The sequence below is a fragment of the Dactylosporangium sp. NPDC049742 genome (assembly GCF_040674675.1).
In the GTDB taxonomy this organism is placed as follows: Bacteria; Actinomycetota; Actinomycetes; order Mycobacteriales; family Micromonosporaceae; genus Dactylosporangium; species Dactylosporangium maewongense.
The window spans coordinates 113,709-171,379 of sequence record NZ_JBFANF010000002.1 but is presented as its reverse complement, the minus strand read 5'-3'; the positions used below and the strand labels follow the sequence as shown (position 1 = coordinate 171,379).

General features: G+C 72.4%; 41 protein-coding genes and 1 pseudogene (2 of these 42 cut by a window edge). 29 read left to right on the top strand and 13 right to left on the bottom strand.

The annotated features are described in order from the left end of the window. The 9 genes and pseudogenes from AB0J72_RS04280 to AB0J72_RS04240 all read left to right on the top strand — a co-directional run. Positions 1 to 549, top strand: the 3' portion of a protein-coding gene (locus AB0J72_RS04280; RefSeq protein WP_363394281.1) for an ATP-binding cassette domain-containing protein. It extends 312 nt beyond the left edge of the window; only the last 549 of its 861 coding nucleotides appear in the window; its start codon lies off the left edge, out of view; its stop codon occupies positions 547 to 549. Next, the gene (locus AB0J72_RS04275) at positions 546 to 1,196 is read left to right on the top strand and encodes an ATP-binding cassette domain-containing protein (RefSeq protein ID WP_363394279.1); all 651 of its coding nucleotides are present in this window, start codon (positions 546 to 548) and stop codon (positions 1,194 to 1,196) included. Before AB0J72_RS04280 ends, AB0J72_RS04275 begins: the two co-directional genes overlap by 4 nt. A gap of 69 nt (positions 1,197 to 1,265) precedes the next feature. Further along, a complete protein-coding gene (locus AB0J72_RS04270; protein WP_363394277.1) occupies positions 1,266 to 1,952 on the top strand; it encodes an Asp23/Gls24 family envelope stress response protein in 687 nt (228 codons plus the stop codon). A gap of 125 nt (positions 1,953 to 2,077) precedes the next feature. Beyond that, complete coding sequence (locus tag AB0J72_RS04265; RefSeq protein WP_363394275.1) at positions 2,078 to 3,751, top strand: methylmalonyl-CoA mutase family protein; 1,674 nt, start codon at positions 2,078 to 2,080, stop codon at positions 3,749 to 3,751. 85 nt (positions 3,752 to 3,836) lie between these two features. Next, a complete protein-coding gene (locus tag AB0J72_RS04260) occupies positions 3,837 to 6,803 on the top strand; it encodes an FtsX-like permease family protein (RefSeq protein WP_363394273.1) in 2,967 nt (988 codons plus the stop codon). Positions 6,804 to 6,888: 85 nt separating this feature from the next. Beyond that, a complete protein-coding gene (locus AB0J72_RS04255; RefSeq protein WP_363394271.1) occupies positions 6,889 to 9,903 on the top strand; it encodes an FtsX-like permease family protein in 3,015 nt (1,004 codons plus the stop codon). A gap of 11 nt (positions 9,904 to 9,914) precedes the next feature. Further along, complete coding sequence (locus AB0J72_RS04250; RefSeq protein ID WP_052387520.1) at positions 9,915 to 10,787, top strand: ATP-binding cassette domain-containing protein; 873 nt, start codon at positions 9,915 to 9,917, stop codon at positions 10,785 to 10,787. Between the two features lie 4 nt (positions 10,788 to 10,791). Then, entirely contained in the window at positions 10,792 to 11,673 is an 882-nt protein-coding gene (locus tag AB0J72_RS04245; protein ID WP_363394269.1) for a tetratricopeptide repeat protein, read from the top strand. Between the two features lie 11 nt (positions 11,674 to 11,684). Further along, positions 11,685 to 12,701, top strand: a pseudogene (locus AB0J72_RS04240) (arginase family protein); the annotation flags it as partial. Between the two features lie 1,029 nt (positions 12,702 to 13,730). On the opposite strand, the gene AB0J72_RS04235 reads toward AB0J72_RS04240, so the two are convergent. Further along, the gene (locus tag AB0J72_RS04235; RefSeq protein WP_363394267.1) at positions 13,731 to 15,620 is read right to left on the bottom strand and encodes a penicillin-binding transpeptidase domain-containing protein; all 1,890 of its coding nucleotides are present in this window, start codon (positions 15,618 to 15,620) and stop codon (positions 13,731 to 13,733) included. Positions 15,621 to 15,803: 183 nt separating this feature from the next. Between AB0J72_RS04235 and AB0J72_RS04230 the strand changes: the two genes are divergently transcribed. After that, positions 15,804 to 20,663, top strand: a complete 4,860-nt coding sequence (locus tag AB0J72_RS04230; protein ID WP_363394265.1) for an NAD-glutamate dehydrogenase — start codon at positions 15,804 to 15,806, stop codon at positions 20,661 to 20,663. A gap of 127 nt (positions 20,664 to 20,790) precedes the next feature. Next, positions 20,791 to 21,774 (top strand): type IV toxin-antitoxin system AbiEi family antitoxin domain-containing protein, encoded by a 984-nt coding sequence (locus AB0J72_RS04225; protein ID WP_363394263.1) that lies wholly within the window; start codon positions 20,791 to 20,793, stop codon positions 21,772 to 21,774. Between the two features lie 32 nt (positions 21,775 to 21,806). Here AB0J72_RS04225 and AB0J72_RS04220 read toward each other — a convergent pair whose 3' ends face one another. Then, positions 21,807 to 23,258: a glycoside hydrolase family 3 N-terminal domain-containing protein gene (locus AB0J72_RS04220; RefSeq protein WP_363394261.1), complete on the bottom strand. Its 1,452-nt coding sequence runs from the start codon at positions 23,256 to 23,258 to the stop codon at positions 21,807 to 21,809. A gap of 175 nt (positions 23,259 to 23,433) precedes the next feature. Between AB0J72_RS04220 and AB0J72_RS04215 the strand changes: the two genes are divergently transcribed. Continuing rightward, positions 23,434 to 24,606 (top strand): ROK family transcriptional regulator, encoded by a 1,173-nt coding sequence (locus AB0J72_RS04215; protein WP_363394259.1) that lies wholly within the window; start codon positions 23,434 to 23,436, stop codon positions 24,604 to 24,606. Positions 24,607 to 24,644: 38 nt separating this feature from the next. Here the strand turns inward: AB0J72_RS04215 and AB0J72_RS04210 are convergent, their stop codons facing one another. Then, on the bottom strand, positions 24,645 to 25,646 hold the full coding sequence (locus AB0J72_RS04210) for an ABC transporter permease subunit (RefSeq protein ID WP_363394257.1): 1,002 nt from the start codon (positions 25,644 to 25,646) through the stop codon (positions 24,645 to 24,647). Beyond that, the gene (locus AB0J72_RS04205; RefSeq protein ID WP_363394254.1) at positions 25,643 to 26,665 is read right to left on the bottom strand and encodes an ATP-binding cassette domain-containing protein; all 1,023 of its coding nucleotides are present in this window, start codon (positions 26,663 to 26,665) and stop codon (positions 25,643 to 25,645) included. The genes AB0J72_RS04210 and AB0J72_RS04205 overlap by 4 nt, the downstream gene beginning before the upstream one ends. A gap of 31 nt (positions 26,666 to 26,696) precedes the next feature. Here AB0J72_RS04205 and AB0J72_RS04200 point away from each other — a divergent pair, with 31 nt between their 5' ends. The 3 genes from AB0J72_RS04200 to AB0J72_RS04190 all read left to right on the top strand — a co-directional run bounded on the left by AB0J72_RS04200 (position 26,697) and on the right by AB0J72_RS04190 (position 29,528). Then, positions 26,697 to 27,527 carry an ABC transporter ATP-binding protein gene (locus AB0J72_RS04200; protein ID WP_363394251.1) on the top strand — a complete coding sequence of 277 codons (831 nt, stop codon included), beginning with the start codon at positions 26,697 to 26,699 and terminating at the stop codon, positions 27,525 to 27,527. A 121-nt stretch (positions 27,528 to 27,648) separates the two neighbouring features. Then, a complete protein-coding gene (locus AB0J72_RS04195) occupies positions 27,649 to 28,584 on the top strand; it encodes a transporter substrate-binding domain-containing protein (protein ID WP_360568180.1) in 936 nt (311 codons plus the stop codon). Further along, on the top strand, positions 28,566 to 29,528 hold the full coding sequence (locus tag AB0J72_RS04190; protein ID WP_363394248.1) for a hypothetical protein: 963 nt from the start codon (positions 28,566 to 28,568) through the stop codon (positions 29,526 to 29,528). The genes AB0J72_RS04195 and AB0J72_RS04190 overlap by 19 nt, the downstream gene beginning before the upstream one ends. Before the next feature lie 268 nt (positions 29,529 to 29,796). On the opposite strand, the gene AB0J72_RS04185 is transcribed toward AB0J72_RS04190, so the two are convergent. Next, entirely contained in the window at positions 29,797 to 30,570 is a 774-nt protein-coding gene (locus AB0J72_RS04185) for an enoyl-CoA hydratase-related protein (protein ID WP_363394246.1), read from the bottom strand. A 62-nt stretch (positions 30,571 to 30,632) separates the two neighbouring features. Here AB0J72_RS04185 and AB0J72_RS04180 point away from each other — a divergent pair, with 62 nt between their 5' ends. From AB0J72_RS04180 to AB0J72_RS04165, 4 genes are all read left to right on the top strand, one after another. After that, positions 30,633 to 31,103 carry a DUF6232 family protein gene (locus AB0J72_RS04180; RefSeq protein WP_363394244.1) on the top strand — a complete coding sequence of 157 codons (471 nt, stop codon included), beginning with the start codon at positions 30,633 to 30,635 and terminating at the stop codon, positions 31,101 to 31,103. A 17-nt stretch (positions 31,104 to 31,120) separates the two neighbouring features. Beyond that, positions 31,121 to 33,067, top strand: a complete 1,947-nt coding sequence (locus AB0J72_RS04175) for an Hsp70 family protein (RefSeq protein WP_363394242.1) — start codon at positions 31,121 to 31,123, stop codon at positions 33,065 to 33,067. A 33-nt stretch (positions 33,068 to 33,100) separates the two neighbouring features. Further along, positions 33,101 to 35,296 carry an Hsp70 family protein gene (locus AB0J72_RS04170; RefSeq protein ID WP_363394240.1) on the top strand — a complete coding sequence of 732 codons (2,196 nt, stop codon included), beginning with the start codon at positions 33,101 to 33,103 and terminating at the stop codon, positions 35,294 to 35,296. 64 nt (positions 35,297 to 35,360) lie between these two features. Then, on the top strand, positions 35,361 to 36,983 hold the full coding sequence (locus AB0J72_RS04165; RefSeq protein WP_363394238.1) for an acetolactate synthase: 1,623 nt from the start codon (positions 35,361 to 35,363) through the stop codon (positions 36,981 to 36,983). 657 nt (positions 36,984 to 37,640) lie between these two features. Here AB0J72_RS04165 and AB0J72_RS04160 read toward each other — a convergent pair. The 3 genes from AB0J72_RS04160 to AB0J72_RS04150 are packed head-to-tail and all read right to left on the bottom strand — an operon-like array spanning position 37,641 to position 41,377. Beyond that, the gene (locus AB0J72_RS04160) at positions 37,641 to 38,321 is read right to left on the bottom strand and encodes a phosphonatase-like hydrolase (protein ID WP_363394236.1); all 681 of its coding nucleotides are present in this window, start codon (positions 38,319 to 38,321) and stop codon (positions 37,641 to 37,643) included. A gap of 51 nt (positions 38,322 to 38,372) precedes the next feature. Next, positions 38,373 to 39,884 carry a phospholipase D-like domain-containing protein gene (locus AB0J72_RS04155; RefSeq protein WP_363394234.1) on the bottom strand — a complete coding sequence of 504 codons (1,512 nt, stop codon included), beginning with the start codon at positions 39,882 to 39,884 and terminating at the stop codon, positions 38,373 to 38,375. Beyond that, positions 39,881 to 41,377: a phosphatase PAP2 family protein gene (locus tag AB0J72_RS04150; protein WP_363394232.1), complete on the bottom strand. Its 1,497-nt coding sequence runs from the start codon at positions 41,375 to 41,377 to the stop codon at positions 39,881 to 39,883. The genes AB0J72_RS04155 and AB0J72_RS04150 overlap by 4 nt, the downstream gene beginning before the upstream one ends. A 36-nt stretch (positions 41,378 to 41,413) precedes the next feature. Here AB0J72_RS04150 and AB0J72_RS04145 point away from each other — a divergent pair, with 36 nt between their 5' ends. Beyond that, positions 41,414 to 42,229 (top strand): DUF1206 domain-containing protein, encoded by an 816-nt coding sequence (locus tag AB0J72_RS04145; RefSeq protein ID WP_363394230.1) that lies wholly within the window; start codon positions 41,414 to 41,416, stop codon positions 42,227 to 42,229. A gap of 139 nt (positions 42,230 to 42,368) precedes the next feature. Further along, positions 42,369 to 43,325, top strand: coding sequence for a diacylglycerol kinase family protein (locus tag AB0J72_RS04140; protein WP_363394228.1), 957 nt, complete (start codon positions 42,369 to 42,371; stop codon positions 43,323 to 43,325). Here the strand turns inward: AB0J72_RS04140 and AB0J72_RS04135 are convergent. Genes AB0J72_RS04135 through AB0J72_RS04125 form a run of 3 tightly spaced genes read right to left on the bottom strand, consistent with a single transcriptional unit; the run spans position 43,303 to position 44,381 of the window. After that, positions 43,303 to 43,659, bottom strand: a complete 357-nt coding sequence (locus AB0J72_RS04135; RefSeq protein WP_363394226.1) for a PLD nuclease N-terminal domain-containing protein — start codon at positions 43,657 to 43,659, stop codon at positions 43,303 to 43,305. The two genes, AB0J72_RS04140 and AB0J72_RS04135, sit on opposite strands and share 23 nt — an antisense overlap. A 27-nt stretch (positions 43,660 to 43,686) precedes the next feature. Then, entirely contained in the window at positions 43,687 to 43,992 is a 306-nt protein-coding gene (locus tag AB0J72_RS04130; RefSeq protein WP_363394224.1) for a DUF202 domain-containing protein, read from the bottom strand. Positions 43,993 to 44,015: 23 nt separating this feature from the next. Continuing rightward, positions 44,016 to 44,381 (bottom strand): DUF202 domain-containing protein, encoded by a 366-nt coding sequence (locus tag AB0J72_RS04125; protein WP_363394222.1) that lies wholly within the window; start codon positions 44,379 to 44,381, stop codon positions 44,016 to 44,018. Between the two features lie 50 nt (positions 44,382 to 44,431). On the opposite strand from AB0J72_RS04125, the gene AB0J72_RS04120 reads away from it, so the two are divergent. From AB0J72_RS04120 to AB0J72_RS04110, 3 genes are all read left to right on the top strand, one after another. After that, positions 44,432 to 46,957: an FtsX-like permease family protein gene (locus tag AB0J72_RS04120; RefSeq protein ID WP_363394220.1), complete on the top strand. Its 2,526-nt coding sequence runs from the start codon at positions 44,432 to 44,434 to the stop codon at positions 46,955 to 46,957. Between the two features lie 421 nt (positions 46,958 to 47,378). Next, entirely contained in the window at positions 47,379 to 48,158 is a 780-nt protein-coding gene (locus AB0J72_RS04115) for an electron transfer flavoprotein subunit beta/FixA family protein (protein WP_363394218.1), read from the top strand. Between the two features lie 14 nt (positions 48,159 to 48,172). After that, on the top strand, positions 48,173 to 49,123 hold the full coding sequence (locus tag AB0J72_RS04110) for an electron transfer flavoprotein subunit alpha/FixB family protein (RefSeq protein ID WP_363394216.1): 951 nt from the start codon (positions 48,173 to 48,175) through the stop codon (positions 49,121 to 49,123). Positions 49,124 to 49,192: 69 nt separating this feature from the next. Here AB0J72_RS04110 and AB0J72_RS04105 read toward each other — a convergent pair whose 3' ends face one another. After that, positions 49,193 to 50,014 carry an anti-sigma factor gene (locus AB0J72_RS04105; protein ID WP_363394213.1) on the bottom strand — a complete coding sequence of 274 codons (822 nt, stop codon included), beginning with the start codon at positions 50,012 to 50,014 and terminating at the stop codon, positions 49,193 to 49,195. Then, a complete protein-coding gene (locus tag AB0J72_RS04100) occupies positions 49,968 to 50,564 on the bottom strand; it encodes a sigma-70 family RNA polymerase sigma factor (RefSeq protein ID WP_363394210.1) in 597 nt (198 codons plus the stop codon). The genes AB0J72_RS04105 and AB0J72_RS04100 overlap by 47 nt, the downstream gene beginning before the upstream one ends. 367 nt (positions 50,565 to 50,931) lie before the next feature. Between AB0J72_RS04100 and AB0J72_RS04095 the strand changes: the two genes are divergently transcribed. The 5 genes from AB0J72_RS04095 to AB0J72_RS04075 all read left to right on the top strand — a co-directional run. After that, positions 50,932 to 52,101 carry a cysteine desulfurase family protein gene (locus tag AB0J72_RS04095; protein ID WP_363394207.1) on the top strand — a complete coding sequence of 390 codons (1,170 nt, stop codon included), beginning with the start codon at positions 50,932 to 50,934 and terminating at the stop codon, positions 52,099 to 52,101. Positions 52,102 to 52,114: 13 nt separating this feature from the next. Continuing rightward, entirely contained in the window at positions 52,115 to 53,185 is a 1,071-nt protein-coding gene (mnmA, locus tag AB0J72_RS04090) for a tRNA 2-thiouridine(34) synthase MnmA (RefSeq protein WP_363394203.1), read from the top strand. Beyond that, positions 53,182 to 54,132: a methionine synthase gene (locus AB0J72_RS04085; RefSeq protein WP_363394200.1), complete on the top strand. Its 951-nt coding sequence runs from the start codon at positions 53,182 to 53,184 to the stop codon at positions 54,130 to 54,132. Before mnmA ends, AB0J72_RS04085 begins: the two co-directional genes overlap by 4 nt. A 36-nt stretch (positions 54,133 to 54,168) precedes the next feature. After that, on the top strand, positions 54,169 to 56,280 hold the full coding sequence (ligA, locus tag AB0J72_RS04080) for an NAD-dependent DNA ligase LigA (protein ID WP_363394197.1): 2,112 nt from the start codon (positions 54,169 to 54,171) through the stop codon (positions 56,278 to 56,280). Between the two features lie 219 nt (positions 56,281 to 56,499). After that, on the top strand, positions 56,500 to 57,671 hold the 5' portion of the coding sequence (locus AB0J72_RS04075) for a bifunctional diguanylate cyclase/phosphodiesterase (protein WP_363394195.1). Its footprint extends 838 nt past the window's final position; only the first 1,172 of its 2,010 coding nucleotides appear in the window; its start codon is at positions 56,500 to 56,502; the stop codon falls past the right edge of the window.

The window sequence follows — 57,671 nt, the reverse complement described above, 5'->3', positions numbered from 1 at the left end:
ACCGCGGAGCAGAACGTGCGCTTCGCCCAGCGCGGCGTCCCCGGTGACCGGCGGCGACAGCTGGCCGATCCCCGCGAGGTGCTCGCGATGGTCGGCCTCAGCGGGCGGGGACGCAACCGGCAGCTGCCGCAGCGACTCTCTCCTGGTGAGCGTCAACGGTTGGCGCTCGCCGTCGGGCTGGCCGCCCGGCCGGGACTGCTGCTCGCCGACGAGCCGACCAGCCAGCTCGACACCCACGCCCGCGACGAGGTGCTCCTCGCCCTGGACGCGGTCCGCCGGGCCGGCACGACCGTCGTCGTCGTGACGCACGACCCGGACGTCGGCCTGCGGATGGGCCGCACCGTCACGATCCGCGACGGGCGGGTCGGCGCCGAGGGACGGCGCGGAGAGGACTACGCGGTGGTCGGTCGCGACGGTACGGTGCACCTGCCGCAGGAGGTGCTGCGCATGCTGCCGCCCGGCACCCTGGTCGGGGTGGAGCCGCAGCCCGACGGCACGGTGCTGCTGGTGCCCGCCCGGTCTCACACGTTGTTGGAGGACATGCAGTGAAGACGTTGACGGTCGACGGTGTCACGGTCGCGTACGAGCGCGACCACCCCGTGCTGCGCGACGTGTCCGTGGTCGTCTCACCGGGGCAGATCCTGGCCGTGACCGGGCCGTCCGGGGCCGGCAAGACGACGCTGCTGTGGGCGATGGCCGGGCTGCTGAAGCCGGCGGCCGGGACGGTGGCCGTCGACAGCACGCCGCTGCGCGACCGCGACCACGCCGTGGCCGAGAAGGTCGTGCTGATCCCGCAGGACAACGGCCTCGCCGCGATCCTCACCGCGCAGGAGAACATCCAGGTGGCGATGATCGCCGGCGGTGCGGCACCGGCCGACGCCCGGCGGGCGACCGTGGCGTCGCTGGAGCGCCTCGGCCTCGGCAGCCAGGCCGACCAGCTGGTCGAGGAGCTCTCCGGCGGCCAGCAGCAGCGCACCGCGATCGCCCGGGGCCTGGCCCTGCACGGCGCCGTGGTGCTCGCCGACGAGGTGACCAGCGAGCTGGACTCCACCAACCGGCAGAAGGTCATGGAGCTCCTCCAGGAGGAGGCCCGCCGCGGCGCGGCGGTCGTCTTCGCCACCCACGACCCGGAGGCCGCGGCCGCCTGCGACCGCGAGCTCCACCTGTCCGACGGAGTTGCCCAACTGGTCCGTTAGGCCTCTGCCTGCGTTCGCCGGGCGCGAGTACGCTCGCGCTCGGCCGACGGACCCAGGGGAGGAGCAGCAATGACCGAGGTGACCGCGGGCATCCCCGCGCAGCGCAATGACGTGGACGATCCCGACATGACCGGCGACGCGCTCTCCATCGAGCCGGCGGCTCCGGGGTCGGTGGCGGGCACCACCGCCTCCGCCGGCGAGCGGGTCAGCGCCTTCGCGTCCGACGCCGCCGACCGGGTCGGCGAGTTCGCCACCACCACCGCCGACCGGGTCGGTGAGCTCGCCACCACGACCGCCGCCGCGTCGGGGCGGATCGCCTCGCACGTCGTCGACCGGCTGCGCAACTCCGCCGAGCTCACCGCCGAGCGGGGCACCACGACCATCGCCGACGAGGTGGTCGAGAAGATCGCCGGCATCGCCACCCGTGAGGTCGCCGGCGTGTACGACCTCGGCGGCGACGTCGCCCGGGTCTTCGCCTCGGTCCGCGACCGCATCGGCCTCGGCGACGGCGAGGAGCGGGAGAACGGCAACCGTGGCGTGCACGTCCGCCTGGAGGGCCGCAGCGCCGCCGTGCGGGTCACGCTCGTGATCGAGTACGGCTTCGTGCTCTACTCCGTCGCCGAGAAGGTCCGCGCCAACGTCATCGGCGCGATCGAGAACCTGCTCGGGCTCGAGGTCACCTCCGTCGACATCGTCGTGGACGACGTCCACGTGAGCGACACGCTTCCGGAGTCGGAGGCCGCCTCCGCCGCGTAACGTCGTCGTGAACGGAGGGTGGGAGTTGTCCCACCCTCCTTAGCGATCGTTCAGGGAGCGCATACCATCGACGGTGAGACGGACAACCCGATCACGCCGAGTTTCTCGAGGAGCGCCGACACCCCATGGACGCCCACGACATCGCCGAGGGCCGCGCCCGCTGGCAGCGCCGCTACGACGAGGCCCGCAAGCGCGACGCCGACTTCACCACCCTGTCCGGGACCCGGGTCGACCCGGTCTACGGGCCGCCGGAGGGTGCCGACGTGCCCGGCTTCGAGCGCATCGGCTGGCCCGGTGAGTATCCGTACACGCGCGGGCTGCACCCCACGGGGTATCGCGGCCGCACGTGGACCATCCGGCAGTTCTCCGGCTTCGGCAACGCGCAGCAGACCAACGCCCGCTACAAGATGCTGCTCGGCGCGGGCGGTGGCGGGCTCTCCGTCGCCTTCGACATGCCGACGCTGATGGGGCGCGACTCCGACGACCCGCAGTCGCTCGGCGAGGTCGGCCACTGCGGGGTCGCGATCGACTCCGCCGCCGACATGGACGTGCTCTTCGACGGCATCCCCCTCGCCGACGTCACCACCAGCATGACCATCTCCGGGCCGGCGGTGCCCGTCTTCTGCATGTACCTGGTGGCGGCCGAGCGGCAGGGCGCCGACCTCGGCGTCCTCGACGGCACCCTGCAGACCGACATCTTCAAGGAGTACATCGCGCAGAAGGAGTGGCTCTTCCCGCCCGAGCCGCACCTGCGCCTCATCGGCGACCTGATGGAGTTCTGCGGCAAGGAGATCCCGCGCTACAAGCCGCTGTCCGTCTCCGGCTACCACATCCGTGAGGCCGGCTCGACGGCCGCGCAGGAGCTGGCGTACACCCTCGCCGACGGCTTCGGATACGTGGAGCTCGGCCAGTCCCGGGGGCTGGACGTCAACAGGTTCGCCCCCGGGCTGAGCTTCTTCTTCGACGCGCACATCGACTTCTTCGAGGAGATCGCGAAGTTCCGTGCGGCCAGGCGGATCTGGGCCCGCTGGCTGCGCGACGTGTACGGCGCCACCAGCGAGAAGGCCCTGTGGCTCAAGTTCCACACGCAGACGGCGGGGGTCTCGCTGACCGCCCAGCAGCCGTACAACAACGTCGTGCGCACGGCGGTCGAGGCGCTCAGCGCGGTCCTCGGCGGCACCCAGTCGCTGCACACCAACGCGCTGGACGAGACCCTGGCGCTGCCCACCGACGAGGCCGCCGAGATCGCCCTGCGCACCCAGCAGGTGCTGATGGAGGAGACCGGCATCACCAACGTCGCCGACCCGCTCGGCGGCTCCTGGTATGTCGAGGCGCTGACCGACCGCATCGAGGCCGAGGCGGAGGCGATCTTCCAGCGCATCCGCGACATGGGCGGCGACGGCACCATCACCGCCGGCATCCTGCGCGGCATCGAGGACGGCTGGTTCATGTCGGAGATCGCCGACAGCGCCTTCGTCTACCAGCAGGCCCTCGAGAAGGGCGACAAGCGGGTCGTCGGCGTCAACGTGCACACCGGCTCGCTGACCCGGGACCTGGACATCCTGCGGGTCTCGCACGAGGTCGAGACCGAGCAGAACAAGCTCCTCGGCGCCCGCCGGGCCGAGCGGGACAACGCCCTCGTGGAGCGGCGGATCCAGGAGATGGTGGCGGCGGCTCGCACCGGCGGGAACATGATCCCGGCGATGCTGGACGCGTGCCGTGCCGAGGCGACCCTCGGCGAGATCTGCGGGGCGCTCAAGGACGAATGGGGCATCTACCGCGAGCCCGCGCGGTTCTGAGCTGGCAGTTACCTAATCGCAATGCAACCGGCCCCTCTCCCGGTTGGTCTTCTTACGAACGACCTTGACCGACGGGGGAGGGGCCTTGCTGGCACTCGTGCTCGCAGCGTTGCGGGCCAGGCGGACACAGGCGCTGACGCTGCTCCTGCTGAGCACGCTCGCCGCGGCCGCCGCGGCGGCCGCGCCCTGGTATGTCCTCGCGTCCACGGAGCGCATCGCGACCCGTCACGTCGAGTCGGCGCCGATCACCGAGCGGTCCCTCGAGACCGTCGGTGAGGGGAAGATCGAGGGCGGCTCCGTCGCGGCGCACCTGGAGGCCAACGCGCAGCTGACGCAGTCGGTCGTGGAGCTGGGCGGGTTCACCACCTACACCGGGGCCTACCTGACGGGTTCGCTGCTCTCCGCCGCGCCGCAGGACGGCGGCAGCGCCCTCGGCGTGAAGCGCGAGACCGACTCGCCGCTCATGCTGCGCACCGGCGCGTGCGACCAGGCCACCATCGAGGGCCGGTGCGCCACCGGCGCGGGCGAGGTGATGCTCAGCTACCGCACCGCCCACTGGCTGGGCGTCAAGCCCGGCGACCCGATCAACTACGAGGCGACCAGCGTCCTCGGCGCGCAGCAGTTCACCGTCACCGGGATCTACCGTCCGGTCGACCCGGCCGACCCGTTCTGGAGCAGCAACGCCCAGCTGATCGCGGTCGACCTGCCCGCCGGCGCGCCGCCGGAGATCACGGAGCCGGTCGACGACGCGGTCCTCGCCGGCCCGGCCGTGTTCGACAAGCTCCAGCCGGACAAGGTGCGCTTCGTCGTCGACATGGTCGCCGAGCCGAAGCTCTTCGTCGAGAACACCCCGTCGGAGGTCCGCGCGTTCCTCGCCGCGGCGACGGTCAAGGCGGCCAACAACCGGCTCAGCATGTACACCAGCCTCTCCGTCACAGCCGACCGGGTCGAGCGGGACCGGCAGCTGCTCAGCCTCGGCGTCCCCGTCGGCGCGTTCCAGCTGCTCCTGCTCTGCTGGTTCGCCCTCTACCTGGCGGTCAAGTACACCGGTGAGGAGCGCCGCCCCGACGTCGGCCTGGTCAAGCTGCGCGGCGCCACCCGCGGCCGCACCTGGGCCCTCGTCGGCGGGCAGAGCGCGGTGCCGATGATCGCCGGGGCGCTGATCGGGCTGCCACTGGGGTATCTGGTGGCCACCGCCGTCACCGGCGCGATCCAGGAGCCAGCGGTCGTCTCGCAGGCCGCGTCGCTGTCCGTCGGCGCGGTGGTCGTCGCCGTCGTCGGCGCGCTGCTGGCCGCGCTGCTCGCGGAGCGCCGCGCGCTCGGCTCGACCGTCGCCGAGCTGCTGCGCCAGGCCCCGGGCCGGGCCCGCGCCTGGCGGGACCTGTTCGACCTGGTGCTGGTCATCGTCGCCGGGATCGCCGTGTACCAGGTGAAGCACCGCGCCTCCGGGGACGCCGCGGGGCTCGCGTTGCTGGCGCCCGGCCTCGCCGCCCTCGCCTGTGCCCTGGTCGCGTCCCGCGCGATCACGGCGATCGCCGGGCGGATGGTCGAGGGCGCGCTGCGGCACGGCCGCCCGGCCCGCGCGCTCACCGCCATCTACCTGGCGCGCCGGCCCGGCGTCCACCGGCTCGCCGCGCTCATGATCGTCACGGTCGCGCTGCTCGGCACCTCGTACATCACCTGGATCGCGGGCGTCGATGCCGGGCGCGACCGGGCCGAGCTGGAGGTCGGCGCCGACCGCGTGCTCATCGTCCGCGCCGAGAACCGGCTCGCCCTGCTCCGCGGGGTCCGCGCCGCCGACCCGTCCGGCAAAGAGGCGATGGCGGTCGTGCAGTCGCTGCGCTCCGCCCAGGACCGGGTCCTGCTCGTGGACAGCCCGCGGCTGCCGGCCGTGGCGGCCTGGCGCCCCGAATACGGGATGACCGCCGAGCAGGCCGCGGCCATCCTGCACCCGAAGGCGCCCGACCCCGTCATGGTCACCGGCGGGGAGCTGACGTTCGACCTGGACGTGGCCATGACCGCGCCAGAGCGGGGCCGGACGCTCTTCTTCGAGGCCGTGCTCGCCGACCCGGCCGGCGCCCGGCTGGTCGCCAGGGTCGGCCCGCTCGTGGCCGGCCCCGCGACGCTGAAGGCCCAGGTGCCCGCCTGCGCCAAGGCGCCGGGCTGCCGGCTGAGCTCGCTGGCGATCACCCAGAGCACCCTCGACCAGAAGGTGTTCTTCGCCGCCCGCCCGGGCGTCGAGGTCACCGTCCGCGGCCTGTCGGCCGGGTCGCCCGTGCTCGGCAAGGAGACCCTGAGCGACCGGACCCGATGGCGGCTGTCCGTCTCGCCGGCGCCGCCCAACCTGATCGTCGCGCCGGCCGCCGCCGGGCTGCTGCTGCGGGTGGCGCCGATCAAGCCCGGTCCGGCGACCGACCCCGGCGTCTACCCGATCGACACGCCGGCGCCGATCGCCTCCATCCGGGCCAAGCGGCTCCAGCAGCGCATCGCCGGCGACCAGCGGGTCACGTACGGCTCGGCGTCCATCTCCGAGCGGATCGCCGGCTCCGCGACCCGGCTGCCGCGCATCGGCGACCAGGGCGTGCTCGTCGACCTCGAATACGCCGACCGACTCGGCGCCGACTTCGGCGCCGGCGAGTCGATGCAGGTCTGGCTCGCCCCCGACGCGCCGCGCGACGTCGTGCAGCGGCTCGAGGCGCAGGGGCTGATCGTGCAGGGCGAGGAGACGATCGACGGCACCGCCGCCCGCTACGCGTCCTTCGGCCCGCCGCTGACCCTGCAGTTCATGCTGCTGTCGGCGATCGTCGGGGTCGCGCTGGCGATCGGCTCGGCCACCGTCGTCGCCGCGGTCGAGCGCCGGCCGCGGTCCGCGGAGCTCAGCGCGCTGCGCAACCAGGGCGCACCGGCCCGGCTCGTGCAGCGCGTCGCCGTCGAGGGCTACCTGATCCTCGTCGGCGCCTCCCTCCTCACCGGATTGCTGCTCGTCGTGCTCATCCGCACGTACATCGGTGACGTCCTGCCCTACTTCGCCGACGGATGGAGCACTCCGTGAGCGAGCCGGAGTGCAGCGGAGGGTCGCGAACCATGGGCGCAGTGTCTGGATCAGGCCGACGCCGGAGCGAAGCGGAGGTGGCGGCGTGATCGGGCTTGTGCTGTCGATGATCAGGGCGCGGCCGGGGCAGGCCGTGACCGCGTTCGTGATGGCCATGTTCGCCATGGCGGCCGCGGTGAGCGCGCCGGTCTACATCACCACCGCCGACCGGGCGGTGGTGGCGAGCGAGGTCGCCGCCGCGCCCGTCAACGAGCTGGTCGTGCAGGCCCGTCGGGAGACGAAGGCCGGTGACCGCGCCTTCGAGGACCTCGCGCCCAAGGTCTTCGTCTTCCCCGGGTTCTCGACCGTGTTCAGCGCCGAGACCAACACGTACGTGACCGGCCCCGTGCCCGGCGTCGAGCCGGTCGCGCCCCGGTTCGTGTACCGCGACGGCACCTGCGAGCACGTGCGGATCGTCGAGGGTCGCTGCTTCATCAGCCCGAGCGAGATCATCCTCAGCAAGCCGACGCTCGACCTGCTCAAGGTCGGCATCGGGACGGTGCTGGACGTCGACTGGTCCACGTTCGACGCCGAGGGCCAGGAGTGGGTGCCGTCCGGCAAGCCCACGGCCATGTCGGTCGTCGGCGCGTACGAGCCGATCGACGTGACCGAGCAGTACTGGGCCGACTTCGGCTACTTCGACAGCCGGGAGTCCGCCCGGCGCGTCACCGCACCGATCTTCGCCAGCCGGCTCTCGCTGGAGTCGATCGAGCGCCTGACCGAGCGGCAGGCCCTCGACGTCGTCATCGACCACGACGCGATCACCGGCGAGAGCCTCGCCGCGGTCAACGGCGCTGTCGAGAGCGGCCGGTCCCAGCTGCAGGGGCTGTCCGGGTCGCCGACGGTCAAGGCGGACCTGCCGCACCTGCTGACCAGGATCGAGCGCGACCGCGGCCTGGTCGCCCAGGTCGTGCCGGTCGCCGCGGTGCCGCTCGTGCTGCTGTGCTGGTTCGTGCTCTTCGTCGCCGTCGCGTCCGCGACCGCCGAACGCCGGCTCGAGCTCGGCCTGATGGCCCTGCGCGGGGTCACCTTCCCGCGCCGCTGGTGGCTCGCCGCCGGCGAGAGCATCGTGCCGATCCTGTTCGGCGCCGCCGCCGGCTTCGTCGCCGGCAACTACCTCGTCCGGCTCGCCGCCTGGCTGCTGCTGGGCGCCAGCGGCGACGTGCCGCTGGCCGAGGGGGCCAGCGCGTGGGCGCTCGTCGCGCTCGTCGGCGCCCTGTTCGCGGCGGTGCTCGCCCAGCGGGCAGAGCTGGCCAAGAAGACCATCGACCTGCTGCGCAACGTGCCGAGCCGGCTGTCGCGCTGGGGCGCCCCGGTCTTCGAGGTCGCGGTGGTGGTGCTCGCCGTCGTCGCCGTGCTGCAGCTGCGCGAGGGCGACAACGGCCTGACCGGCTTCGCGACGTTCGGCCCCTCACTGGTCGTCATCGCGGCGGGCCTGCTCGCGGCCCGCGGCGTGCTGCCCCTCGCCGAACGCAGCGGCCGGCGCGCCCTGCGCCGCGGCAGGATCGGCCCGACCCTCGCCGCGTACGCGATGGCCCGCCGCCCCGGCAGCCAGCGCATCCTCGCCCTGTTCGTGGTCGCGATCGCCCTGGCCTGCTTCGCGGCGACCGCGGCGACCGCCTCCGACGACAACCGTGACCTGCGGATCAGGGTCGAGCAGGGCGCCGACCGGGTCCTCACCGTCGAGCCCGTCAGCCGCACCGAGCTGCTCACGAAGGTCCGGGCGCTGGACCCGGCCGGCGACTTCGCGATGGCGGCGGCGATGCTGCCGCAGTCGGAGGACTCGGCGGTCCCGCCGGTGCTCGCCGTCGACTCCGCCCGCCTCGCCAAGGTCGCGCTGTGGAACGACGCCCACCTCACCGCCGCCGAGGCCGCCGCCGTGCTGCGCCCCGACGTCCCGCGGGAGAGCGTCATCCTGGACAACAAGGACGTGAGCCTCGACATCACCGTCGACAAGCTCGCCGACGCGTTCCGGGTCAGGTTCATCCTGGCCGTGGTGCCCCTGGACGGGGGCGCCGCCGGCGCCGTCGACTTCGGCGCGCCGCAGCTCGGGCGCCACACGTACGTCAAGAACCTCCCGATGTGCGTCAACAAGTGCCGCCTCGCCGCGCTGCGCATCGACCAGCCGGAGGACCGCGGCTTCGACGCCACGATCACCCTGCACTCCATGGCCCAGCGCGGCCAGACCGTCACCGACTTCAGCCAGGCCGACGAGTGGCGGGTCCCGGAGACCCCCGGCCCCAAGCTGCTCGTGCCGCAGGTGTCCCTCGCCGACGGCGGGCTGCGCCTGGAGGTGGCCAACTACAAGGGCGCCGACGTCGCCTACCGGCTCATGCCGGCGGACGTGCCGTCGCCGATGCCGGTCGTCATGGCCCGCACCGCGGGCATGGGCGACCACATGGCGACCTTCGACGGATCCCAGACCGCCGTGCAGGTCGCCGGCGAGGTCGTCCAGGTGCCCCGCCTCGGCTCGCGTGGCGGCATCGTCGACCTCGACTACGCCGAGCGGCTCTCCACCGAGCCCGTCGACACCATCACCCCGCAGGTCTGGCTCAACGCCAACGCCCCGGCCGACGTCCTCGACCGGGTGCAGGCGCAGGGCCTGAAGGTGATGAAGGACCAGCGCATCGGCCCGCTGCGGGACGCCCTCGACGAGCAGGGGCCGGCCGTCGCGCTGCGCTTCCACGAGCTCGCCGCCGGCCTCGCCGTCGTCCTGGCCGGCGGCGCGCTCTGGCTCGTCACCGCCCTGGACCGGCAGCGCCGCCGCGGCGAGCTGCGGGCGCTGCGGGCGCAGGGCGTCGCCCGCCGCGACGCGTCCGCCAACGGCTACCTGACGCTGGTCGGCACCGCGGCGGTCATCGGGCCGTTCGCCGCTCTGGCAAGCTGGCTGCTGGTGCGCGAACATCTTCCGGTGTTCACCGACGACCCCGGCACCTTCCCGGTGCCGGTCTGGCCGTCGCCACTTCCGGTCGTCGTCGCCTGGGCGGCGGCCGTGCTCATCCTCGCCGGCGTGGCGCTCCTCGCCGGCGCCCGGCTCCGTGCCGCGACCAGACAGCGATAAGGGGACTGCTCATGAACGGGTTGGCGGTGGCCTGCCGGCGGGTCGTGCACATCTACCGGGCCGAGGCGGGCGACGTCGTGGCCCTCGCCGGCGTCGACCTGTCGATCGGGCCGGGGGAGACCCTCGCCCTCGTCGGGCCGTCCGGCTCCGGCAAGTCGACGCTGATCGCGCTGCTCGCCGGGCTCATGCGGCCCTCCGCCGGCAGGGTCAACATCGGCACGTACGACATGGGCAAGCTCTCCGACGGCGAGATCGCCCGCCTCCGCGGCACCGAGATCGGCGTGGTGCTGCAGGGCGCCGCCCGCAACCTGCTGCCCTACGCGACGCTGCACCGCAACATCTGGCTCGCCCAGCGCCGCGCGGCCCGCACCGAGGGCATCAAGCTCGACGACCCGGACCGCATCCTGGACCTCGTCGGCCTGCCCGGCCTCGGCCGCGCCCGCATCGACGAGCTCGCGCCCGGCGCCCGCCAGCGCGCGGCGCTCGCCGTCGGCATCGCCGCCGGGCCCGGCCTCCTGCTCGTCGACGAGCCCACCAGCCAGCTCGACACCGCCGGCCGCGACGAGGTCCTCGAGGCTCTGGAGACCGTCAACCAGGAGCGCAACACGACCATCGTCGTCGTCACCCACGATGGTGACGTGGGCACCCGCCTCGGCCGCGCCGTCACAATCCGCGACGGCCGCGTCGGCGCCGAAGGCCGCGACGGGCAGGACTTCGCCGTCGTCGCCGGGGACGGCACCGTCCAGCTGCCGCCGGAGGTCCTCGGCGACTTCCCGCCCGGCACCCTCTTCACCGTGGAGCACATCGACGGCGCCGTCACACTGGTGGCGGGGGGATCCGACCGGTCACTTGCGGCGGACCACTTGGGGCACGTGCAAAACTAGCTCCATGAGCGACCCAAGGCAGACCCAGTCGATCTTCACCCGCGGGGCGGTGGACCTCGGTGCCCTGGCCCGGAGCAATCAGGCCGCGGCGCAGCGATCTGCCCAACCCTCCGCCGCGCCGAGCTCGGCGTTCGTGTTCGACGTCACCGAGGCCAATTTCCAGGACGCCGCCCTGCAGCGTTCGGTCACGACCCCGGTCGTCCTGGACTTCTACGTCGCCGGCAGCCAGCCGCACCAGCAGTTCTCCCCGCTGCTGGAGAAGCTCGCCGCCGAAGGTGAGGGCACCTGGCTGCTCGGCCGCGTCGACATCGAGGCCAACCCGCGGCTCGCCCAGATGTTCCGCATCCAGGGCATCCCGTTCGTCGTCGCGATCGTCGGCGGGCAGCCCGTCGACGCGTTCAACCAGATGCTGCCCGAGACCCACCTCCGCCAGTGGATCGACGCGGTGCTCAAGGCCGCCGGCATCGAGGTCCAGCGCGGCGACGACCCGCGCCTGCTCGCCGCGGACGACGCCCTCATGGACGGCGACCTCGACGGTGCCGAGGGGGCCTACCGCGCCATCCTCGCCGACACCCCGGCCGACCCGATCGCCGAGTCCGGCCTGGCCCAGGTCGCCCTGCTGCGCCGCACCTCCGGGCTCGACCCGGCGGCGGTCCTGGCGGCGGCGGGTGAGGACATCCCCTCCCAGCTGCTCGCCGCCGACATCGAGGTGCTCACCGGCCAGGCCGACCTGGCCTACAAGCGCCTCATCGACCTTGTCCGCCGCACCCCCGGCGACGACCGCGAGACGGTGCGCAAGCACCTCGTCTCGCTGTTCACCGTCGCGGGGCCCGACGACCCCGCGGTCGCCAAAGCCCGCCGGGCGCTGGCGAGCGCGCTGTTCTGAGCCGGGGCGGGATGCGCCGGATCGCCGTCGTCGACGCACCGAGCAACCTGGGGTTGCGGCCACCGACCGCAACCTCGGTCCCCGGCTGCGCGAAAGCTCCCGGAGCGCTGCGCGACAGCGGCCTGCTGGCCCGGCTGGGCGCCCGCGACGCGGGGTGCATCACCCCGTCGCGGTACGACCCGGCCGGCTGGCAGCCGGGCGACGGCGTCGCGCAGGCCGACGAGATCGCCGTCTTCGTCCGCCGGCTGGCCGACCGGATCGGCGCCGTCCTCGCCTCCGGCGACTTCCCGGTCGTCCTCGGCGGCGACTGCTCGATCCTGCTCGGCGCGGGGCTGGCGATGCGGCGGCACTCCGCGGACCTCGCCGGCCGGATCGGCCTGGTCTACGTCGACGGCCACTCCGACTTCCGCCACGAGGGCAACGCCTCCTACGTCGGCGCCGCCGCGGGTGAGGCGCTCGCTCTGGCGACCGGCCGAGGGCAGAGCAACCTCGCCTCGATCGAGCAGCGCCGGCCGTACTTCCGCGACGTTGACGTCGTCCTGCTGGGCATCCGCACCCACGACGAGTACCGCCTGGATCTGCAGGCCGCGGGGATCGTCGCCCGGGCGGTGCCGGAGCTGCGCTCGCACGGCGCGGCCCGCTCCGCCCAGTGGGCCCGCGACCAGCTGCGCGACTGCGCGGGCTTCTGGGTGCACGTCGACGTCGACGTCCTGGACCCGGCGGTGATGCCGGCCGTCGACGCGCCCGACGTGGGCGGGATCGCCTACCGGGAGCTGGAGATCCTGCTCAGCGGCCTGGTCTCCGACCCGCGCTGCGTGGGCGTGCAGGTCACCGTCTTCGACCCGGACTACGACCCGGACGGCCAGTACGCCCGCGAGGTCACCGACGTCCTCGTCGCCGGCCTGGAGCCCCTCGTCACGTCGTCGGCCCTGGCCGCCACCGACCTCACCCCGGTGGTGTCGGCCCCGCCGCTGCACGCGGACCCGCTCACCCCGGCACTCCCCACCCCGCCGCCGCCCGCCGCCCCGGAGCCGGACCTGGACCTGGCGCCGGATCCGGAGCCGGACGTGGACCTGGAGCCGGACCTGGAGCCGGACCTGGACCAGGAGCCGGACCTGGATGTCGAACCGGTCGGCGCCGCGCTGCCCCACGACGTCGCCGAGGACGGGGCGGAGCCGGAGTTCGAGTCCGACGCAGAGCCGGAGCCCGCGCCAGCCGCCGAGCCGGAGCCCGAGCCGGACGTGGAGTTCGGGCCGGAGCTGCAGTTCGAGCCGGAGTCGGACCTGGAGTTGGGGCCGGAAGCCGGGCTCCTCCCCCCGATCAAGTTCGTCCGCTTGGATGAGAACGGCGAGCCGTTGGATGCCGCGGGGTTGGAGCCGGCCTCCCCGGAGCCCGGCGACACCGCGACGGTCGGGGTCGAGCTGCCGCCCCTCGGCTGGGTGGACGTGCGGACCGGGGCGGTGGTCGACCTGGCCGCGAGCCGGAGGGCCGGGCGCGCGGAGGAGGGGAAGGCCGACGCGCCGTTGCTTCCGGCGTACAGTCGCGGCGCCGTGATCGGGATCACCACCCGGAAGCCGATCGACGTGGATGCCGAGGCGGCGCCCGGCGAGGTGGACGGCGGCTGGGTGGCTGTCGGCGGTGCGGCCGAGGCGGCGGAGGTCGTCGAGGTCACAGAGGCCACAGAGGTCGTGGGCGAGCCCGTCGAGCAGCCCGCCGAGGAGCCGGCTGAGCAGGGCGGTGCGCTGCCGTTCGGGCGTCCGGGGCGCAAGGGGCGCCGGGCTCCCCGGCTGGCCCTGACCCTCGCGCCGATCTCCGCGCCGCCCGCGTCGGGGCGGCTCGCCCGGCGCGCCGACCAGCCCAAGGACGCCGCCGCGCCCGCCGGCCACGGCGCCGTCGTGCCGTTCGTGCCGGCGCAGTCCAGGACGCCCGTCGAGGGGCCCGAAGGGCCGCTGACCGATGTGGTGCCTGCCGCTCGTACACCCGAGGAAGAACCGACACCAAAGCAGCATTGACACGACGCGGCCCCACCCGCAGAGGCGAGTGGGGCCGGTCGGGTGTCAGCCGATGGTCTGGAAGAACTTCCCGGCGATCGGGACGGCCGCCGCGGTGCTCGCGCCACCGTTCTCCACGAAGACGCAGAAGGCGATGTCGCCGCGGTACCCCATGAACCACGAGTGCGTGTGGGCGGGGTCGTTGTCGTACTCCGCGGTGCCGGTCTTGCCCCGCAGGTCGCCGGGCAGGTTCTTGAGCTGGTCGGCGGTGCCGACGGTGACGACCTCGCGCATCATCTGCCGCAGCGGGTCCAGCGCGGCCTGGCTGAGCTGCGGGCCGTCCTGTGCGGGGTTCTTCGGCGCGGGGTCGAGCACGAGCTGCGGCTGCTTCCACTGGCCGCGGGCGATCGCGGCGGCCGCGCCGGCCAGCGCGACCGGCGAGGACAGCGTGGTGCCCTGCCCGAACGCGGCCGCGGCCTGCTCGGACTTGGAGCCGTTCGCGGAGACCTTGCCGGTGAAGACGTCGACGCCGAGGTCCCACGGGATGCCGATGCCGACGCTTTGCGCGGTCTGCGCGAGGCCGTCGGGGGCGAGCTGCGGGGCGAGCGACGCGAATGCGGTGTTGCACGACTTCGCGAAGTCGGTCCGCAGCGGCACGTTGCCGAGCTCCATGTCGTGGGAGTTCTTGAACGTGCGGCCGTCGACGGTGAGGGTCTTCGGGCACGGGACCACCGTCTCGCCGGTCGTGCCCTTGTTGAGCACGCCGAGCGCGGTGATCGTCTTGAACGTCGAGCCGGGCGGGGTCTGCCCGACGAGCGCGAAGTTGTTGCCGGCCGCGCCGGGTCCGTTGGCGACCGCGACGATCGAGTTGTCGCTGATGCGGATCGCGACGAGGGCGGACCGGCGGGTGTCGAGGGCGAGGGCCGCCTCGGCCGCGTTCTGCATGTTGACGTCGAGGGTGAGCTTGATCGCGGCCCCGGGCGCCGCTTCGGTGGTGAAGAGCTTCTTGTCCGGGGTGCCGGTCGGCATCGGGACGATGACGGAGACGCCGGCCTTGCCCTGCAGCGCCGTGTCGTACTTCTGCTGGATCCCGGACAGTCCGACGACGTCGCCGACTTTGTACTTGCCCGGGTTCTTGTCCATGATCTCCTTGGTCACCTCGCCGGACGTGCCGATCAGCGCGCGGGCGAACTGCGCCGAGGGCCCCAGGGTCTGCGTCGAGTTGCGGGTGACGATGCCCGGCGTGGAGTTGAGCCTGTTGGAGATCGTGTCGTAGACCTCCTTGCGCAGCGTCACGACCTCGACGAACGCGTCGGGCTTGGCGTTCTTCACCTTGTTGGGCAGGGTCGACAGGTCGACCTGTACCTTGGCGGCGGCGAACGCGTCGGTGAGGTTCTTCGTCACGATGTTGATGTCGGTGACGGAGCGTGGCTGGACGCCGATGATGACCACGGGCTTGCTGCTCACGATCGGCTGGCCGGAGCCGTCGAGGATGCTGCCGCGCGGACCGGCCGACTTCTTCACGGTCAGCTTGTCGGTGGGCTCCAGCTCCGGGTTGATGGTCTTGGCGCCCCAGACCACGGTCCACTGCTTGTCGACGCGCCTGGCCTGGACGGTGGTGTCGTACTCCCAGGTCGAGTCGACGACCGGCCACTTCACCGTCACGACGGCGCTGGCCTCGTCCTTCTTGACCGCGGGCGCACCCTTGATGGTCAGCTTGGGCGGGGTGGCGGCGAGGTCGCCGGCGACGGTGGTCCACAGCTTCTGCGCCGCGTCACCGCTGAGCGCTTTGCCGTCCGTGCCCACGAACTTCATCCCGGCGATGTTGCCCTTCTCCCACGCCGCGAGGAACGTCTTCAGCGCGTCGTCCGGCGGCTTGCTGGAGCAGGCGGGCAGGGCGCCGAGCATCGCCAGCCCGGCGAGGAGGGCGATCATGCGACGAAATGAAACGGCCATGGGGGCGATTCTGCGTCATGAAAGCCACGATCCGCACGCCCCAAGATCGGAAAAGTTGGACAATTGGTATGGGGCGTACTGGTCGATCGGCTAACCGACGCTGGGCCGATCAGAATTGTCGGGGGTACGTCTTACGCTGTTCGGGACAACCCACAGCGTCGTGGGTGAGGGGAGAACAGACCGATGAACCGGCCCACGGCAACGGTGCGCACTGCGGTCGCCGAGCCAACGATCGAGGACGACGAGTTAGAGCAGCCAGTGCCCAACGCTGAGCACCTCGTCGCCGAGGCGGTGGTCCTGGCAGCAGCGCAGGACACCGATCCCACACTCGTCGCGCACTACTGGCGACTCGTCCCCGACGAGGAGCTGGCCAGCTGCCAGGTGGCGAAGATGGTGGCGGCCACCCGGTCGCACCTCGAGCTCGCCCAGCAGCGGGTGCCCGGCGAGCTGAAGCTCCGCCTCGGGCTCAGTGTGACCGGCGGCACATCGCTGGAGATCGTGACCGACGACATGCCGTTCCTGGTCGACTCCGTCACCAGCGCGCTGTCGTCCCGCAACCTGGACGTCAACCTGCTCGTCCACCCGCTCGTCGTGGTGCGCCGCCAGCCGCTGGGCGCCCTGGAGGAGATCCGGGGCGGGGTGGAGCCCGAGGACGCCGCCCCCGGCGACATCGTCGAGAGCTGGATCCGCATCGAGATCGACCGCATCCGCGACGAGCAAGACCTCGAGGTCGTGCGCACGGACCTGGCCCGCGTGCTCAACGACGTGCGCGAAGCGGTCGAGGACTGGCCGAAGATGCGCACCCAGGCGCTCACGCTCGCCGACGAGCTCGGCAGCGCGCAGCTGCCGGTGCCCGACAAGGACATCACCGACTCGGTGGAGCTGCTGCGCTGGCTCGCCGACGACCACTTCACGTTCCTGGGCTTCCGGCAGTACAAGCTGGTGAAGGGCGAGCACGGCGAGGACCTGCTGCAGGCCGTCCTCGGCACCGGCCTGGGCATCCTGCGCGCCGACCAGCCGCACCCGCGGGTGCTGAGCTCCATGACCGCCGAGGCCTACGCCAAGGCCCTGGAGAAGCGCCTGCTGATCATCACCAAGGCCAACTCCAGGGCGACCGTGCACCGCTCGGCGTATCTGGACTACGTCGGCTTCAAGCTCTTCGACGCCGACGGCAACGTGACCGGCGAGAAGCGCTTCCTGGGGCTGTTCTCCTCCGCGGCGTACCGCACCAGCGTGCAGGACCTGCCGGTGGTCAAGCGCAAGGTCGCCGAGGTGGTGGAGCGCTCGGGCCTGTCGCCGCGCTCCCACTCCGGCAAGGACCTCATGGAGACGCTGGAGACCTACCCGCGCGACGAGCTGTTCCAGATCACCACCGACGAGCTCTACCGCTCCGCGATGAGCGTGCTGCGCCTCGCCGGCCGGCGGCAGCTGCGGCTGTTCCTGCGCCGCGACGCGTACGGCCGGTTCATCTCCTGCCTGGTCTACCTGCCCCGGGACCGGTTCACCACCGCCAACCGGCTGCGCATCCAGCAGATCCTGCTCGCCGAGCTCAACGGCATCGGCGTCGACTACGCCACCCGGGTCGGCGAGTCGAAGTTCGCGCGGGTCCACTTCATCGTGCGCACCGAGCCCGGCAACCCGCCCGGCGACATCGACGTCGACGACCTGACCGAGCGGCTGTCGGAGGCGACCCGCCTGTGGGACGACGACTTCCGGCTCGTGCTGGAGCGCAAGCTCGACGACGAGCACCAGGCGAAGGAGCTCTACCAGCGCTACGGCACGGCGATCTCGGAGACCTACAAGGACGAGCACACGCCGTATGAGGCGGTGAAGGACGTCGCGAAGCTGGAGCTGCTCGACGAGCCGGGCCAGCTCGTCATGCACGTCTACCGGCGCCGCCAGGACGAGAGCGACATCCGGTTCAAGGTGTATCGCTACGGCGAGCCCATGATCCTGTCCGCCGTGCTGCCGGTGCTGCACTCCCTCGGCGTGCGGGTCACCGACGAGCGGCCCTACGAGATCGTCCGCTCCGACGGCACCATCTACCTCTACGACTTCGGCCTGCAGCTGCCCGCCGACTCGCGGGCGATCGCCGAGGTGCGGCCCCACCTGGAGAACGCGTTCTCCGCCACCTGGCGCGGCGAGGCCGAGATCGACAACTTCAACACCCTCGTCATCAAGGCCGGCCTCACCTGGCGCGAGGTCGTCGTCCTCCGCGCCTACGCCAAGTACCTGCGCCAGGCCGGCACGGTCTTCTCGCAGGACTACATGGAGACCACGCTGCTGCAGTACCCGGCGATCGCCTCCAAGCTCGTGGCGCTCTTCGCGGCCCGCTTCGACCCGCGGCTGCAGCTGTCGGAGGAGAGCCGCGCCGTGCAGTCCAAGGAGCTGGTCTCGGCGATCCACGCCGACCTCGACGAGGTGACCAGCCTCGACCAGGACCGCATCCTGCGCTCGTTCCTGACCCTGATCCAGGCGACGCTGCGCACGTCGTTCTTCCAGCGGGGCGAGGCGGGCCGGCCGAAGTCCTACACGGCGTTCAAGCTCGACCCGCAGTCGATCCCCGACCTGCCGGCGCCGCGGCCGAAGTTCGAGATCTTCGTGTACTCGCCCAGGTTCGAGGGTGTGCACCTGCGCTTCGGCTCCGTCGCCCGCGGCGGCCTGCGCTGGTCCGACCGGCGTGAGGACTTCCGCACCGAGATCCTCGGCCTGGTCAAGGCCCAGATGGTGAAGAACGCGGTCATCGTGCCGACCGGCGCCAAGGGCGGCTTCGTCCTGAAGCAGAACCCGGGCGACCGCGACGAGGCCGTCGCCTGCTACCAGCTGTTCATCTCGGCCCTGCTCGACGTCACCGACAACCTCGACGGCGGCAAGGTCGTGGCCCCGGCCGACGTGGTCCGCCACGACCCCGACGACCCCTACCTGGTGGTCGCCGCGGACAAGGGCACCGCCACGTTCTCCGACATCGCCAACGAGATCTCGGTGAAGTACGGGTTCTGGCTGGGCGACGCGTTCGCCTCGGGCGGCTCCGCCGGCTACGACCACAAGAAGATGGGCATCACCGCCCGGGGCGCCTGGGAGTCGGTCAAGCGGCACTTCCGCGAGCTCGGCGTCGACACCCAGACCACCGACTTCACGGTCGTCGGCGTCGGTGACATGTCCGGCGACGTCTTCGGCAACGGGATGCTGCTGTCCCGGCACATCCGGCTGGTCGCGGCCTTCGACCACCGGCACATCTTCATCGACCCCACGCCCGACGCCGCGACGTCGTTCGCGGAGCGGCAGCGGCTGTTCGACCTGCCCCGCTCGTCCTGGGGCGACTACGACAAGTCGATCATCTCCGCCGGCGGCGGGGTCTACCCGCGCACCGCGAAGTCGATCCAGCTCACCGCGGAGGCGAAGGAGGCGCTGGGCATCCCGCCGTCGCTGACCTCCATGACGCCCAACGAGCTGATGCACGCCATCCTCGCCGCCCCCGTCGACCTGTTCTGGAACGGTGGGATCGGCACCTACGTCAAGGCCACCGGCGAGTCGCACGCCGACGTCGGCGACAAGGCCAACGACTACCTGCGGGTCAACGGCCGGGAGCTGCGGGCCAAGGTCGTCGGCGAGGGCGGCAACCTCGGCCTGACCCAGCGGGGTCGGATCGAGTTCGCGCTCGGCGGCGGCAGCATCGCCACCGACTTCATCGACAACTCCGCCGGCGTCGACTGCTCCGACCACGAGGTCAACATCAAGATCCTGCTCGACCGCGCGGTCGCCGCCGGCGAGCTCGACCAGGCCGAGCGCAACCCGCTGCTGGCCCAGATGACCGACGAGGTCGGCGAGCTGGTCCTGCGCGACAACTACGACCAGGCCACCGCGCTGGGCAACGCCCGCGCCCAGTCCCGCTCGCTGCTGCCGGTCCACAAGCGGCTCATCGCCGACCTGGAGCGCCGCGGCCAGCTCGACCGGGCCCTCGAAGGGCTGCCGACCGACGAGGAGCTCGACTCCAGGGCGGCGCTCGGCGTCGGCCTGACCTCACCCGAGTTCGCCGTCATGCTCTCGTACGTGAAGATCGTGCTCGAGCACGAGATCCTCGACTCCGGCCTGCCCGACGAGGAGTGGACCAACGAGGTGCTCGTCGGCTACTTCCCGACCGCGCTCCGCGAGCGCTTCGTCGAGTCGATGGCGGAGCACCCGCTGCGCCGCGAGATCGTCACCACCGCCGTCGTCAACGAGGCGGTCAACCGGGGCGGCACGTCCTTCTTCCACCGCGCCTCGGAGGAGACCGGCGCCGGCTCGGCCGACGTGCTGCGGGCCTCCGTCGTGATCCGCGAGGTGTACGGGCTGAACGCCCTGCGCGCCGCCGTGGAGGATCTCGACAACCAGATCCCGACCGAGTCGCAGACCGAGGTCTACCTGGAGATCCGCCGGCTGCTCGACCGCGCCGTGCGCTGGCTGGTCTCCAACCGGCGCCTGCCGATCGACGTGCCCGGCGAGATCGCCCGGCTGCGCCCCGGCATCTCGCGCCTGCTCGGCGAGCTCGACACCCTCTTCCGGGGGCGCGAGCGCGACGTCCTGACGGCCAACACGGCCCGCCTGCGCGACCTCGGCGTGCCCGAGGACCTGGCCGAGCAGACCACCCGCATCATGTACGGGTTCGGCCTGCTCGACATCGTGGAGGTCGCCTCGCAGACCGGCCGCGAGGTCAACGAGGTGGCGACGGTCTACTACGTGCTCTCCGAGCGCTTCCGCATCGACAACCTGCTGTCGAAGATCTCTGGCCTGCCGCGCGAGGACCGCTGGCAGACCCTGGCCCGCATGGCGCTGCGCTATGACCTGTACGCGGCGCTGGCGGCCCTGACCGCGGAGGTCCTCAACGGCACCGCCCCCTCCGACGACGCGGAGGCCCGGGTCGACGAGTGGGAGCAGAGCAACGCGACGTCGATCGCCCGCACCCGCAACGCCATCGGCGAGTTCGCCGAGTCCCCTGGCGACCTCGCCGCCCTCTCCGTCCTCCTCCGCCAGATCCGCACCCTGGTCCGCGCCTCCGCCGCCTAACCCCTCCCATGATCCGGAAGACCTCGTGCAGTCATAGGTGCACAAGGTCTTCCGGATCACGGGGGAAGTTATCCACAGGCTGGAGGTCGACCTTCCTCGTCTGGCCGGAGCTGGACAGGCTGGGCGGATGCTCGATGAGCTCCTGGAGTCGCAGAGCGGGGTGGTGACCCGGCAGCAGGCCCGCGCGGCTGGAGTCAGCCTGGGCGCGATCCGCTCGCACGTCGCGGCGGGGCGCTGGGTCCCGATGTTCGACGGGGTCTTCCGGACGTACACCGGCGAGCCGAGCCGGCGCACGGTGCTCTGGGCCGTGCTGCTGCGGGCAGGGCCGGGCGCGGCGCTGAGCCATGACACCGCAGCCGAGCTGGTCGGGCTCGTCGACCGCCCCTCCGACCATGTCCATGTCACGATCCCGGGCAACCGGCGGATCCGGCCGTTGGCGGGTGTGGTGGTGCATCACCGGGCCCGGCTCGCCGACACGGTCCAGCCGGGTCCGGCCCTCCGGCGCACCCGTGTCGAGGACACCGTGCTCGACCTGGCCGAGCAGGAGCGGCGCCTCGCATCGGCGATCGGGTGGCTCACCACGGCCTGCAGCCGCGGCCTGACCACGCCGGACCGGCTGGCGGCCGCGCTGCGCCGTCGCAAGAAGATGCGCTGGCGGCGGCTGCTGGAGGCGACGGTCGACGACGCCGCCGTAGGCGCTCGTTCCGTGCTGGAGTTGCGGTATCTGAAGGACGTGGAGCGAGGGCACCGCCTGCCCACCGGTCGACGGCAGGCCCGTCGCCGGGAGTCCGGCGCGACGCAGTACCGGGACGTCGAGTACAGGGCATTCGCCACGGTCGTCGAACTCGACGGCCGGGCCTATCACCCTGAGGAGCACCGCCGGCGCGACCAGCGGCGGGACAACGCGACGGCCTCAGCCGGGCAACGGACCCTCCGCTACGGCTGGGCAGACGTGGTGGCGCCCTGCGCGACCGCGATCCAGGTAGCCCGGGCGCTCAAGGCCGGCGGCTGGCACGGCAGGCTCCAGCCGTGCCGTCGCCCCGACTGCCCGGTCCGCCGCTCGGTCCGCCGCCGCACTCCCCATGATCCGGAAGACTTTGTGCAGTCATAGGTACACAAGGTCTTCCGGATCATGGGGGAGGGTCAGGCGGCGAGGCCCAGGGTTTCGGCGGCGGCGCGGCCGTTGGCGTGGCTGGCGCCCCAGGTGGTGATGAAGGCGCGGGCGTGCGCGGGGCGCCAGGAGGACGGCCAGCCCATCTCGACGACGGTGACGGGGTGGGCGGCGGCCAGGGTGTCGACCAGGGTGCGGGCGCCCGGCAGGCGGTGGACGTTGCGGCCCACGACGACGATCGGGCGGGCGCCGGCCCTGGCGCGCAGCTCCTCGGCGGCGGTCTGCTCGGCCACGACGCGGATCTGCTCGGTGCCGTTGACGTGCGGGCCGAGGCCCCACGGGACGCGGCCGGCGGCGATCGACGACTCCGACTCCAGCTGGACGATCAGCGGGGCGTCGGAACGGTCCACGGAGCCCTCGATGCGGACGGCGCTGAGTGCCGCCGGGTACCCGAGGCCGGGCTCCTCCCGGTCGGTCCGGTCGCCCTGGCGGGTCCAGTCGGACAGGGCCTGGACGCGGGCGACGGCCTCCTCCAGGCGGGCCAGGGGCAAGCGGCCGTCCTGGACGGCGGTGACGATCTCGTCGACGCAGGCGAGGGTCAGCTTCTCGTCGACCTCGGCGCCGATGCAGAGCAGGTCGGCGCCGGCGGCGAGGGCGAGGACGGCGCCCGCCTGGGTGCTGCCGGCAAACCGGGCGGCGCCGAGCATCTCCAGGGCGTCGGTGACGACGACGCCGGTGAAGCCGAGCTCGGTGCGCAGCAGGTCGACGAGGACGGCGCGGCTGAAGGTGGCCGGGGCGTCGCCGGTGAGGGCGGGCACGCGGATGTGCGCGCTCATGATCGACTTGGCGCCGGCCTCGACGGCGGCGACGAACGGTGGCAGCTCGCGGCCGCGCAGCTCGTCGAGGGTGATGTCGACGGTCGGCAGCTCGAGGTGCGAGTCGGCGAGGGTGGCGCCGTGGCCGGGGAAGTGCTTGGCGCAGGCGGCGACGCGGGCGCTCTGCAGGCCCAGCACGGCGGCGGCGGTGTGCGCCGCGACCAGGTGCGGGTCGGCGCCGAAGCTGCGGGTGCCGATGATCGGGTTGTCGTCGGCGGTGTTGACGTCGACGGTGGGCGCCAGGTTCAGATTGAGGCCCAGCTGGTCGAGCTCGGCGCCGATGGTGCGGTACACGCGGCGGGTGATCGCCGGGTCGCCCAGCGCGCCGAGTGCGGCGTTGCCCGGGTACGGGCTGCCGAGCCGGTGCGCCAGGCGGGTGACGTCGCCGCCCTCCTCGTCGATCGCGATGAGCACGCCGTCGCGGGCCGCGTGCAGCTGGGCGGTCAGCGCGGCGACCTGGTCGCGGTCGACGATGTTGTACCCGAACAGCAGGTGGCCGGCCATGCCCTCGCCGAGCAGGTCGACGGCCCAGGCCGGGGCCTGCACGCCCGGGAACGCGCCGAGCAGCGTGCCCAGCGCCAGCCTGCGGAGTCCTGGATCGTTCGCCACGGTGTTCCCCCTCAACGCGAACCAGTGCGAAACTGATGCGCTATCCACGATCGTAGGAGCATCTTGACCAGATGTGCGTAGGCCGTGTGGGTGGTGTGACCGTACGCTTTCCGGTATAGGTTGCCCGAGGCAATCTAATAGGAAAGTTTCTTAAATACTAGGGGTGTTGGTCACCATGAGTTCTGCTCGCCTTCCAGGCACCCCGAGGTTGCTGCGCGCGCTCAACGACCGCGCCGCCCTCGAGCTGCTGCTGAGCAAGGGACCGCTGACCCGCGCGCAGCTCGGAGAGCTGACCGGGCTGTCCAAGGTCACCGCATCGCAGCTGGTGGAGCGGCTGGAGGAGCGCGGCCTGGTGGCGCGCGTCGGCGAGCAGGCGGGCGGCCGCGGGCCGAACGCCCAGATGTACGCCGTGGTCCCATCGACCGCGTACGTCGTCGGCGTCGAGGCCGGCCCGCAGCACGTGGTCGCCGGCGTGGCGGACATCACGGGCAAAATCGTCGGGCGGACCGACGTCTCCATCGGCGAGGGGGACGACCCGGTCAAGGTCGTCCACGCCGCCGTGGTCGAGGCGGCCGCGGAGGCCGGTGCGCCGATCGAGCGCATCCGCCGCATCGTGCTCGGCACGCCCGGCCTGGTCGACCCGAAGAGCGGCGAGATCACGTTCGCGTGGGATCTGCCGCGCTGGCACCGGGGGCTGCTCACGGCCCTGCGGGAGGACCTCGGCCGGCCCGTCGCGTTCGAGAACGACGTGAACCTCGCCGCCATCGCCGAGCAGCACAGCGGTGCCGCGCTCGGGGCGAAGGACTTCGTGCTGGTCTGGCTGGACCGCGGCGTCGGCACCGCCGTCGTGCTCGGCGGGCGGCTGCACCGCGGCAGCGTCGGCGCGGCCGGCGAGATCGGCTACCTGCCCGTGTCGGGCACACAGGTCAGCCGCGACGCGACCCGCCGGGCGAAGAGCGGCTTCCGCATGCTCACCGACGCGGCCGCGGTCAAGACCGTCGCCAAGTCACACGGGTTCAAGGCCGCCGGTGCGGGCGACGCCATCAGAGCCGCGATCGCCGCCGGTACCGACGGCAGTCCATTCCTCGACGAGCTGGCCCGCCGGATCTCCCTCGGGGTGGCCTCGGTGGGACTGGTGCTCGACCCCGAGCTGGTCGTCCTCGCCGGCGAGATCGGCCAGGCGGGCGGCGCGGACCTCGCGCAGCGGGTGCAGCACGAGGTCGCCGCGATCGCCGTGGTGTCGCCGCGGGTGGTCGCCACCGAGGTGTCCAGCGAGCCGGTCCTCAACGGCGCCATCCTGACCGGCCTCGACGCGGTCCGCGAAGAGGTCTTCGGCGACACGGCCTGATCGCCGGCCGGCGCCTCGGTCGGCGTCGCGCCGGCGCCTCAGTTGGTGTCGCGCCGGCGCATCGTGGCGAAGGCGCCGGCCAGCACGACCGCCACGACCGCGCCGAGCACCAGGCCGCCCTGCTGCCAGCTGCCCCAGAAGGTGTCCTGCGGCACCACGCAGCCCGACTCGGTGCAGTACCCCGACGTGCCCTGGAACGTGTAGGACTTGTTCAGCCAGGCGGAGACGTAGCTGGAGAGGCGGTACTTCTCGGAGTAGTCGGTGCCGCCGATCAACCCGAAGATGATGATCGCTCCGAGCTCGTAGATCAGCAGGTACGCGATGCCGACGCCGAGCGCCGCGGACGTGTGCCGCCCGATGGAGGCGATCGCGAAGCCGAGCGCCGTGCCGGCCATCGTCAGCAGGATCACCCGCAGGGCCGTGATCAGCAGCGACGACCAGTCGGCGAGGCCCATGGTGCTGACGGTGTCGTTCGTGGCGGCCACGGCGACGAACGCGCCCGTCCAGACCGCGAGGTACACCACCGCCACCAGCGCCATGCCGGCACAGGCCGCGATCAGCTTGCTGCCCAGGACGGCACTGCGGCGCGGGGCCCAGAGCAGCAGGTTGAGCATGCCGCCGGAGCTCCACTCGACGCCCACGAACGACGCGCCGAGCACGAAGCCGGCCACCGTCAGCACGATCGCCGCGGTCGTGAACAGCTCCGGCCACTGGCGGGCGAACGAGAAGCCGTAGTCGAGCATCGAGTCGGCGGTGGGGCGCGGGCCGTAGTCGCAGTTGCGCGGGAACTTCATGCCGGCCGGGCCGGTGCGCACGCCGCTCTGCACGTCCTCGCACAACGCCACGTTCTCGTCGTAGATCGCCGCGGCGGACGCGGCGCGCTCGGTGGCGGTGCGGTACTCCTCGCTGCTCGGGTTGCTGCGGGTCAGCGAGAACCCGAACGTCAGGAACGCGAGCAGGGCGGCGATGAGCACGAGGGTCACCAGCGTGACCCGGCGACTGAACAGTCGGGTCCACTCGGCCCGCAGCAGCTGGTTCATGCGGGCCGTCCGTTCTCGATGATCTGACCGTTGTCGTTTTGCGGGTGTTGTACGGCTATGTCCTGCTCGGGCCAGTCGGAGTTGTCGACGGGGCGGAACTGCCCGCGCCGGGGCCCGCCCCCGGTGAGCTGCAGGAACGCGTCCTCCAGCTGCTGGACCGGGGCGAGCTCGCGGACCCACAGGTCGTTGACGCCCAGGGCACGCGAGACCCAGGCCGGGTCGGCGAGGTCGTGCACGATGATCTGGTCGCCGGACAGGGTGACCTGCGCGCCAGCGTCGGCGAGCACCTGCGCGGCCCGCTCGGTGTCGTCGACGCGGACCCGGTACGTGCCGCGGTCGTTGGCGGCGAGCACCTCCGACACCGGCCCGGCCGCGACCCGCCGGCCGCGGGAGATGATCGTGACCGAGTCGCAGATCTGCTGGATCTCGGCGAGGATGTGGCTGGAGATCACCACGGTCGTGCCGCGGTCCGCCTGCTCGCGGAGCAGGTCGCGCATCTCCCGGATGCCGGCCGGGTCGAGGCCGTTGTTCGGCTCGTCGAGGATCAGCAGCTCGGGGTCCTTCAGCAGGGCGGAGGCCACCGCGAGACGCTGCCGCATGCCGAGCGAGTAGGACTTGACCTGGTCCTCGGCGCGGTTGGCGAGACCGACCTGGTCCAGCACCACGTCGACGCGCTGCTTCGGTACACCACCCGCCTTCGCCAACACGCTCAGCGTCTTGTGGCCGGTGAAGTTGCCGAAGAACGCCGGCGCCTCGACGATCGCGCCGACCCGCGACACGACCTGCGGCAGCGCCCTCGGCACCGGCTGGCCGAGGATGCGCATGTGACCGGACTCGGCGCGCAACAGCCCGAGCAGCGTCTTGAGCGTGGTGCTCTTGCCGGATCCGTTGGGTCCGAGGAACCCGTGGATCTGGCCCTGCTGGACCTCCATGTCGAGGTGGTCCAGCGCGACGCGCGGCTTGCCGAACAGCGTCTGGTAGGTCTTCACCAGACCGGCGATTTCCAGTACGGCACTCATCCCCGCGCACGATACGGCTTTTGCCCTGAGCGTGGGGGGCCGGACCGTCCGCGCTTCGGGCACGTGGTTGGATTGGGCCGTGTCAGATGACCTTGTCATCGCGGTGGACAAAGCGACGGTGACCCGCAACCGGTCCGATCTCATCCGATCGGTGAGCTGGCAGGTGGAGCTCGACGAGCGCTGGGTGGTGCTCGGCCCCAACGGCGCGGGCAAGACCACGCTGCTGAATCTCGCCGGGGCGCGGCTGTACCCGACCCGTGGCACGGTGACCGTGCTCGGCGAGCGGCTCGGTCGCACCAACATCAACGAGCTCAAGACCCGCCTCGGGTTCTCCTCGGCCGGGCTGCAGCTGCCGCCCGACGAGACGGTGCGTGACGTGGTCGTGACCGCGTCGTGGGCGGTCGTCGGGCGCTTCACCGAGCGGTACGACCGCATGGACGAGGCCCGGGCGCAGGCGCTGCTGGAGCAGTTCGGCGTCGGCGCGCTGGCCGACCGGCTCTACGGCACCCTGTCAGAGGGCGAGCGCAAGCGGGTGCAGATCGCCCGGTCGCTGATGGTCGACCCGGAGCTGCTGCTGCTCGACGAGCCGACCGCCGGCCTGGACCTCGGCGCCCGCGAGGACCTCGTGCGGCGCCTGTCGGCGCTGGCCGCCGACCCCGACTCGCCGGCGATCGTGCTGGTCACGCACCACGTCGAGGAGATCCCGCCGGAGTTCACGCACGCGCTGCTGATGCGCGACGGCGGCGTCGTGGCGCAGGGCCTGCTGCACGAGACGGTGACCGCCGAGAACCTCTCCGCGGCGTTCGGCCTGCCGCTGCGACTGTCGATCGTGGACGGTCGCTACCACGCTCAGGCGGCCTAGAAAACTGTCGTACCCCAGCGGTACCGTTCGATGTAACTGAACGGGGGGTTCGACGGTGGCTGATCCTGTTGTTGATCCACCCGATGATCCTGGCCCTGACCCCGGCCCGGATCCTGCGCCGGTGCGCCGGACCCGGGTCGCGCGGCTGGTCGCGTGGGTCGTGGTGCTCGTGGCGGTCATCGTCGTCGCGGTCGTCGTGGTCGTCGACGTCGGGCCGCCGTCGGAGGCCGACCTGCGCCAGCGTGCCATCGGCGGGCGCGGTGAGCTGCTGATCGGGGTCAAGGACGACACCCCGGGCGTGAGCCTGCGCGACAGGACCACCGGCGAGTATGCCGGCTTCGACATCGACATCGCCTATCTCGTCGCGGGCGATCTCGGGTTCCGCCCCGACCAGGTCAAGTTCCTGTCGATCGAGACCGAGGACCGGGCCAGGATGCAGGCCCGGTCGGGCGACGGCAAGTTCGTCACCGTGGACCTGGTAGTGGCCAGCTTCAGCATCACCAAAGAGCGGTCCGAGCAGCCGGGGGTGCGCTTCGCCGGGCCGTATCTGAGCACCCAGCAGTCGGTGGTCACGCTCAAGGCGCACAAGCCGGTCAGCAGCCTCGAGGACCTGCGCGGCGAGCGGGTCTGCACCCTGGCCACCTCCACCTCCAGCGAGGTCGCCAGGTCCGCCGGCGTGACCCTCTCGGGCAAGAACGAGATCAGCGCCTGCGTCGCCGGGCTCAAGGCGGGTGAGTTCGACGCGGTCACGACCGACGCGGCGATCCTCGCCGGCTTCGTCGCGGAGGACGGCGGGCAGACCCTCGTGCACCACGACGTCGGGCTCACCGGCGACGAGCGGTGGGGGATCAACTGCGGTGACAACGAGGCATTGCAAACCCTGGTGAACCTGTACCTGTACCGCTCGGCGCACGACGCGACCGACCGGCGGTGGGAGCAGGCGTATGACAAGTACCTGCGCAGCGAGCAGCGGTTCAGCCCGAATCAGCAGGTGGCGATCGACCACCAGCCCGAGGTGCCGAAGGTGGACGTCCGTCAGTGGCCGTGGGAGAGGTAGGCGACCGGCAGTGGCTGCTGCCGTTGCTGCCCACGTTCCCGATCGTCCTGCTGGTGCTGCGGCTGTGGTATCTCAGCCGGCAGAACGTGCAGACCATGCTGCTCTTCGTGCAGTACGTGAGCCCGCTGGGCCTGCTGAGCACGCTGGTGATCGCGCTGCTGTGGGTGTTTCCGGCGACGCTGCTGCTGACCCGGGTGCTGGGCGCGCTGCTGGAGCTCAGCGACCCGGCCGCCGCGGCGACGTCCCGGCTGGCCGCGGCCGCCCGGCGGATCCCCGACTGGGTGGTCGTCGTGGCGCTGGTGATCGGCGGGCTGACCTGGCAGCTGCGATTCCTGCCGCTGCTGGTCATGGTCGCGCTGTCGATCCTCGGCCTGGTCGTGCGGCAGCGGGCGGCCGGCGTGGGCGCGGCGGCGGCCGCCACGGGCGTGGTGCTGCCGTTCGTCGCGGCCGTGCTGGAGTACGCGTTCCTCGGCCCGGCGATCGTCGCGGCGCTGCGGGAGGGTGAGCCGGTCACGTTCGTGCTGCTGGCGCTGCCGCCGCTGGTGACGCCGCTGCTGACCGGGCCGGTGCCGGCGTGGGCGGCGCGGGCCGTGACGCACTGGCCGGCCGCGGTGGCCGCGTTCGCGGCGCCGTTCCTGGTCGGGGTCGTGTTCCTGCGCGCCCCGATCCTGCCGACGGTCGCCGTCGACACCGACGACGGCCTGCTCGTCGGCTCGGTGATCACCGTAGACGACCGGATGATGACGCTGCTCGACACGGGCGGCACCGTCCACTTCGTCCTCAACGACAGCGTCCAGGCGAAGGTCCTCTGCGACGCGGGCGACCGGCCACCGGCCAGCACCGTCGACGCGCACGGCTGGTCGGTGGAGCAGACGGCGCTGAGCTGGATCGCCCCGGCCCGCCGGCCCACCCCGCCCGACCCGCGCTGCGAGGGCCGCCGCTGACCTGCCCCTCCGTGCCGGCCGCGCCTTCCCGCTGGGTTGGCGGTCTTGGCGGTTGCCGTCCGCGCGCGGGAGGCACTGGTTGTCCGCGGAGGCATCGCGGTGGTGGGCGTCGTGATCGAAGTCGCGGGGTGGCTGTCCGGGCGGCCAGGGCTGTCCTTCGATCATGGTGCCGGACGTGCCGTGGTCGTGGTTCGCCTCATGATCCCGTGCGATTCAGGTAGCCAGGACTGCCAAAGCCGCACGGGAGCATGAAGGGAAGGCGGCGGGGTCAGGCGAAGTTGGGTTTGCGCTTCTCGATGAAGGCGGTCATGCCCTCGTTCTTGTCGTCGGTGCTGAACAGGGCGGCGAACAGCTGGCTCTCCCAGGCCAGGCCGGAGGCGAGGTCCATGTCCAGGCCGTTGTCGACGGCGAGCTTCGCGGCGCGCAGGGCGAGGGCCGGGCCGTGGACGAACGGCTCGACCATGGCCTTCGCCGTCGCGTACACCTCGGCGGCGGGGACGACCTTGTCGACCAGGCCGATCGTCAGCGCCTCGGGGGCCTTCACGAAGCGTCCGGTCATGATGAGGTCCTTCGTGCGGGCTGGGCCGATGAGGCGGGCCAGGCGTTGCGTGCCGCCCGCGCCCGGGATGACGCCGAGAGTGATCTCCGGCTGGCCCAGGGTCGCGTCCTCGGCGGCGACGCGCCAGTCGGCGGTCAGGGCGAGCTCGCAGCCGCCGCCCAGGGCGTACCCGTTGACGGCCGCGACGACGGGCTTCGGGATGCGTGCCACGGCGTCGAAGGCCCCGGTGAGCGCGGTGGCCCTGGCGGCCATCTCGGAGTAGCCCATTCCGGCCATCTCCTTGATGTCGACGCCGGCCGCGAAGACCTTGTCTCCTCCGTACAGGATGACCGCCCGCACCGAAGGGTCGGTGGTCGCGGCGGCGGCGGCCTCGCGCAGCTCCTCCTGGATCTGGATGTTCAGCGCGTTGACCGGCGGCCTGGAGAGGCGGATGGTGCCGATACCGTCTTCGATCTCCAGCTGGACCAGCCTGGTGTCGCCCACTGTGTCTCCTCAACGTCGTTGTCGTTGCCCGCAGCGTATTCCGGCGTACCGTCAGATGTGCCATGGCGACGACGTTCTACCGCGATCACGAGGTGCACATCAGTTCCGACGGTGTGCAGGTCGACGCCGTCTGGTATCCGCTGGAGACGCTGACGTACATCTGGCACCGGCGCTCCGGGCGGCTGGTGCAGGGCGCGTACATGCTCGCGACCCGCGGCGGGGCGGTGGTGCTGATCATCGGGCTGCTCATCGCCGCCGGCATGGCCGCGCGCCGGATCGACTTCAATGGGCCGAACTCCACGATGTACATCGCGGGCGGCATCCTCGGGATCATCGTCATCGGCGGGATCGTGGCGTTCAGCGTGGAGGGGCTGCTGGACCTGCTCGACCGGGCGCACGACCACGGCAAGGGCGTGCACGAGATCTGGGTGCGCACCCGGCAGGGCGAGTCGATGATCTACTCGACCACGGACTCGCCGAAGTTCGGGCAGATCTACCGCGCTCTGCAGCGGGCAGTGGAGCGGTCCGCGTAACCCTTAGGATCCCGGGCATGGTGGCCCTGGGCGTGGACTTCGGCACGTCGCACACCGTCGCCGTGGCCCGCTGGCCCGACGGCCGGGCCCGGCCGCTGCTCTTCGACGGCACCCCGCTGCTGCCGTCGGCGACGTTCTGGGAGGACGGCGAGCTCGTCGTCGGCCGCGACGCTCTGCACAGCGCGCGGCGCGCCCCGGCCAGCTTCGAGCCCAACCCGAAGCGCCGCATCGACGACGGTCACGTCTTCCTGGGCGAGCAGGAGGTGCCCGTCCACGACCTGCTGGTCGCCGTCTTCCGGCGGGTGCGCGCCGAGTTCGTCCGCACGGCCGGTGGTCCTCCCGAGACGGTCACCGTGACGCACCCCGCCAACTGGGCGTCCACCCGTCGCAAGGCGTTGTCGGCCGCGGTGCGGGCGGCGGACCTCCCGGACGCGACCCTGGTCCCCGAGCCGGTCGCCGCCGCGACCTACTTCGTGCGGGTGCTGCGCCACATGGTGCCCGTCGGCTCCGCCGTCGTGGTCTACGACCTGGGCGCCGGCACGTTCGACGGCAGCGTCGTCGCGCGCACCGCGGACGGCTTCGAGGTGCTCGCCGTCGACGGCCGCGACGACCTCGGCGGACTCGACTTCGACGAGGTCGTCCTCGCGATGATCGGCCGGGCCCTGCCGCCGGAGCGCTGGCAGCGGCTGGTCGCGCCGTCGACGCTCGAGGAGGCGCGGGCCGCCCGGCTGCTGCGCGACGAGGTCCGGGAGGCGAAGGAGCGCCTGTCGCGCGCCTCCTCCGTCACGGTCCTGGTCCCGCTGCTGGACGTCGACGTGCAGCTCACCCGCGACGAGTTCGAGGCGGCGGCGCGGCCGCTGGTGGAGCGCTCGGTGCGGGTGCTGACCGAGACCGTCCGGCTGTCGCGGGTCACGGCCGGGCAGGTCGCGGGCATCTTCCTGGTCGGTGGGGCGAGTCAGATCCCGCTGGTCGCCACCGAGCTGCACCGCGCGTTCGGCAAGCCGCCGGTGACGATCGAGCAGCCGGAGATGGTGGTCGCCGAGGGCAGCGTCCTGGTCGGCGCGCGGATCGACAAGCCGTCCGCCGCCGTGGTCCCGGCCGCCCGCCCCCGGGAGTCGTCGTCGCAGCCTCCTGTCGCGGTTGTTTCGCCGGTACGGCCGCCGCCGTCGCCCGCCGTCGTGGTCCCGCCCCCGGGGTCGCCGGTGACCCCGTCCGTGCCACCCGTGCCGCGTGGGCCGCTGCCGCCGGTCGGGTCGCCGGTCCCGCCGGCCGGGTCGCCTGCGGTGCCGCCTCCCGGGGTGGTGCCGCCGGTTGTGACGCCGGTGTCGCCCGCCGGTGCCGGGCCGGGCGTCGCGCCGGTCTCGCCGGGTGTCGTGCCGTTCAGCCCCGCGCCGCCGGTACATCGGATGCCGCCGCAACCGGTGTATCCACCGCGGCCCGTGTTCTACCAGCCGCCTCCGCCGCAGGTCGTCTACGTGCCGCAGTACGTCATGCCGCCCGTGCCGCCACCGCCGCGCCGGATCGCGCCCGGTGCGATCCGCTGGCCCGCGGGCTTCCTGACCCTGTACGGCGTGCTCATGTACATCTCGACCGGCCTGGTCGCCCTCGTGCTCGTCATCTACGCGGTGAGCGAAACGGAGGAGCTGACGGCCGCGGGCCAGCAGGCAGGCCTGTACGGCGGGCTGGGCTCGCTCGCGTTCGCGATTCTGTACACGCACGGCGCGCGGCGGCTGCGCCGCGGCAGCAACGGGCACCTGTGGTATCCGATCGCGCTGTGCGTCCTGCTCGCCTTCGGTGGTGCGTACACCGCGTCGGGGTCGCACCAGCCCGCCTGGCTGGCGGTCACGGGCGTGTACCTGGGATCGGCGCTGCTGCTCCTGCTGCCGAGCGCCCGTGCCTGGGTCCGTCCGCTGCGCCCGCCGGCGCCTTCAGTCGGCAACGCGACGGCAGAGGGCGAGGAGTGAGAACCGTCGTACCCGGCGCCTAGACTTCGGGGCATGCCAACGCCAGGGATTCGGCTCGGTGTCGACTTCGGCACCTCCAACACCGTCGCCGTGGTGCGGTGGCCGGACGGCCGGTCCCGTGCGCTGCTCTTCGACGGCTCTCCGCTGCTGCCCTCCGCCGTCTATGCCGAGCCCGGCGGCACCGTCATCGTCGGTCGCGACGCGGTGCACAGCGCCCGCCTTGAGCCGGCCCGGTTCGAGCCCAACCCGAAGCGTCGCATCGACGAGGGCACCGTCCTGCTCGGCGACCGGGAGATCCCCGTCAACGAGCTGGTCGCCACCGTCCTGCGGCGCGTCCGCGACGAGTGGACCCGCACGGTCGGCGACGTCGCGTCCGAGGTGACCGTGACCTTCCCGGCGTCGTGGGGCGCCACCCGGCGGCTCGCCGTCTCCGACGCCGCCCAGGCCGCGGGGCTGGGCCGGGTGCGGCTGGTGCCCGAGCCGGTCGCGGCCGCGGCCTACTTCACCCAGGTGCTCGGCAAGGACGTGCCCGTCGGCTCGGTCGTCGTCGTGCACGACTTCGGTGCCGGCACGTTCGACGCCAGCGTCGTCGCCCGCACCCAGGGCGGCTTCGAGGTCCTCGCCGTCGACGGCCGCGACGACATCGGCGGCATCGACGTCGACAACGCGATCGTGGCGCACATCGCCTCCATCTGCGAGCCGCAGGCGCCGCAGGAGTGGCAGCGGCTGATGAGCCCGCAGACGGTCGAGGACCGCCGGGCCCGGCGGCTGCTCTTCGACGACGCGCGGGTGGCGAAGGAGCGGCTGTCGCGCCAGCCCGCCTCGGACCTCACGGTGCCGCTGCTCAACATCGACGTCCACCTCACCCGCGACGAGCTGGAGCGTCTCGCGCAGCCGTTGCTGGAGCAGACGGTCCGCGTCACGCAGGGCGTCATGCGCTGGGCCCAGCTGAGCGAGGGCAGCATCGCGGGCGTGTTCCTGGTCGGCGGGTCCAGCAGGATGCCCCTGGTCGGCACGCTGCTGCACCGGGCGCTGGGCACGGCCCCCGTGGTGATCGAGCAGCCCGAGCTGGTGGTCGCCGAGGGCAGCATGCTGACCGGCTCGACGGAGATCCAGGCGACGGCGGCTCCCGCGCCCGGCCCGGCGACCGGGGTGATCCCGCAGGTGCAGGGCTTCAACTGGCAGCCCTCGGCGCCGACGTCCGGCGGGCCGCAGGTGGGCGCGGGGCAGTTCGGCGCCGCGGGCGGGCCGTCGGGTCCGGGCCAGTTCGGCGCGGCGGGCCTGTCGGGTGCGGCCGGGGCGGGGCAGTTCGGCGCGGCGCGGCCTGCCGGCGGGGTGCCTGGTGGCGGGCAGTCCGGCGCGGGTCAGGGCGGTCCGGGCCAGTTCGGTGGGGTTCAGCCTGGTGGTGGGCAGGGCGGTAGCGGGCAGGGTGGTGCCGGGCAGGGTGGCGGTGGGTTGCAGGGGGCGGACGCGCCGTTGTGGCCTGAGGCGGGGACGTTCGCCACGGAGCCACCGGGGAGCAACGCGCCGATGTCCGGCGTGCCGATGTCGGCGCCGCCTGTTTCGGCGCCGCCCGGTGCCGGCGGTGGTGGGTATCCGGCGTATCCGGCGTCGGCCCCGCCGGGCAACTACGCGGGTGGGCAGGCCACGGGCACGCAGGGCGGCTATGGCGTGCCGGCCTCGGCTCCTCCGGTCAACTACGGGCCGCCGGTGTCCGCGCCCCCGGCCGGCTACGGTCAGCCCGCGTCGGGTCCGCCGGCCAACGCCAACCAGCCGATGTCGGGGCCGCCCGCGACGTATGGGCGCAACCAGCCGTCCTCGGCGCCGCCGGCCAACTACAACCAGCCGATGTCCGGGCCGCCGGCCAACTACGGCGGGCCGCCGGTGTCGGCGCCCCCGAACAGGGCCGGTGGCCAGATCTTCGTGTCCGGGGGCGCGTCGGCCGAGCCCGCGACGCGCTATGACGAATACGGCGGCCCGATCCGCCAGGCCTCCGGCGGTCAGCGCCCGGTGCAGGAGCGGCAGGGGCAGTCACGCCCCACGCCGCGCGACGATCGGCGGCCGCGCCAGCGTGAGCGGCGGGGTCCGTTCGCGCGTGCGATGCTCACCCTGCTGGTGCTCGTGCTGCTGATCGTGACCCCGGTCGTCGCCGGGTATGTCTCCTACTACCTGACCACCGACCACTGGCCGCCGCCGGTCGCCGGGTGGCTCGACCCGAATGTGCGGTGAAGGCTCCGTCGGCGGGCGAAAGTGAGTAACATTCGCGTCGGTCGGAGCTGATCGAGGAGGGTGCATGACGCAGATCGACGGGCACGGAGGGGACCTGGCTCTCGCGGCACTGCGGGGGTTCGGGGTCGAGGAGCTGTTCACGCTCTCCGGTGCGCACGTGTTCCCGCTGTACGACGCAGCCCACAAGACCGGCGTGCGCATCGTCGACGTGCGGCACGAGCAGTCCGCCGTGTTCGCCGCGGAGGCCGTCGCCAAGCTGCAGCGCCGCCCGGGCCTTGCCGTCCTGACCGCCGGCCCCGGCGTCACCAACGGCGTGTCCGGGCTGACCAGCGCGTCGTTCAACGGGGCTCCGGTCGTCGTGATCGGTGGCCGGGCGCCGCAGTTCCGCTGGGGGTCGGGCAGCCTGCAGGAGATGGACCACCTGCCGATCGTCCGCGCGGTCACGAAGCATGCGGAGACCATCTTCGCCACCGACGAGGTCTACGCCCGCATGCAGGCGGCGGCGCTCGCCGCGTTGACCCCGCACCGCGGCCCGGTCTTCGTGGACCTGCCGCTGGAGGTGGTGTTCTCGCAGGCGGACGGCGTCGAGTTGGCGCCCGCGCCGGCGGTACCGACTGAAGAACCGGATCCGGACGAGGTCGCGCGGGCGGTCCAGCTGCTCGCCGCCGCGCAGCGGCCCGTGATCATCGCGGGCTCTGACGTGTGGGCCGGGCACGCGACCGGCGCGCTGCGGGAGGCGGCCGAGGCGCTGCGGATCCCCGTGTTCGCCAACGGCATGGGCCGGGGCACCCTGCCGCCGTCGCACGCGCTGGCGTTCTCGCGGGCACGCAAGGCGGCGTTCGGCGGCGCGGACGTGATCGCCGTCGTCGGCACCCCGCTCGACTTCCGGCTCGGGTTCGGCGACTTCGGCGGCGCGCAGGTCGTGCACGTCACCGACGCGCCGTCGCAGCGGGCCGGGCACGTCACCCCGGCGGCCGCTCCGTCGGGCGACCTGCGCGCGATTCTGGGGGCGTTCGCGGCGCACGGCGGGCCGGTCGCCGACCACGAGGAGTGGATCGAGGCGCTGCGGGCCGCGGAGGACGCCGGCCGGGCCAAGGAGCAGCAGGCCCTGGAGGCGGACACCGATCCGATCAAGCCGAGCCGGGTCTACGGCGAGCTCCGCAAGGTCCTCGCCGACGATGCCGTCACGATCGGCGACGGCGGCGACTTCGTCTCCTACGCGGGCAAGTACCTCGAGCCGTCGCAGCCGGGCACGTGGCTGGACCCGGGGCCGTATGGCTGCCTCGGCACCGGCATGGGCTACGCGATGGGCGCCCGGGTGACGTACCCGGACCGCCAGATCTGCGTCCTGATGGGCGACGGCGCCGCCGGCTTCTCGCTGATGGACGTCGAGTCGCTGGTCCGCCAGCAGCTGCCCGTCGTGATCGTGGTCGGCAACAACGGCATCTGGGGCCTGGAGAAGCACCCGATGCGCAACATCTACGGCTACGACGTCGCCGCCGACCTGCAGCCCGGCCTCCGCTACGACGACGTGGTCAAGGCCCTCGGCGGCGCCGGCGAGACCGTCGAGAAGCCGGCCGACCTCGCGGGCGCCTTCGAGCGGGCGTTCGCCTCAGGAGTGCCGTACCTGGTCAACGTCCTCACCGACCCGGAGGACGCCTACCCCCGCTCGTCCAACCTCGCCTAGCGCCGGTCTCATGATCCGGAAGACCTTGTGCAGTCATAGGTGCACAAGGTCTTCCGGATCACGTGATGCGGCCGTTCAATCGGCACAGTTCTCATGATCCGGAAGAGATTGTGTTGCTCTGGCGGCAATTAGTCTTCCGGATCACGGGTTTGGGAGCGTCGATCAGCGTCGCGGCAGTGTGGTCTCGGCCTGGCTGCGGGTGTCGCGGTCTGCCGTTCTCATGATCCGGTAGACCTTGTGTAGTCATAGGTGCACAAGCTCTTCCGGATCATGTGATGCGGGCGTTGGTCGGCGCAGTTCTCGTGATCCGGAAGAGTTTTTGTTGCTCTGGCGGCAATAAGTCTTCCGGATCACGGGTTTGGAGGCGTCGATCGGCGCTGCGGCGGTGTGGTCTCGGCCGGGCGGCCGGTTGCGGTGCGCCGTGCCGGCGGCGCGAGCTGCTTCGCGTTCCTGGACGTGTGTCGGCCTTGTTCGTGCTGCGGGGGTCGCGGTCTGCCGTTCTCGTGATCCGGAAGGCATTGTGCAGTCAGAGGTGCACAACCTCTTCCGGATCATGTGGGGCGGGCGTTGGCCGGTGCAGTTCTCGTGATCCGGAAGAGTTTTTGTTGCTCTGGCGGCAATAAGTCTTCCGGATCATGGAGAGTGGGGCAGTGGTGGTTACTCCAGGCCTAGGAGGCGGGGGAGGGAGCCGATCGAGCCGATCACCTCGTCCGCGCCGGAGGACTGGAGGGCCTGGCGGTCGCCGGCGCCGGTGAGGACGCCCACGAGGAGGCCGGCGCCGGCGCGGCGGCCGGCGATGAGGTCGAGCGGGGTGTCGCCGACGACGAGCATGCGGCGGACGTCCTCGACGCCGAGCTTCAGGGCGGCGACCAGCATGAAGTCTGGGAAGGGGCGGCCGCGGCCGGCGTCGGCGGGGGAGAGGACCAGGTCGACCTGGCCCCACCAGCCCAGGGCGTCCATGATGGCTTCCTGGGTGGCGCGGGCGAAGCCGGTGGTCAGGGCGACCTTGATCCCCGCCGTGCGGAGCGTCTTGATGGCCTCCAGCGCGCCGGGGATGGGCAGCACGGCGCCTTCGTCGACGAGCAGGCCGTAGGCCTCCTCGAAGGTCTCGTTGGCGGCCTGGGCGCGCCTCTCGTCACCGTCGAGGAGCAGGCGGAAGACCTCGATGCGGCTCTGGCCCATCGTCTTGCGGACGACGGCGAGCATCCGCTCGTGCTGCAGGGTGCCGGGGGCCACGCCCTCGCCCGCGAAGGCGACCGTGAAGGCCTGCTCGACCAGGCCGTCGTCCCGCACCGTCGTCCCCGCCATGTCGATGCAGGCGAGCTGCCACGCTGTCATCGCGCAATATGAGCATGCCGACAAGACGGCTTGGTGAACGGCGCAAAACGCTCAGAAGGCACCGTCCCGGCGCAGCTGCCGTGGCCTGCCATCCGGGTCGTGGATGGTGTTGTACACCACACGCGCCCAGGTGGCGGTACGGCGCGGAACCGTGGGCGGGCGGTAGGGCAACAGCCTCCCGGGTGGACGAGGACCGATCCGGCCGCTGTCGTGCCACGCCTGCAGCGCCTTCGCCGAGGCGTCGAAGACCTCCTCGATCGGGCCCTCGGGCAGCTCGTCGAGCTCCAGGTGCTCCCGGCACAGCCGTTCGCGCAGGTCCCGGGCATAGCTGCCGGCGGGGTCGAGGACCGCGCAGGTCAGCTCCGAGTCGTGGGTCCAGGAGCGCAGCGACACGTTGTCGGAGCCGGTGGTGGCCCAGGTGTCGTCCACGACGCAGACCTTGGCGTGCACGTAGATGGGGGTGCCGGCGGCGTTCTCCGGGCTGAAGACGTGCAGCCGGTCGCCGCCCGCCTCGCGGAGCATGGCGAGGGCGCGCTCCCGGCCGTACAGCTGCGGCATGCTGCCGAGTTTGTCGGGCCGGTCGGGATGGCGCGGGACGACGGCGATCAGGTGCAGCTCCGGGTGCTCCCGCAGTGCGTCGGCGAAGCAGCTGGCGACCTTCGGCGACCAGAGGTACTGGTCCTCCAGGTAGATCAGCCGCCGCGCGCGCCGGACCGCCTTGCCGTAGCCGCGCGCGACGCTGAACTCGCCTTCGGGGGCGAACGGGTAGCCGCCGCGCCGGTAGGGGTACGTCCGGAGCAGCTGCACGCTCAGTGGGCCGGCCGGCGGCGGGTCGGGAAGCTGCGGCGGCAGCCGGTCGGGGTCCAGGTTCTCGTCCTCGACCTTGCCCTGGAGCCAGTGCAGCGGGTTGCGCGACAGCGCCGACGGGTCCTCCCAGCGTTCCCGGAACGTGGCCTCGACCTGGCCGACCACCGGGCCGCGCAGCTCCAGCTGCACGTCGTGCCACGGTGGGCGCTTGCCGTACTTCGGGGTGATCTCGACCGCCTGCGGGTCGCCCTCGTGGGACTGGGTGTCGCGGCGGCCATGACAGAGGTCGATGCCGCCGACGTACGCGCGGTCCAGCTCCGGCCGGCCGGGGTGGCGCAGGACGACCAGCTTCTGGTGGTGCGAGCCGCCGACGAGGACCCGCATGTCGCGCAGGCACTCGCCGCCGGCCGCCTCGATCTTCCGGGCGAAGCGCCGGTTCTCCGCCGCGCTGAACTGCAGCGCGTTCCAGTGCGAGCGCCAGATGAGCCCCTTGACGCGCACGCCGCGGCGGGCGGCGTCGCACAGCACGTCGCCGATCGACGGGCCGTTCCTGGTGACCCTCTGGCTGACGTCGCCGCGCCAGTCGGTGAACAGCAGCAGGTCGCCGCGCTCCATCCGTTCGATCGCGGTGTACAGCTCGGCGAAGTACGCCTTGCCGTCGATCAGCGGCCGGACGGCGTTGCCGTCGGTCCACGCTGTGATTCTGGTGTGCGGGTTGCCCCGCTCCTCCTCCGTGAGGAACCAGTCCGACTTCATCGTGACGCACCCGCCGCCTTGGAGACGGAGGCGCCGGAAGCGGGTGGATCGGATCGAGTTGGTGGAGCGTCCTGTAAGTCGCCGCCCGGCTCCGCCAGGTCCTCCTCGCACGGCTGCTCGGCGAGGTCGCAGTTGGGCGTGACCAGCCAGTACATCGCCGAAAGCCACAGCGCTGCCAGCAGGATGCTGCCGACGATGTCGGTCGGGTGGTGCATTCCGCGGTACATGCGAGAAACGGCGACCCACAGCGGCATCGCGACCGCCAGCACCGGCAGCACCCACCGCCACCAGGCGCGGGTCCGCGGGAAGACCAGCAGGGCCGCGGTCGCCCAGATCATGATCGTGGCGGCGACGTGCCCGGACGGGAAGCTCGACGTCGGCATCGGCCCGTCCATGTTCTCCACGTCGGGCCGGGCCCGGCCGACGATCGCGGCGCTGGCCAGGAACAGGCTCAGCTCGCCGAACATGACCGCCACCAGGAAGATCACCGGCCGCCAGCGGCGGATCGCGGCGAGGGACACGGCGCCGATGACGAGGCCGATCGCGAGGATCGCGTGGGTGTTGCCGACCTCGCTGCCGACGATCGACACGTGGCCGAGGACGTCGCTGCGGTGCGCGGCGAACCAGTGCGGGATCGTCGAGTCCCACAGGACGTTGCCGTTGCCGTCGCGGTACCGCGCGAGGGGCAGACCGAGCGCGACGAGCGTGCCGAACGTGAAGACCCAGGCGACGGCGCCCAGGGCGAGGGTCCGCGCGGTGCCCGGGCGGTGCACGTGCGGCTCCGTGGGGCGCAGGTCGTCGGCGGCCTCCGGCTCCAGGCCCTCCTCGAGCGGCTCGGTGACCCGCAGGCCCTCGTGGTGCCGGATCAGCTCGAACGCGGTGGCGCACAGCCCGAGCCAGGCGATGCCCAGCGACCAGCCGCCGATCACGTCGGACAGGAAGTGCACGCCGAGCGCCAGCCGGCTGAACCCGACGAGCGCGACGACGAAGCCCACCACGATGACCGCCGGCCTGCGCCAGCGGGGCCGCAGCGCCGGCAGGAACACCAGCAGCAGCGCCGTGTAGCAGATCAGCGAGTTGAGCGAGTGGCCGCTGGGGAAGCTGTTGCCGCCGCCGTGCGCGACGGGCTGCTCGACGACCGGCCGCAGCCGGCCGACGGCCAGCTTCAGCGTCGGGTCGAGGATGAGCCCGCCGACGGTGGTCGCCACCAGGAACGCGGCAAGCTTGTACTGCTTGCGGACCAGCACGAGCGTCGTGCCGATCGCGACCAGCCAGGCCATCACGCCGAAGCTGCCGATCCTGCTGATGCCGCCCATGAGCGTCACCAGGAAGTCACTCGGGGCGACGGCCTCGTTGAGGCTCTCGGCGACGCCGCGGTCGACCGACTCCAGTGGCACCCAGCGCACGCGCACGGCGATGATCAGGAGGCTGAACAGCAGCGCGGCGGCACCGAAGCCGGCCATGCGCCAAAGAGCGGATCTCTGCGTCCTCACGTTTGCCAACATGCCCAGTCGGGGGAGAACGAGAACATGACCCCCGCCGATACAGCACACCGCGCCACGCAGAGTGACCTGTTCAAGAATTTGACCAAGGTCGGTTTCGTCGGATACGGCCTGCTGCACCTCGCGCTCGCCTGGGTGGCGGCACAGATCGCGTTCGGCGAGGCGGGGCAGGAGGGCGACCAGTCCGGCGCCTTCCAGAAGCTCGCGGAGCAGCCGTTCGGCAAGCTGCTGCTGTGGTTCGTGCTCATCTGCCTGGTCGCGCTCGCGCTCTGGCAGGTCGCCCTCGCGATCTGGGGTCACCGCGACGTGCAGGGCAAGGAGCGCGTCTGGGAGCGGGTCGCCTCGGCAGGGCGGGTCGTGATCTACGCCGCCCTCGCGTGGACCGCCGGCAAGGTCATCACCGGCGCGCCGTCGTCCAGCGCCAACCAGCAGCAGCAGTTCACCGCCGGGATCATGGCGAAGCCCGCCGGGGTCTGGCTGGTGGGGCTGATCGGGCTGGGTGTGCTCGCCTTCGGTGCCGGGATGCTGTGGTACGGGTGGAAGCGCAAGTTCGCGCGGAAGCTGAACTTCGGCGCGGCGAACCCGAAGACCCGCAAGACGGCGACCAGGGCGGGCCAGGTCGGCTACATCGCCAAGGGGGTCGCGTTCGGCATCGTGGGCGTCCTGCTGCTCCAGGCCGCGATCACCAACGATCCCGCCAAGTCCCGCGGGCTCGACGCGGCGCTGCACACCCTCGTCGCCCAGCCGTTCGGCAAGTTCCTCCTGCTCGCCGTCGCGGTCGGCGTCGCGGCGTTCGGGGTGTACTGCTTCTTCCAGGCACGCTTCCGCAAGGTGGGTACGTGAGCGGCCAGCGAAGCGGCTCGGGCCGCTCACCGGCATGGCAGGTGTGGCTCAGGCCGGCGCCGGAGCGCAGCGGAGGCGGTGGCGTGAGCGGCCAGCGAAGCGGCTCGGGCCGACGCCGGAGCGTGGCGGAGGTGGAGGCGTGACCAGCAGCGCGGTCATCGTCAACCCGTCGAAGGTCGTCGACCTGGACGAGAGGCGCAGGGAGATCTGCGACCTGCTCGGCGCGGCGGGCTGGCCGGAGCCGCTGTGGCTCACCACCACCCCCGAGGACCCCGGCTGCGGGATGGCGGTCCAGGCGGTGGAGGCCGGCGTCGACGTGGTGTTCGTCTGCGGGGGTGACGGCACCGTGATGGCGGTCGCGTCGGTGCTCGCCGGCACGGACGTCGCCCTGGCGCTCGTCCCGTCCGGCACCGGCAACCTGCTCGCCACCAACCTGGGCATCACCCGCGACGTGCGGGCCGCGGTCGAGGTCGCGATCCACGGCGACCGGCGCCGCATCGACGTCGGCATCGTGGACGGCGCCGACACCAGCACCGGTCACCCCGGCACGTTCACCGTCATGGCGGGCATGGGCTTCGACGCGGAGATGCTCGACGCCACCCCCGACACCGCGAAGCGCCGCTTCGGCTGGCTGGCGTACGTCGCGGCGGGCGCCCGGAGGCTGAGCCGCAAGCGGGTCCTGATGCGGATCCGGCTGGACGGCGGCCGCTGGATCCGCCGCCGGGCCCGCAGCGTGCTCGTCGCCAACGTGGGCCGCCTGCAGGGCGGGATCCCGCTGCGGCCGGACGACGGCTGGCTCGACGTGGCGATCCTGACCCCGCGCGACCTCACCGACTGGATCCTGCTCGGCTGGGGCGTGGTCATGCGCCGGGGCGGGACCCGGCAGCTGGAGACCTTCCGGGCGCGGAAGGTCGAGGTGCACACCGGCCAGGACCAGGCCCGCGAGCTGGACGGCGACGTGGTCGCGCCGGCCCGCGTGCTGGTGGCCCGGATCGCACCCGCCGCGCTGACGCTGTGCGTACCGAGGACGCCCACGCCGCCGGAGTCGCCGGCAGCACCGGAAGCGGCGCGGGTTACTCCTCCTCGCGGCGCTTGAGGTCTTCCTCCCAGCGGCGCAGGAGCTCGGCGTCGTTGCGGGCCCGGGTGGTGTCGATGTTGCGGAGGAAGTCGGGGTCGTCGTCGGGGGCGACGGGCCTCGACGGCCGGCGGCGGGTCCCGCCCGCGGCGGCGACGCCGGCGTGCTGTTCGGTCGTGAAGGGTCGGCCCGCGAAGAACCAGGCGATCACGCCCACGACGGGCAGCAGCAGGATGGCGAGACACCAGACGGTCTTGGGTAGTCCCCGGACGTCGTCACGGTCCGTGGACAGACAGTCGATCAACGCGACCAGCGTCGCGACGAGAACGATGAGAAAGGGCAGCGCACGTCCCATTTCGCCATCATGACGCAGTGGGGCGCCCTATGACACCAGCAAGAGGGTGCCCGTCAGGCTGTACAGGAGGATGAGCGTGACGACGAGGGGCAGCGTGCGGCGCACAGGGCGGGTGAGCCGGGCGATTCTCATCCTGATCAGGTGAATCGCGACGGCCCAGGTGAGGCCGACGGCGGCGACCGCGGCGAGGGCGACCGGCCGGGGTGCCTCGATCACGGCGAACCTCGCCAGAAGCAGCGCCACGGCGGTGAAGGACACGGTCGTGCGGCGCCACGAGAGCATGGTGCGCTCCAGCTGCGCGCCCGGCGGCCCGTCGTCCGAGGGCTGCACCATGTGCGGGCCGTCGCCGGAGGACGTCACAGGAACGTCGCCACCAGCAGCGCGACCGCCCCCACCGCGACGATCAGCGCCAGGATGCCGGGGAAGCGCGACGGTGGCAGCGCCTCACCCAGCCGCATCGCCCGTTCGCTGCGGGCCCAGTGGTCGACCGCGCGGACCGCGACCAGCCCGCCGAGTGCGAAGAGCGACACCGCGATGACGATCCGCAGCCGGTGCCCGGGCAGGAACTGCGCGACCGCCAGCCCGCCGCCGACCAGCGCGAGCGCCGTGCGCAGCCAGGCCAGGAACGTGCGCTCGTTGGCCAGGGAGAACCGGTAGTCGGGTGTGGTGCCGACCGAGCGCACCTCGTCGGGGTCGAACCAGCGCCGGATGAGTGCCCACATCGACACCATTGTCAGACTCCCCTCAGCTGCTCTGGGTACAGTCGCGGCCGATGCTTCGAACAACTCTCGCCGGGCTCCGGGCGCACAAGCTCCGGCTGCTGCTGACCGCCACGGCCATCATGATCGGTGTCGGCTTCCTCGCCGGCACCCTGGTCTATGGCGATACGGCCAAGGCCGCCTTCTACGACGATCTCGCGCGCGCCGCGAAGCACGTCGACGCGTCCGTGGGCTCGTCCGGGTTCAGCGAGTCGGGGCAGCGCTTCGAGACCGGCATCGTCGAGGAGGTCAAGGCCGTGCCCGGCGTCGCGCACGCCGACGGCAGGATGGCCGAGCGGCTGCCCATGCTCGACCGGAACGGCCGGCTGATCTCCTACCTGGGCCGGATCGGCTGGGCGCTGTCGACCCCCGGCGACGAGCACCTGTCGATGTACGACGTCGGCACCGGCCGGCAGCCGCAGCGCCCCGGCGAGATCGCGGTCGACGACACCACCGCGGAGATCTACGGCTTCAAGGTCGGCGAGCAGGTGTCGGTGGTCGGCCTCGACCAGAAGCCGGTCGCGCTGACCCTCGTCGGCATCATGGATCTCGGCGCCAACAAGCGCTTCGCGGGCTTCACCGTCGCCGCGCTCACCCCGGCGGACATGCGCACGCTGACCGGCGCCGACGGCTACGCGCAGGTCGTGGTGTCCGCGCAGCCCGGCGTGTCGCAGGCCGAGCTGGCCGGCCGCCTGGAGTCGGCCCTCGGCGGCCGGGCCTGGGTGATGACGGGTGCGCAGATGCGCGCCGAGTACGCCGTGGCCGCCGCCAAGTACGTCGACGGCTTCCTGATCGTGATCTTCGGCTTCGGGTTGATCGCGCTCGCCGTCTCCGTGTTCGTCATCTACAACACGTTCGCGATCCTGGTCGCGCAGCGGATCCGGGAGCTGGCGCTGCTGCGCTGCGTCGGCGCGTCCAGGCGGCAGCTGTTCGGCTCGGTGATCCTGGAGGCGGTGGTCGTCGGCGTCGTCGCCTCCCTCGGCGGCCTGCTGGTGAGCACCGTCGTGGGTGAGGGGCTGCTCATCGGGCGCAACACCGTCGGCAGCGGGGTCCGCGTCGACCGGCTGATCGTCACGCCCACCACCGTGCTGGTCGGGGTCTTCGCCGGCACGCTCTTCACGGTGATCGCGTCGCTGCTGCCGGCCGCGACCGCGAGCCGCATCCCGCCGATCGCGGCGCTGCGCACCACCGCCCTGGCCGAGGTCGCGCCCGGTCGGCGGCTGCTGCGGATCGTCCTGGCCGGGGTGCCCGCGGCCGGCGGTGCGCTGCTGATGCTCGCCGGCACGAGGGTGCCGGGGTTCAGCGGCGTGCCCATCGTGTTCCTGGGCGCCATCTTCGTGTTCACCGGCATCGTGATCGCGGCGCCGCTGATCGTGTCGCGGCTGACGGCGTGGGCGGGCTGGGTGCCGGCGAAGGTGTTCGGCGCCGCCGGCCGGCTCGCGGTCACCAACGCCCTGCGCAACCCGAAGCGGGTCGCGGCCACCACGAGCGCCCTCATGGTCGGCCTGGCGCTGATGAGCGTCTTCAGCGTGCTGCTGGCGACCGCGCGGGCGCAGGCCGAGCAGGAGCTCGACGAGAACTTCGCGGTCGACTACATCATCAGCGGCGTCTACACGCCCAACGGGCAGAGCCGCAAGGTGCCCCTGGCCGTGACGACGACCCTGCGCTCGCACCGCGAGCTGGCCGCGGTCGCCGCGTCCCGCAGCCGCGAGGGCGACGTCGGCGGCCGGTTCACCCAGATCTGGACGATGGAGCCCGGCGCCCTCGACACCGTCCTGCGCCCCGAGATCACCGCGGGCTCGGCCGGCGCGCTCAAGCCCGGCACGGTCGCGCTCAACCGGTTCTTCGCCGACGAGATCGGCGCCCGCGTCGGCTCCTCCGTGCAGGTCCGCACCCTCACGTTGACCGTCGCCGCACTGTACGACGACGCGCCGACCGACGGGCAGGCGCTGCTGGACTGGAGCGACTACGCGACCGTGTTCGGCGCCGGCGACCCCGACCAGGTGCTGGTCAAGGCCGCTGAGGGGGTCGCGCCGGTCGACTCGCGGGCGGCGGTCGACGCGGCGCTGAAGGAGGCGCCGCTCACCCAGGTCAGCAGCCAGGCCGAGTGGCGGGCCCGGATCACCGGCACGCTCGACGAGCAGCTCGGCGTGTTCTCCGCGCTGCTGGGCATGTCGATCGTGATCGGCCTGACGGGCATCGCCAACACCCTCGCCCTGTCGGTGCTGGAGCGGACCCGGGAGTCGGCCCTGCTGCGGGCGCTCGGGCTGTCCCGCGGCCAGCTGCGCGGGATGCTGGTGCTCGAGGCGATGCTCATGGCCTTCGTCGGCGCGGTGGTCGGCGTCGGGTTCGGCGTGCTGGTCGGCGTGGCCGCGTCGGTGGGGCTGATCCGCCAGTTCGGCCACGGGCACCCCGTCGTGCCGTACGGCCAGCTGCTGCTCTACGTCGTCATCGCCGCGGCCGCCGGTGCGGTCGCCGCGCTGCTGCCCGCCCGGCGGGCGGCGCGCACCGAGGTCGCCGCGGTCATGGTCGACGACTGAAGCCGCGTGAGCGGGCGGCGGCAGAGGAAGGCGCAGGCCGAGAGCTGGTCGGCGGGCTAGACCGGCATGTGCCAGAGCGCGCGGATGGTTTCGGTCACGCAGCGTTCGCGGGGGTGACCGCACGTGCACCAATGCTCGTTCGGTGGCGCGCAGCGACGGTGTGTGACCTTTTCCGCAGCGTGCTGGGCGACCGCCGCGGAGAGCTCACGCGCCGGCTCGACAAGTGCGGTGTTCTGTGACATTTCACCCACCCCCCGATTCAGGGTGAGTGCTCCGGTGACACTTTTCACGACACTTTCGAACCTACTCTTGAGTAACGTACGAGAGGCGAACCTGTTCGCGACCAGGATGAGCCGTAACGTGGGGCGCAAGTCGGCCGCGATGGCGCGGTGACTGTCAAGCAGGAGGACCTCGGACCACGATGAAGATCGTCGTACTCGTCAAGCAGGTGCCGGACTCCGGCGCGGACCGCAACCTGCGCAGTGACGACAACACCGTCGACCGCGCGTCGGCCAGCAACGTGATCAACGAGATGGACGAATACGCCATCGAGGAGGCGCTGAGCCTCCAGGAGGCGCACGGCGGCGAGGTGGTCGTCCTGACCGTCGGCCCCGACCGTGCCACGGAGTCGATCCGCAAGGCCCTGTCGATGGGCCCGGACTCCGCCGTCCACGTCGTCGACGACGCGCTGCACGGCTCGTGTGCCGTCGCCACCTCGAAGGTGCTCGCCGCCGCCATCGCGCAGCAGCAGGCCGACCTGGTCATCTGCGGCGCCGAGTCGACCGACGGCCGCGTGCAGGTCATGCCGCACATGATCGCCGAGCGGCTCGGGATCGCGGCGCTGACCGGTGCCCGCAAGCTCACCGTCGAGGGCTCCTCGGTCACCATCGAGCGGCAGACCGACGAGGGCTACGAGGTCGTCACCGCTTCCACCCCCGCCCTGGTCAGCGTGTGGGACACGATCAACGACCCGCGCTACCCGTCGTTCAAGGGCATCATGGCGGCCAAGAAGAAGCCGCTGCAGACCCTGTCGCTGGGCGACCTGGGCATCGCCGCGAGCGAGGTCGGCTTCGAGGGCGCGACCAGCGCCGTCGTCGAGCACAGCAAGCGCCCGCCCCGCCAGGCCGGCAACAAGATCGACGCGGGTGACGACGGCGGCAGCAAGCTCGTCGAGTACCTGGCCTCCGAGAAGTTCGTCTAAGGGAGTTCGGAACCATGGCTGAAGTACTGGTCGTCGTCGAGGCCTCCCAGGGTGCCGTCAAGAAGGTCACCCTCGAGATGCTCACCCTCGCCCGCACGCTGGGTGACGTCTCCGCCGTCGTCCTCGGCGGCTCCGCCGCGGCGGTCGCCGACAAGCTCGGCGAGTTCGGCGCCTCGAAGATCTACGCCGCCGAGAGCGAGGACCTCGACGGTTACCTCGTGGCCGGCAAGGCCACCGTCCTCGCGTCGCTGATCCAGCGCGTGTCGCCCGCCGCGGTGCTCGTCGCCTCCAGCCAGGAGGGCAAGGAGATCGCCGGACGGGTCGCCGTCAAGCTCGACAACGGGGTGCTCACCGACATCGTCGCCCTCGACGCCGAGGGTGTCGCCACGCAGGTCGTCTTCGCCGGTTCGACGATCGTGAAGTCGAAGGTCAGCAAGGGCCTGCCGATCGTCACGGTCCGGCCCAACTCGCTCACCCCCACCCCCTCGCCGGCCACCGCGTCGGTCGAGCAGGTCGAGGTCGCGCTGACCGACAAGGACAAGCTGGCGAAGGTCGTCGAGCGCAAGGTCGAGGCGAAGGGCGCCCGCCCGGAGCTCGCCGAGGCCTCGATCGTCGTCTCCGGCGGCCGCGGCGTCGGCAGCGCCGACAACTTCAAGCTCGTCGAGGAGCTGGCCGACCTGCTCGGCGCCGCCGTCGGCGCGTCCCGGGCGGCGGTCGACTCGGGCTTCTACCCGCACCAGTTCCAGGTCGGCCAGACCGGCAAGACGGTGTCGCCGCAGCTGTACGTGGCGCTCGGCATCTCCGGCGCGATCCAGCACCGGGCCGGCATGCAGACGTCGAAGACGATCGTCGCGGTCAACAAGGACCCCGAGGCGCCGATCTTCGAGCTGGCCGACTTCGGCGTGGTCGGCGACCTGTTCAAGGTCGTCCCGCAGGCCGCCGAGGAGATCCGCAAGCGCAAGTAACCCCGCGCTGACGAGAGCGCCGCCCGCCGTCTCCGGCGGGCGGCGCTTTTCCGTGCCCCGGAAGACGGGCTAGGGGAGCGTGCCGCGGAGCAGGCTCTTGCCGGAGTGGGTGGCGTCGCCGTCGTGCGGCTCGGCGGAGATGTCGACGATGTTGAACTTGCGCAGGTCGAGCGTGCCGGGCACGGTCAGCTGCTGGTCGGGCTTCGCGCCCATCACGCCGAGCGCCTGCATGCGCAGCGCGGGGGCGTCCAGGCTGGTCGAGTCGAGCAGCCAGGCCTCGTAGTCGCCGTCGGGCTGGTCCGGCATCCCCTCGGCGTGCACGAACAGCTTCCGCTCCCCGTCGACGCTGACGAGGCAGGCGTAGCCGCCCGCCCCGGCCGGTGCGCCCGGCAGCGCCTCCAGCGACACCCTGGGCGAGCCGGCCGGGCAGGAGGCGACGGCGGGGCCCGGGGACCCGTCCCGCAGCACCAGCGCCGTCCCGGCCGCGGCGGCGACCGCGGCCACGACGGCCGCCGCCGCCGCGACAGCGGCGGTGACCCGCCAGCCGTGCCGGCGACGGACGGTGCCGTCTGCGGGCAGTACCGCGGCCGCTGAAGCGACCCGAGGACGTGCGGCGGTCGGTGGTGGGTCGGTGTGCAGCGTCACGGCGGGCGGGGGTGTGGCCCGGTCGGTCGCCGCCAGCTCCGCCCGGATCCGCTGCCAGACGTGCTCCGGCGGGGGCGGCAGGTCGCGCAGCCGCTGCGTCTGACGGCCGAGGCCGGCGACGTCGCGCAGCTCGTCCACCTCGGTGCGGCACCGCCCGCAGGTGTCGAGGTGGCCGGTCTCGTGCTGGTCGAGGGTCTCCTCACCGAGCGCCAGAAGCACCAGCCGCTCGGGCTCCAAATGTGACACCGTCCACCTCCCATCGACTGCGAAGTCTCGCCATCCCGCGCCGCAGGTGGCTCTTCACCGTGCCCAGCGGCAGGCCTGTCACCGCCGCGATCTGCGGGTGGGTCAGGTCGTCGTAGAACGCCAGCTCCAGCACCCGCCGCTGCTCGCCGGGCAGCTGGGCCATCTCGTCGGCGACGACCAGCCGGTCGACGACCCGGTCCGGCGGCGCCTCGACCTCGACGGCGGGCGCGAGCCGGCGGACCGAGTCGGCGATCCGGTCGTCGCGGGCCGCCGCCCGGATCTGGTCGACGACCTTGCGCCGGGCGATCCCGAGCAGCCAGCCGAGCATCGACCCGCGGGCGGGGTCGAAGCTCTCCCGGCCCAGCCACGCCGCCACGAACGTGGCCTGCGTGACGTCCTCGGCGTCCGTCGTGCTCGCCAGCCCACGGGCGGCGAGGTGGAACACGGCCGGCCCGAACCGCTCGTACGCCTGCCGCAGCGCGCGCTCGTCACCGGCACGGAACAGCTCGGCGAAGCCGTCCTCGCCGTCCGGCGGGTGCCCGGCACTCACCGGGCCCGCCGTGGTTGTCGCCGTCGCACAGGCACGTCCTGAAGTTATCGCATCTCACAGGGGACTTCCGTCTACGTATTCGGCGCGGGCGGGGGTGCTGGATGCAGTACAGGGCAAGAGCGCGTTTTTTCAGACTGCGCGAATTGGCTCCGGCGACGCGCCGACGGTCACCGGCAGTGATGACGTACGACGGGTGCATGCCGTCAGGACCGCCGTCCCGCTGGAGCGATACCCCGCCCGGGACAGCGCCCCTCATCACGTGCGGTGGCCCGGTTCGGCGCGAAGACCGCCGCCGCCGGGACCCTGTGGTGATCACCGGGCAACCGGCGGCGCGGTAAGGAGCGGACGGCCGTTAGGCTTGGGTCCGATGTCGTACCTCGACCATGCCGCCACTACGCCGATGCTCCCGGAGGCGCTCGACGCCTTCGTCGCCGCGGCGCGTGCAGTCGGCAACGCCTCGTCGCTGCACGCTTCCGGCCGCCAGGCCCGCCGCCGGGTGGAGGAGTCGCGCGAGCAGATCGCCGCCGCGCTCGCCGCCAGGCCGTCCGAGGTGATCTTCACCGGGGGCGGCACCGAGAGCGACAACCTCGCCACCAAGGGCATCTTCTGGGCCCGGCGGGCCGCGGATCCGCGGCGCAACCGGATCGTGGCCAGCTCCGTCGAGCACCACGCGGTGCTCGACGCGGTCACCTGGCTGGAGCGGCACGAGGGCGCGGCGGTCACGTGGCTGCCGGTCTCCTCGTCGGGCCGGGTCTCGGTCGACGACTTCGCGCAGGCGGTGTCCGGCGACGACGTTGCGGTCGCCACCGTGATGTGGGCCAACAACGAGGTCGGCACGATCCAGCCGGTCGCCGAGCTGTCCGCCCTGGCGGCCTCCGCGGGGGTGCCGTTCCACACCGACGCGGTGCAGGCCGTCGGGCAGGTCCCCGTCGACTTCGCCGCCAGCGGCGCCGCCGCGCTCACGGTCAGCGGGCACAAGCTCGGCGGCCCGATCGGCGTCGGCGCGCTCCTGCTCGGCCGTGAGGTCGCCTGCACGCCGCTGCTGCACGGCGGCGGGCAGGAGCGCGACGTGCGCTCCGGCACCCTGGACGTGCCCGGGATCGTCGCGCTCGCCGTGGCGGTCGAGCTGTCGGTCAAGACCCAGCGCGAGACCGCGGAGCGGATCGGGCGCCTGCGCGACGACCTCGTCGCCCGGGTCCGCGACGCCGTGCCCGGCGCGATCCTCAACGGCGACCCCGCGGACAGGCTGCCGGGCAACGCGCACTTCTCGTTCCCGGGCTGTGAGGGCGACGCGCTGCTGCTCCTGCTCGACGCGCAGGGCATCGCGTGCTCGACCGGCTCGGCCTGCTCCGCCGGTGTGGCGCAGCCGTCGCATGTACTGATCGCGATGGGCGCCGGTGACGCCGAGGCGCGATCGTCGCTGCGGTTCACCCTCGGGCACACGTCGACCGAGGCCGACGTGGACGCGCTCGTCGCCGCGCTGCCCGGCGTCGTGGAGCGGGCCCGCCGGGCCGGCGCGGTCAAGTCGCGCCTCTAGGTAGGCTTTCGTTGTGAGAGTGCTCGCGGCGATGTCAGGTGGGGTCGACTCGGCGGTCGCGGCCGCGCGGGCGGCCGAGGCCGGTCACGACGTGACCGGGGTCCACCTCGCCCTGGCGCGCAACCCGCAGACGTATCGCAGCGGCGCCCGCGGCTGCTGCACCCTGGAGGACGCCCGCGACGCGCGGCGCGCCGCCGACGTGATCGGGATCCCGTTCTACGTGTGGGACATGGCCGAGCAGTTCCACGACTCGGTCGTGGACGACTTCGTCGCCGAGTACGCGGCCGGGCGGACGCCGAACCCGTGCCTGCGGTGCAACGAGAAGATCAAGTTCGAGGCGGTGCTGGACCGGGCCGTGGCGCTGGGGTTCGACGCGGTCGTCACCGGTCACCACGCGCGGCTCGGCGCCGACGGGCTGCTGCGGCGCAGCGTCGACTACGCGAAGGACCAGTCCTACGTGCTGGCGGTGCTGACGGCCGAGCAGCTGTCCCGGGCGATGTTCCCGCTGGGCGACTCCACGAAGGCCGCCGTCCGCGAGGAGGCCGCCGCGCGCGGCCTGGCCGTGGCGGACAAGCCGGACAGCCACGACATCTGCTTCATCGCCGACGGTGACACGCGGAAGTTCCTCGCCGACCGGCTGGGGTCGCAGCCCGGCGACATCGTGGAGGCCACCACCGGGGCGGTCATCGGGCGGCACGAGGGGGCGTTCGCCTACACGGTGGGCCAGCGCCGCGGGCTCGACCTGCGGGTATCGGCGCCCGACCGCAACCCTCGCTACGTGCTCTCGATCACGCCCGCCACCAACACGGTGACGGTGGGGCCGGCGTCCGCGCTCGAGGTGTCCACCGTGGTGGGTGCCCGGCCGGTGTGGCACGGATCGGCGTCGGCCCTGGACTGCTCCGTACAGCTCAGGGCGCACGGGTCCGTGTTCCCCGCCTCGGTGGTGCTCGACGGCTCGTCCCTGACGGCCTCGCTGCACTCGCCCGCCCGTGGTGTCGCCGCCGGGCAGGCGATCGTCTGCTACCAGCCATCTGACGAAGGCGACATCGTGCTCGGTTCGGCGACCATTTCGGAAACTTCATGACTTTTCCCTGGCCGGTGGGGTCCGCCACCGGGATCGGCTCCATGCCGGGCACCGACATCGCCGAGGCGCAGAGGATCGTGCTCGGCGAGCTGCCGGACCTGCCCCACCTGCCGGAGCTGCCCGGGCGCGGCCCCGGCGCCGACATGATCGGCAGGGGCGGGGCGCTGCTGACGGAGCTGCCGATCGAGCTGTACGCGGGGCGCTGGCGCGTGGCCTCCCGACCCGGCCACGACCTGCGGGTGGCCCTGGACTTCCTCGAGCGCGACCTCGACACGATGACCGAGCAGGCGTCCTCGTTCGCCGGCACGTTCAAGGTCCAGGTGCCCGGCCCGTGGACGCTCGCGGCGTCGCTGCAGCTGCCGATCGGCGGGGCGGTCCTGCGTGACCACGGCGCCGCGCGCGACCTCGCCGCGTCCCTCGCGGACGGCGTGCGCGCGCATGTCGCGTCGGTGCGGGCCCGGCTGCCGCACGCCACGATCCTGCTGCAGGTCGACGAGCCGTCCCTGCCCGCGGTGCTGGCCGGCCGGGTGCCCTCGGAGAGCGGGTACGGCACACTGCGCGCCGTGGACGTCTCCGTCGCGCGGTCCGCGCTGTCGTCGGTGTTCTCGGCGGCCGGTGTGCCGGTGGTCGCGCACTGCTGTGCCCCCGGCGTCCCCTTCGAGCTTCTGCGCGAGGCCGGGGCGGTGGCGGTCGCCGTGGACCTGTCGCTCCTCGCCGACCTGGACGCGCTCGGCGAGCTCCTCGACGGCGGCGCGGGGCTCTTCGCCGGCGTGTCCGGGCCGTCGCCCGCTTCGACCGTGACGGATCTGTGGCGCAAGCTCGGGTTCCCGCTCAGCGCGCTGCCGGCGCAGGTCGTCGTCACGCCGCCGTGCGGGCTCTCGGTGCCGCCGGTGAAGGTGCTGCGGGCGCTGCGCGACGCCGGCCGGCGGCTCACGGATCATCTGTAGCCATTTTTTGTCGTACCCGGGCGGTAAGTTCGTGGCATGAACGACGCAGGGACCGAGCCCACCCTCGAGGCACGCGAGCGGCACACCGAGCTGTCCCGCGAGCTGGACGAGCACCAGTATCGGTATTACATCCTGCAGTCGCCGGCCGTCGACGACTCGGTCTATGACACGTTGATGCGGGAGCTGGAGGCGATCGAGGCCGAGTTCCCGGCGCTCATCACGCCCGACTCGCCCAGCCAGCGGGTCGGCGGCACCTTCTCCACCGACTTCGCGTCGGTGCAGCACGCCGAGCGCATGCTCAGCCTCGACAACGCGCTCAACGACGAGGCGCTCGCCGGCTGGGTCCAGCGCATCGAGCGCGACGCCGGCAGCGCTCCCCGCTACCTGTGCGAGCTGAAGATCGACGGCCTCGCCGTCAACCTCACGTATGAGCGCGGGCGCCTGGTCCGCGCCGCCACCCGCGGCGACGGCCGCACCGGCGAGGACATCACGCTCAACGTGCGGACCATCGCGGGCATCCCGGAGCACCTCACCGGCGCCGACCTGCCCGACCTGCTGGAGGTCCGCGGCGAGGTGTTCTTCACCCTGGCCGGCTTCGAGGAGGTCAACGCGGCCCAGGTCGCCGCCGGTGAGCCGCCGTTCGCCAACCCGCGCAACGCGGCCAGCGGCAGCCTCCGCCAGAAGGATCCGCGGATCACCGCGTCCCGCCCGATGCAGATGCTGGTCCACGGCTTCGGCGCCCGTGAGGGGTTCAATCCGGCCACCCAGTCCGAGGCCTATGACCTGATGCACGCCTGGGGGCTGCCGACCTCACCCCGGTGGAAGGTCTTCGACGACCTCGACGGCGTCCGCGCCTACATCGCCGACTACGGCAAGCGCCGCCACACCATCGAGCACGAGATCGACGGCGTGGTCGTCAAGGTCGACCAGATGTCCATCCAGCGCCGCCTCGGCTCCACCAGCAAGGCGCCCCGCTGGGCGATCGCGTTCAAGTATCCGCCCGAGGAGGCGATGACCAAGCTGCTCGGCATCGAGGTCAACGTCGGGCGCACGGGCCGCGTCACCCCGTTCGCCGTGATGGAGCCCGTCGCCGTGGGCGGCGTCAAGGTCGCGCAGGCGACGCTGCACAACGCGCAGGAGGTCGTCCGCAAGGGCATCCTCATCGGCGACACCGTCGTCATCCGCCGCGCCGGCGACGTCATCCCCGAGGTCCTCGGCCCGGTCGCCGACCGCCGCGACGGATCCGAGGTCGCCTTCGTCATGCCGACGCACTGCCCGTCGTGCGGCACGGCCCTCGCTCCCGAGAAGGAGAGCGACAAGGACATCCGCTGCCCCAACTCGCGGGTCTGCCCGGGCCAGCTCCGCGAGCGCCTCTTCGCCCTCGCCAGCCGCAACGCCCTGGACATCGAGGCCCTCGGCTGGAAGTCCGCCGCCGCCCTGCTCGAGTCCGTCCTCACCAACGAGGCCGAGCTCTTCGACGTCGACGCCGACAAGCTCGCCAAGTCCCCGTTCTTCGTCAACAAGGACGGCTCGCTCAGCAGCACCGCCCAGCTGCTGCTGGTCAACCTCCAGGAGGTCAAGGAGCGCCCCCTCTGGCGCGTCCTGGTCGCCCTCTCCATCCGCCACGTCGGCCCCACCGCGGCGCAGGCCCTGGCCAACTCCATCGGCTCCATGGAGACCATCGCCACCGCCACCCCGGAGGAGCTCGCCGCGGTCGAGGGCGTCGGCCCCACCATCGCCCGCGCCGTCCACGACTGGTTCGCCGTCGACTGGCACCGCGAGATCGTCGACCGCTGGGCGGCGGCCGGCGTCCGCATGGTCGAGGAGCAGGTGGCCTCCGGCCCCCGCCCCCTCGACGGCATCACCGTCGTCGTCACCGGCTCCCTCGACCGCTACTCCCGCGACCAGGCCGCCGAGGCCGTCGCCTCCCGCGGCGGCAAGGTCTCCGGCTCCGTCTCCAAGAAGACGCACTTCGTCGTCGTCGGCGAGTCCCCGGGCTCCAAGGCCGAGAAGGCCGCGACCCTGAAGGTCCCGATCCTCGACGAGGCCGCCTTCGAGGTCCTGCTCACCGAAGGCCCCGACGCCGCCCGCGCCCTGGCCCAGCCCGCGGACGCCGCTCCCGAGGACGCCGTTCCCGCGGGCGGCTGATCGAGGAAGGCCCCGGTCGCCCCTTGCCTGAGTGGCTCACGGAACGTTCGGGAATCGCTACGCAGTAGTGATATTCGATGAAACGTGATCGCCCGGTCGGAGGAATGGCGGGGGTTTTGTGCATCGATTCAGCATCCTTTCCGGTTTGGGTGGCGGTTGAGGTGCACGCTCGCAGGGCGTCTCGACGGAGTGGTCGATGGCACCCGAGCGGGGGAGTGGATGGAGCAGAGCGCGCTGCGTAACGTCGCGCCGCCCAGGCATGCTCATCGGTTCTTCGCCTACGTCGCGGTGGTGGTGGGGGTCGGCGCGATGCTGCTGGCGGGCAGCCTGCCCGGCGGGTTCCCGGCGACTCTTCCGGCGGCGTTCTGGGTGCTCGCGGGGTGTGCGGTCGTCGCTGACACCAAGCCCTTCGTGCAGGTGGGCCGGGACGACGCGATGATGACCTTCCCGTCGGTGTGCTTCACGTTCGCGATCATGCTGGCGTTCGGGTTCGCGCCGGCGGCGCTGGTGCAGCTGGCGGCGGTGGCGATCGCGGCGGGGTGGTTGCGGCACACGGTGTGGCGGGCGGCGTTCAACGCGGCCCAGTACTTCGTGTCGTTCGCGGTGGCGGATCTGATCCTGCGCGGGTCGCATCACGTCGGGTGGATCGTGGTGGCGGCGGTCGCGTGGTTCGTGGTCAACAACCTGCTGGTCTCGACGGCGGTGTGGTTGCGGTTCGGGCAGGGGTGGCGGGCGCGGTTCGCGCGGGCGGTCAGGACCGACGCGCTGGCGACCGGGGCCCTGCTGCTGTCGGCGCCGGGGCTGGTGGCGGCCGCCGGGGTGGACGTGCTGCTGATCCCGTTGGCGCTGGTCACGCTGTACGCGGTGCGCCGGATGACCTCCCTGTCGGCGCAGCGGGCGCTCGAGGCGCGGCGCGATCCGCTGACCGGCCTGGCGAACCGGAAGGGCCTGGAGCGGGCGGTCGAGCAGCGGCTGGAGGAGCACTCGGAGCGGGCCGCGAACCGGCAGGCGGCGCGGCGGCTGGCGCTGCTGCTGCTGGATCTGGACGGGTTCAAGCAGGTCAACGACTCGCTGGGGCACCGGGTGGGCGACCGGCTGCTGATCGAGGTGTCGCGCCGGCTGAACGAGCGGGCCGACGCGGAGGTGGCGCGGCTCGGCGGCGACGAGTTCGCGATCGTGGTGCCGCACCTGCGCGACGTCGCCGAGGCCAGGGTGCACGCGGAGAAGATCATGGACGCGTTGCGGGAGCCGGTGCTGCTGGACGGGTTGCCGATCGACGTGGGCGGGTCGGTGGGGGTGGCGGTGTACCCGGAGCACGGCACGGGCTTCGAGGAGCTGATGCAGCACGCGGACGTGGCGATGTACGACGCGAAGGGGCGCGGCGACAACCT

Excerpts from the sequence above, each read along its gene's own strand:
- AB0J72_RS04270 (WP_363394277.1), top strand. The coding sequence starts at position 1,266 with ATGACCGAGGTGACCGCGGGCATCCCCGCGCAGCGCAATGACGTGGAC.
- AB0J72_RS04265 (WP_363394275.1), top strand. The coding sequence starts at position 2,078 with ATGGACGCCCACGACATCGCCGAGGGCCGCGCCCGCTGGCAGCGCCGC.
- AB0J72_RS04250 (WP_052387520.1), top strand. The coding sequence starts at position 9,915 with ATGAACGGGTTGGCGGTGGCCTGCCGGCGGGTCGTGCACATCTACCGG.
- AB0J72_RS04245 (WP_363394269.1), top strand. The coding sequence starts at position 10,792 with ATGAGCGACCCAAGGCAGACCCAGTCGATCTTCACCCGCGGGGCGGTG.
- AB0J72_RS04235 (WP_363394267.1), bottom strand. The coding sequence starts at position 15,620 with ATGGCCGTTTCATTTCGTCGCATGATCGCCCTCCTCGCCGGGCTGGCG.
- AB0J72_RS04230 (WP_363394265.1), top strand. The coding sequence starts at position 15,804 with ATGAACCGGCCCACGGCAACGGTGCGCACTGCGGTCGCCGAGCCAACG.
- AB0J72_RS04225 (WP_363394263.1), top strand. The coding sequence starts at position 20,791 with ATGCTCGATGAGCTCCTGGAGTCGCAGAGCGGGGTGGTGACCCGGCAG.
- AB0J72_RS04215 (WP_363394259.1), top strand. The coding sequence starts at position 23,434 with ATGAGTTCTGCTCGCCTTCCAGGCACCCCGAGGTTGCTGCGCGCGCTC.
- AB0J72_RS04210 (WP_363394257.1), bottom strand. The coding sequence starts at position 25,646 with ATGAACCAGCTGCTGCGGGCCGAGTGGACCCGACTGTTCAGTCGCCGG.
- AB0J72_RS04205 (WP_363394254.1), bottom strand. The coding sequence starts at position 26,665 with ATGAGTGCCGTACTGGAAATCGCCGGTCTGGTGAAGACCTACCAGACG.
- AB0J72_RS04180 (WP_363394244.1), top strand. The coding sequence starts at position 30,633 with ATGGCGACGACGTTCTACCGCGATCACGAGGTGCACATCAGTTCCGAC.
- AB0J72_RS04175 (WP_363394242.1), top strand. The coding sequence starts at position 31,121 with ATGGTGGCCCTGGGCGTGGACTTCGGCACGTCGCACACCGTCGCCGTG.
- AB0J72_RS04170 (WP_363394240.1), top strand. The coding sequence starts at position 33,101 with ATGCCAACGCCAGGGATTCGGCTCGGTGTCGACTTCGGCACCTCCAAC.
- AB0J72_RS04165 (WP_363394238.1), top strand. The coding sequence starts at position 35,361 with ATGACGCAGATCGACGGGCACGGAGGGGACCTGGCTCTCGCGGCACTG.
- AB0J72_RS04160 (WP_363394236.1), bottom strand. The coding sequence starts at position 38,321 with ATGACAGCGTGGCAGCTCGCCTGCATCGACATGGCGGGGACGACGGTG.
- AB0J72_RS04155 (WP_363394234.1), bottom strand. The coding sequence starts at position 39,884 with ATGAAGTCGGACTGGTTCCTCACGGAGGAGGAGCGGGGCAACCCGCAC.
- AB0J72_RS04145 (WP_363394230.1), top strand. The coding sequence starts at position 41,414 with ATGACCCCCGCCGATACAGCACACCGCGCCACGCAGAGTGACCTGTTC.
- AB0J72_RS04135 (WP_363394226.1), bottom strand. The coding sequence starts at position 43,659 with ATGGGACGTGCGCTGCCCTTTCTCATCGTTCTCGTCGCGACGCTGGTC.
- AB0J72_RS04130 (WP_363394224.1), bottom strand. The coding sequence starts at position 43,992 with ATGGTGCAGCCCTCGGACGACGGGCCGCCGGGCGCGCAGCTGGAGCGC.
- AB0J72_RS04125 (WP_363394222.1), bottom strand. The coding sequence starts at position 44,381 with ATGTGGGCACTCATCCGGCGCTGGTTCGACCCCGACGAGGTGCGCTCG.
- AB0J72_RS04120 (WP_363394220.1), top strand. The coding sequence starts at position 44,432 with ATGCTTCGAACAACTCTCGCCGGGCTCCGGGCGCACAAGCTCCGGCTG.
- AB0J72_RS04115 (WP_363394218.1), top strand. The coding sequence starts at position 47,379 with ATGAAGATCGTCGTACTCGTCAAGCAGGTGCCGGACTCCGGCGCGGAC.
- AB0J72_RS04110 (WP_363394216.1), top strand. The coding sequence starts at position 48,173 with ATGGCTGAAGTACTGGTCGTCGTCGAGGCCTCCCAGGGTGCCGTCAAG.
- AB0J72_RS04095 (WP_363394207.1), top strand. The coding sequence starts at position 50,932 with ATGTCGTACCTCGACCATGCCGCCACTACGCCGATGCTCCCGGAGGCG.
- AB0J72_RS04085 (WP_363394200.1), top strand. The coding sequence starts at position 53,182 with ATGACTTTTCCCTGGCCGGTGGGGTCCGCCACCGGGATCGGCTCCATG.
- ligA (WP_363394197.1), top strand. The coding sequence starts at position 54,169 with ATGAACGACGCAGGGACCGAGCCCACCCTCGAGGCACGCGAGCGGCAC.